General features: G+C 68.0%; 54 protein-coding genes (1 of these 54 running past the window's edge). 26 read left to right on the top strand and 28 right to left on the bottom strand.

What is annotated here, in order from left to right; genetic code table 11:
- The 5 genes from VGV37_RS08210 to VGV37_RS08190 form a co-directional block, all read right to left on the bottom strand.
- Window positions 1-364, bottom strand: partial view of a cytochrome P450 gene (locus VGV37_RS08210; RefSeq protein WP_326879164.1) — the 5' end (the start) only. The gene continues 914 nt to the left of window position 1, outside the view; only the first 364 of its 1,278 coding nucleotides appear in the window; the start codon lies at window positions 362-364; the stop codon falls past the left edge of the window.
- A 41-nt stretch (window positions 365-405) separates the two neighbouring features.
- Complete coding sequence (locus tag VGV37_RS08205; RefSeq protein ID WP_326879163.1) at window positions 406-1,587, bottom strand: acetyl-CoA C-acyltransferase; 1,182 nt, start codon at window positions 1,585-1,587, stop codon at window positions 406-408.
- A gap of 74 nt (window positions 1,588-1,661) precedes the next feature.
- Window positions 1,662-3,299 carry an AMP-binding protein gene (locus tag VGV37_RS08200; protein WP_326879162.1) on the bottom strand — a complete coding sequence of 546 codons (1,638 nt, stop codon included), beginning with the start codon at window positions 3,297-3,299 and terminating at the stop codon, window positions 1,662-1,664.
- Window positions 3,300-3,310: 11 nt separating this feature from the next.
- Window positions 3,311-5,389, bottom strand: coding sequence for a 3-hydroxyacyl-CoA dehydrogenase NAD-binding domain-containing protein (locus VGV37_RS08195; RefSeq protein WP_326879161.1), 2,079 nt, complete (start codon window positions 5,387-5,389; stop codon window positions 3,311-3,313).
- 329 nt (window positions 5,390-5,718) lie between these two features.
- A complete protein-coding gene (locus VGV37_RS08190; RefSeq protein ID WP_326879160.1) occupies window positions 5,719-8,211 on the bottom strand; it encodes a hypothetical protein in 2,493 nt (830 codons plus the stop codon).
- A gap of 79 nt (window positions 8,212-8,290) precedes the next feature.
- Here VGV37_RS08190 and VGV37_RS08185 point away from each other — a divergent pair, with 79 nt between their 5' ends.
- Complete coding sequence (locus tag VGV37_RS08185; RefSeq protein ID WP_326879159.1) at window positions 8,291-8,596, top strand: NIPSNAP family protein; 306 nt, start codon at window positions 8,291-8,293, stop codon at window positions 8,594-8,596.
- On the opposite strand, the gene VGV37_RS08180 is transcribed toward VGV37_RS08185, so the two are convergent.
- The 4 genes from VGV37_RS08180 to pip form a co-directional block, all read right to left on the bottom strand.
- Window positions 8,593-9,531, bottom strand: a complete 939-nt coding sequence (locus tag VGV37_RS08180; protein WP_326879158.1) for an AraC family transcriptional regulator — start codon at window positions 9,529-9,531, stop codon at window positions 8,593-8,595. The two genes, VGV37_RS08185 and VGV37_RS08180, sit on opposite strands and share 4 nt — an antisense overlap.
- Before the next feature lie 137 nt (window positions 9,532-9,668).
- Entirely contained in the window at window positions 9,669-10,346 is a 678-nt protein-coding gene (locus tag VGV37_RS08175) for a hypothetical protein (RefSeq protein ID WP_326879157.1), read from the bottom strand.
- Between the two features lie 85 nt (window positions 10,347-10,431).
- Complete coding sequence (locus VGV37_RS08170; RefSeq protein ID WP_326879156.1) at window positions 10,432-12,120, bottom strand: peptide ABC transporter substrate-binding protein; 1,689 nt, start codon at window positions 12,118-12,120, stop codon at window positions 10,432-10,434.
- A gap of 102 nt (window positions 12,121-12,222) precedes the next feature.
- Entirely contained in the window at window positions 12,223-13,185 is a 963-nt protein-coding gene (gene pip / locus VGV37_RS08165; protein ID WP_326879155.1) for a prolyl aminopeptidase, read from the bottom strand.
- A 391-nt stretch (window positions 13,186-13,576) separates the two neighbouring features.
- Between pip and VGV37_RS08160 the strand changes: the two genes are divergently transcribed.
- Window positions 13,577-14,185, top strand: a complete 609-nt coding sequence (locus VGV37_RS08160) for an isochorismatase family protein (RefSeq protein ID WP_326879154.1) — start codon at window positions 13,577-13,579, stop codon at window positions 14,183-14,185.
- Between the two features lie 240 nt (window positions 14,186-14,425).
- Here VGV37_RS08160 and otnC read toward each other — a convergent pair whose 3' ends face one another.
- A complete protein-coding gene (gene otnC / locus VGV37_RS08155) occupies window positions 14,426-15,052 on the bottom strand; it encodes a 3-oxo-tetronate 4-phosphate decarboxylase (protein WP_326879153.1) in 627 nt (208 codons plus the stop codon).
- The gene (otnK, locus tag VGV37_RS08150) at window positions 15,049-16,323 is read right to left on the bottom strand and encodes a 3-oxo-tetronate kinase (RefSeq protein ID WP_326879152.1); all 1,275 of its coding nucleotides are present in this window, start codon (window positions 16,321-16,323) and stop codon (window positions 15,049-15,051) included. Before otnK ends, otnC begins: the two co-directional genes overlap by 4 nt.
- A gap of 87 nt (window positions 16,324-16,410) precedes the next feature.
- Between otnK and otnI the strand changes: the two genes are divergently transcribed.
- The gene (gene otnI, locus VGV37_RS08145; RefSeq protein WP_326879151.1) at window positions 16,411-17,187 is read left to right on the top strand and encodes a 2-oxo-tetronate isomerase; all 777 of its coding nucleotides are present in this window, start codon (window positions 16,411-16,413) and stop codon (window positions 17,185-17,187) included.
- Between the two features lie 72 nt (window positions 17,188-17,259).
- Here the strand turns inward: otnI and VGV37_RS08140 are convergent, their stop codons facing one another.
- From VGV37_RS08140 to cobT, 5 genes are all read right to left on the bottom strand, one after another.
- A complete protein-coding gene (locus tag VGV37_RS08140; RefSeq protein WP_326879150.1) occupies window positions 17,260-18,504 on the bottom strand; it encodes a sulfotransferase domain-containing protein in 1,245 nt (414 codons plus the stop codon).
- A gap of 284 nt (window positions 18,505-18,788) precedes the next feature.
- On the bottom strand, window positions 18,789-19,397 hold the full coding sequence (locus VGV37_RS08135) for an ActR/PrrA/RegA family redox response regulator transcription factor (protein ID WP_326879149.1): 609 nt from the start codon (window positions 19,395-19,397) through the stop codon (window positions 18,789-18,791).
- A gap of 63 nt (window positions 19,398-19,460) precedes the next feature.
- Window positions 19,461-20,786 (bottom strand): ActS/PrrB/RegB family redox-sensitive histidine kinase, encoded by a 1,326-nt coding sequence (locus VGV37_RS08130; RefSeq protein WP_326879148.1) that lies wholly within the window; start codon window positions 20,784-20,786, stop codon window positions 19,461-19,463.
- A 77-nt stretch (window positions 20,787-20,863) separates the two neighbouring features.
- A complete protein-coding gene (locus tag VGV37_RS08125) occupies window positions 20,864-21,289 on the bottom strand; it encodes a DUF2141 domain-containing protein (RefSeq protein WP_326879147.1) in 426 nt (141 codons plus the stop codon).
- A gap of 2 nt (window positions 21,290-21,291) precedes the next feature.
- Window positions 21,292-22,323 (bottom strand): nicotinate-nucleotide--dimethylbenzimidazole phosphoribosyltransferase, encoded by a 1,032-nt coding sequence (cobT, locus tag VGV37_RS08120; RefSeq protein ID WP_326879146.1) that lies wholly within the window; start codon window positions 22,321-22,323, stop codon window positions 21,292-21,294.
- A 98-nt stretch (window positions 22,324-22,421) separates the two neighbouring features.
- On the opposite strand from cobT, the gene cobS reads away from it, so the two are divergent.
- The 4 genes from cobS to VGV37_RS08100 are packed head-to-tail and all read left to right on the top strand — an operon-like array spanning window position 22,422 to window position 24,905.
- Window positions 22,422-23,216 carry an adenosylcobinamide-GDP ribazoletransferase gene (gene cobS / locus VGV37_RS08115; RefSeq protein ID WP_326879145.1) on the top strand — a complete coding sequence of 265 codons (795 nt, stop codon included), beginning with the start codon at window positions 22,422-22,424 and terminating at the stop codon, window positions 23,214-23,216.
- 22 nt (window positions 23,217-23,238) lie between these two features.
- A complete protein-coding gene (locus VGV37_RS08110; RefSeq protein WP_326879144.1) occupies window positions 23,239-23,919 on the top strand; it encodes a histidine phosphatase family protein in 681 nt (226 codons plus the stop codon).
- 4 nt (window positions 23,920-23,923) lie between these two features.
- Complete coding sequence (gene bluB / locus VGV37_RS08105) at window positions 23,924-24,565, top strand: 5,6-dimethylbenzimidazole synthase (RefSeq protein ID WP_326879143.1); 642 nt, start codon at window positions 23,924-23,926, stop codon at window positions 24,563-24,565.
- A 10-nt stretch (window positions 24,566-24,575) separates the two neighbouring features.
- Window positions 24,576-24,905 (top strand): DHCW motif cupin fold protein, encoded by a 330-nt coding sequence (locus VGV37_RS08100; RefSeq protein WP_326879142.1) that lies wholly within the window; start codon window positions 24,576-24,578, stop codon window positions 24,903-24,905.
- Between the two features lie 84 nt (window positions 24,906-24,989).
- Here VGV37_RS08100 and VGV37_RS08095 read toward each other — a convergent pair whose 3' ends face one another.
- The 4 genes from VGV37_RS08095 to VGV37_RS08080 all read right to left on the bottom strand — a co-directional run bounded on the left by VGV37_RS08095 (window position 24,990) and on the right by VGV37_RS08080 (window position 26,482).
- A complete protein-coding gene (locus tag VGV37_RS08095; RefSeq protein WP_326879141.1) occupies window positions 24,990-25,364 on the bottom strand; it encodes a hypothetical protein in 375 nt (124 codons plus the stop codon).
- Between the two features lie 234 nt (window positions 25,365-25,598).
- Window positions 25,599-25,775, bottom strand: a complete 177-nt coding sequence (locus VGV37_RS08090) for a hypothetical protein (RefSeq protein WP_326879140.1) — start codon at window positions 25,773-25,775, stop codon at window positions 25,599-25,601.
- A gap of 78 nt (window positions 25,776-25,853) precedes the next feature.
- Complete coding sequence (locus tag VGV37_RS08085; RefSeq protein WP_326879139.1) at window positions 25,854-26,234, bottom strand: helix-turn-helix transcriptional regulator; 381 nt, start codon at window positions 26,232-26,234, stop codon at window positions 25,854-25,856.
- On the bottom strand, window positions 26,231-26,482 hold the full coding sequence (locus tag VGV37_RS08080; protein ID WP_326879138.1) for a type II toxin-antitoxin system RelE/ParE family toxin: 252 nt from the start codon (window positions 26,480-26,482) through the stop codon (window positions 26,231-26,233). Before VGV37_RS08080 ends, VGV37_RS08085 begins: the two co-directional genes overlap by 4 nt.
- 121 nt (window positions 26,483-26,603) lie before the next feature.
- Here VGV37_RS08080 and VGV37_RS08075 point away from each other — a divergent pair, with 121 nt between their 5' ends.
- Window positions 26,604-27,164: a TetR/AcrR family transcriptional regulator gene (locus VGV37_RS08075; RefSeq protein ID WP_326879137.1), complete on the top strand. Its 561-nt coding sequence runs from the start codon at window positions 26,604-26,606 to the stop codon at window positions 27,162-27,164.
- Here VGV37_RS08075 and VGV37_RS08070 read toward each other — a convergent pair.
- Window positions 27,151-27,585 (bottom strand): SRPBCC family protein, encoded by a 435-nt coding sequence (locus VGV37_RS08070; RefSeq protein ID WP_326879136.1) that lies wholly within the window; start codon window positions 27,583-27,585, stop codon window positions 27,151-27,153. The two genes, VGV37_RS08075 and VGV37_RS08070, sit on opposite strands and share 14 nt — an antisense overlap.
- 139 nt (window positions 27,586-27,724) lie before the next feature.
- Here VGV37_RS08070 and cobU point away from each other — a divergent pair, with 139 nt between their 5' ends.
- The 4 genes from cobU to VGV37_RS08050 all read left to right on the top strand — a co-directional run bounded on the left by cobU (window position 27,725) and on the right by VGV37_RS08050 (window position 31,264).
- Complete coding sequence (cobU, locus tag VGV37_RS08065) at window positions 27,725-28,267, top strand: bifunctional adenosylcobinamide kinase/adenosylcobinamide-phosphate guanylyltransferase (RefSeq protein WP_326879135.1); 543 nt, start codon at window positions 27,725-27,727, stop codon at window positions 28,265-28,267.
- A gap of 101 nt (window positions 28,268-28,368) precedes the next feature.
- Entirely contained in the window at window positions 28,369-29,055 is a 687-nt protein-coding gene (locus VGV37_RS08060) for a lipid-binding SYLF domain-containing protein (RefSeq protein WP_326879134.1), read from the top strand.
- 43 nt (window positions 29,056-29,098) lie between these two features.
- A complete protein-coding gene (locus tag VGV37_RS08055) occupies window positions 29,099-30,550 on the top strand; it encodes a cobyric acid synthase (RefSeq protein ID WP_326879169.1) in 1,452 nt (483 codons plus the stop codon).
- A gap of 90 nt (window positions 30,551-30,640) precedes the next feature.
- Window positions 30,641-31,264, top strand: coding sequence for a glutathione S-transferase family protein (locus VGV37_RS08050; RefSeq protein WP_326879133.1), 624 nt, complete (start codon window positions 30,641-30,643; stop codon window positions 31,262-31,264).
- On the opposite strand, the gene cbiB is transcribed toward VGV37_RS08050, so the two are convergent.
- On the bottom strand, window positions 31,265-32,275 hold the full coding sequence (gene cbiB / locus VGV37_RS08045; protein WP_326879132.1) for an adenosylcobinamide-phosphate synthase CbiB: 1,011 nt from the start codon (window positions 32,273-32,275) through the stop codon (window positions 31,265-31,267). It lies immediately after the preceding gene.
- Between the two features lie 38 nt (window positions 32,276-32,313).
- Between cbiB and VGV37_RS08040 the strand changes: the two genes are divergently transcribed.
- The 4 genes from VGV37_RS08040 (at window position 32,314) to VGV37_RS08025 (ending at window position 36,465) form a co-directional block, all read left to right on the top strand.
- On the top strand, window positions 32,314-33,108 hold the full coding sequence (locus tag VGV37_RS08040; RefSeq protein ID WP_326879131.1) for a sirohydrochlorin chelatase: 795 nt from the start codon (window positions 32,314-32,316) through the stop codon (window positions 33,106-33,108).
- A 57-nt stretch (window positions 33,109-33,165) separates the two neighbouring features.
- Window positions 33,166-33,765, top strand: a complete 600-nt coding sequence (locus VGV37_RS08035; protein ID WP_326879130.1) for a dihydrofolate reductase family protein — start codon at window positions 33,166-33,168, stop codon at window positions 33,763-33,765.
- Between the two features lie 170 nt (window positions 33,766-33,935).
- Window positions 33,936-35,624: a glycosyltransferase family 39 protein gene (locus VGV37_RS08030; protein WP_326879129.1), complete on the top strand. Its 1,689-nt coding sequence runs from the start codon at window positions 33,936-33,938 to the stop codon at window positions 35,622-35,624.
- Between the two features lie 97 nt (window positions 35,625-35,721).
- On the top strand, window positions 35,722-36,465 hold the full coding sequence (locus VGV37_RS08025) for a substrate-binding periplasmic protein (protein WP_326879128.1): 744 nt from the start codon (window positions 35,722-35,724) through the stop codon (window positions 36,463-36,465).
- Window positions 36,466-36,478: 13 nt separating this feature from the next.
- On the opposite strand, the gene VGV37_RS08020 is transcribed toward VGV37_RS08025, so the two are convergent.
- Complete coding sequence (locus VGV37_RS08020; RefSeq protein WP_326879127.1) at window positions 36,479-37,057, bottom strand: ankyrin repeat domain-containing protein; 579 nt, start codon at window positions 37,055-37,057, stop codon at window positions 36,479-36,481.
- 177 nt (window positions 37,058-37,234) lie between these two features.
- Between VGV37_RS08020 and cobA the strand changes: the two genes are divergently transcribed.
- The 5 genes from cobA to VGV37_RS07995 all read left to right on the top strand — a co-directional run bounded on the left by cobA (window position 37,235) and on the right by VGV37_RS07995 (window position 43,196).
- Entirely contained in the window at window positions 37,235-38,023 is a 789-nt protein-coding gene (cobA, locus tag VGV37_RS08015; protein WP_326879126.1) for a uroporphyrinogen-III C-methyltransferase, read from the top strand.
- A gap of 27 nt (window positions 38,024-38,050) precedes the next feature.
- On the top strand, window positions 38,051-38,941 hold the full coding sequence (gene ppk2, locus VGV37_RS08010) for a polyphosphate kinase 2 (RefSeq protein WP_326879125.1): 891 nt from the start codon (window positions 38,051-38,053) through the stop codon (window positions 38,939-38,941).
- Window positions 38,942-39,050: 109 nt separating this feature from the next.
- The gene (locus VGV37_RS08005) at window positions 39,051-40,154 is read left to right on the top strand and encodes a pesticin C-terminus-like muramidase (RefSeq protein ID WP_326879124.1); all 1,104 of its coding nucleotides are present in this window, start codon (window positions 39,051-39,053) and stop codon (window positions 40,152-40,154) included.
- Window positions 40,151-40,954: a lysozyme inhibitor LprI family protein gene (locus VGV37_RS08000; RefSeq protein ID WP_326879123.1), complete on the top strand. Its 804-nt coding sequence runs from the start codon at window positions 40,151-40,153 to the stop codon at window positions 40,952-40,954. Before VGV37_RS08005 ends, VGV37_RS08000 begins: the two co-directional genes overlap by 4 nt.
- Window positions 40,955-41,186: 232 nt before the next feature.
- Entirely contained in the window at window positions 41,187-43,196 is a 2,010-nt protein-coding gene (locus tag VGV37_RS07995) for a HAMP domain-containing methyl-accepting chemotaxis protein (RefSeq protein WP_326879122.1), read from the top strand.
- Between the two features lie 4 nt (window positions 43,197-43,200).
- Here VGV37_RS07995 and panB read toward each other — a convergent pair whose 3' ends face one another.
- Window positions 43,201-44,019: a 3-methyl-2-oxobutanoate hydroxymethyltransferase gene (gene panB, locus VGV37_RS07990; RefSeq protein WP_326879121.1), complete on the bottom strand. Its 819-nt coding sequence runs from the start codon at window positions 44,017-44,019 to the stop codon at window positions 43,201-43,203.
- A gap of 95 nt (window positions 44,020-44,114) precedes the next feature.
- Between panB and VGV37_RS07985 the strand changes: the two genes are divergently transcribed.
- The 4 genes from VGV37_RS07985 to VGV37_RS07970 all read left to right on the top strand — a co-directional run bounded on the left by VGV37_RS07985 (window position 44,115) and on the right by VGV37_RS07970 (window position 51,573).
- Window positions 44,115-45,377 (top strand): hypothetical protein, encoded by a 1,263-nt coding sequence (locus tag VGV37_RS07985; RefSeq protein WP_326879120.1) that lies wholly within the window; start codon window positions 44,115-44,117, stop codon window positions 45,375-45,377.
- A gap of 61 nt (window positions 45,378-45,438) precedes the next feature.
- A complete protein-coding gene (locus VGV37_RS07980; protein WP_326879119.1) occupies window positions 45,439-47,094 on the top strand; it encodes a HAMP domain-containing methyl-accepting chemotaxis protein in 1,656 nt (551 codons plus the stop codon).
- Window positions 47,095-47,185: 91 nt separating this feature from the next.
- A complete protein-coding gene (locus VGV37_RS07975) occupies window positions 47,186-49,810 on the top strand; it encodes an ATP-binding protein (RefSeq protein WP_326879118.1) in 2,625 nt (874 codons plus the stop codon).
- Between the two features lie 386 nt (window positions 49,811-50,196).
- Entirely contained in the window at window positions 50,197-51,573 is a 1,377-nt protein-coding gene (locus tag VGV37_RS07970) for a tetratricopeptide repeat-containing glycosyltransferase family protein (protein ID WP_326879117.1), read from the top strand.
- A gap of 3 nt (window positions 51,574-51,576) precedes the next feature.
- Here the strand turns inward: VGV37_RS07970 and VGV37_RS07965 are convergent, their stop codons facing one another.
- Window positions 51,577-52,587: a 1-aminocyclopropane-1-carboxylate deaminase gene (locus tag VGV37_RS07965; protein WP_326879116.1), complete on the bottom strand. Its 1,011-nt coding sequence runs from the start codon at window positions 52,585-52,587 to the stop codon at window positions 51,577-51,579.
- Window positions 52,588-52,731: 144 nt separating this feature from the next.
- Between VGV37_RS07965 and VGV37_RS07960 the strand changes: the two genes are divergently transcribed.
- Window positions 52,732-53,211 carry an Lrp/AsnC ligand binding domain-containing protein gene (locus VGV37_RS07960; protein WP_326879115.1) on the top strand — a complete coding sequence of 160 codons (480 nt, stop codon included), beginning with the start codon at window positions 52,732-52,734 and terminating at the stop codon, window positions 53,209-53,211.
- Between the two features lie 6 nt (window positions 53,212-53,217).
- Here VGV37_RS07960 and VGV37_RS07955 read toward each other — a convergent pair whose 3' ends face one another.
- From VGV37_RS07955 to VGV37_RS07945, 3 genes are all read right to left on the bottom strand, one after another.
- On the bottom strand, window positions 53,218-53,577 hold the full coding sequence (locus VGV37_RS07955) for a hypothetical protein (protein ID WP_326879114.1): 360 nt from the start codon (window positions 53,575-53,577) through the stop codon (window positions 53,218-53,220).
- Window positions 53,578-53,618: 41 nt separating this feature from the next.
- A complete protein-coding gene (locus VGV37_RS07950) occupies window positions 53,619-55,271 on the bottom strand; it encodes an EAL domain-containing protein (RefSeq protein WP_326879113.1) in 1,653 nt (550 codons plus the stop codon).
- Between the two features lie 150 nt (window positions 55,272-55,421).
- A partial coding sequence (locus VGV37_RS07945) for a hypothetical protein (protein ID WP_326879112.1) occupies window positions 55,422-55,604 on the bottom strand: 183 nt, incomplete at its 5' end.

Below are 55,604 nucleotides of genomic sequence, written 5' to 3'. Positions count from 1 at the left end.
CGATCGGCTGGACCGCGGCGCGCTGCTGATCGTGGCGCGGCGGATCCATCGCGATGAACATGGGCAGCACGAAGTCGGCCAATTGATCGCGCAGCGTGATGCCGCCGTATTTCACGTCCGACGAAAACACCTCGGTGTTCGCCTCGACCTGCATGATGTGCTTGTACTTGGTGATCGACCAGAACGGACCGAACTCGCTGGCGGCGCAATAGTGCACCGGCGCCTCGCGGCGCAGGCGGGCGAAATAGGGCCAGAACGCGTCCTGCTGAAACAGCAGCGGCTGGCCGACGTTGATCTGGTCGATCGGCAGCGCCGCGGCGGCGGCGAGCAACGCGTCGCGCGAGGGGTGGTCGGGCGGGTTCATCAGATGGTCCCTCGCGCGCAGGCCGGGTGTGCCAGTGCTTCCTATACGATCTCGAACAGGCCCGCGGCCCCCATGCCGCCGCCGATGCACATGGTGACGACGGCCAGCTTAGCGCCCCGACGCTTGCCTTCGATCAGGATATGGCCGGTCATGCGTGCGCCGCTCATGCCATAGGGATGGCCGATCGAGATGGCGCCCCCATCGACGTTCAGGCGCTCCTGGGGAATGCCCAGCCGGTCGCGGCAATAGAGCACCTGGCAGGCGAAGGCTTCGTTCAGCTCCCAGATGTCGATGTCGGAGACCGTCAGGCCGTGGCGCTTCAGCAGCATCGGCACGGCGAACACTGGGCCGATGCCCATCTCGTCCGGCTCGCAACCGGCGACGGCCAGGCCGCGGAAGATGCCGAGCGGCTGCAGGCCGCGGCGGGCGGCTTCGCGGTCGGACATGACCACGCTCGCGGCGGCGCCGTCGGACAACTGGCTGGCGTTGCCGGCCGTGATGCAACGGCCGGGACCGCGCACCGGCTGCAGCGCACTCAGGCCTTCGAGCGTGGTGTCGGCGCGATTGCCCTCGTCCTTGGACAGGGTGACGGTCTCCTGCCGCGTCTCGCCGGTGGCCTTGTCGGTGACACCCTTCACGACCGTGATCGGAACGATCTCGGCATCGAAACGCCCGTCACGCTGGCCGGCGGCGGTCCGGCGCTGGCTTTCCAGCGCGTATTCGTCCTGGGCGGCCCGTGAGATGCCGTAGCGTTCGGCCACGATCTCGGCGGTGTCGAGCATCGGCATGTAGATGTCGGGCTTGTGCTCGGTCAGCCAGGCGTCGGGCTGCTGCGGCAAGCCGCCGCCGCCCTGGACCAGGCTGACGGATTCGAGGCCGCCGGCGATGGCGACCGGCACCTGGTCGACGATCACGCGTTGCGCCGCGATCGCGATCGCTTGCAGGCCGGAACTGCAATAGCGGTTGATGGTCATGGCCGCGACCGAGACCGGCAGGCCGGCGCGGATCGTCGCCTGGCGCGCGATGTTGCCGCCGGTCGCCCCTTGCGGCAGGGCGCAGCCGAGAATGACGTCCTCGACCTCGCCGCCCTCCAGTCGCGCCCTGGTCGCAGCCTCGCGAATGACATGGCCGCCCATCTCGGCGCCGTGGGTGAGGTTGAGGGCGCCCCGGAACGCCTTGCCGATCGGCGTGCGCGCCGTGGCGACGATGACTGCGTCGACCATGTGTCTGCTCCTTGGATAGGTGATCAATCGGGTGCTACGGGCGTCAAGCCCGGCCATGACGGTCCTGTGGGGGCTTAACGAGCCTGTGCCCGCGCCTCGTCGACCAGCGGCTTCTTCCACAGTTTGCCGACGGCGGTCTTGGGCAGGCTGTCGCGCAGTTCGAGCGCGGTCGGCAGTTCGTGCTTGCCGACCTTGTCGGCGAGGAAGCCGCGCAGCTCTTCCAGGCCCAGGTCCGCAGCACCGGCGCGCAGCTTGATGAAGGCCTTGGCGCTCTCGCCGCGATAGGCGTCGGGAATGCCGATCACGATCACTTCCTCGACCGACGGATGCTCGTAGATCGCCTCTTCGATCAAACGAGGATAGACGTTGTAACCGCCCGACAGGATCATGTCCTTCTTGCGGTCGACGATGAACAGGAAGCCATCCTCGTCCAGATAACCGATGTCGCCGGTGCGGAAGAAGCCGTCGACGAAGGCGTTGGCCGTCTCTTCTTCCTGCTTGTAATAGCCCTTGGTGACGTTCTTGCCCTGGATGCAGATCTCGCCCTTCTCATTGGGCGGCAGGCGCCTGGCCGGCTCGTCCAGATCGCGGATCTCCATCATCACGCCGGGCAGCGGCAATCCGGCGGAGCCGAGCTTGCGGTTCTGCGGCGGCGTCACCGTGCCGGCGGGCGAGGTCTCGCTCATTCCCCAACCTTCGAGCAGCAGGCGGCTCGTCACGCCCTCGAACTCGTCGCGCAATTCCATCGGCAGGGGCGCCCCGCCGGTATTGCAGAAACGGAAGCAGGTGAAATCGATTTCCTTGGCGCGCGGGTGGGAAGCGAGCGCCCGGAACATGGTCGGCACGCCCGAGAACATGCTGGGCCGGTCGCGCGCGATCGTGTCGAGGATGTCGTCCGTGTCCCAGCGCGCCTTCAGGATCAGGGTGTAGCCGTTGCGCAGGCCGCGCAGCAGCAGGGTGTTGAGCGCGTAGATGTGGAACAGCGGCAGGACGACCAGCACCCGTTCCCCGCCCGGCTGCAGCCCGATCCCGGGCGCCCCGCCCCAGGCGTCGTAGCTCGAAACCGAGGCGGTCAGGTTGGCGTGGCTCAACATCGCGGCCTTGGGCAGGCCGGTCGTTCCGCCGGTGAATTGCAGCACGGCCAGATCGTCTACGCTCGGCCGGGGCCAGTGGCCCGGTGCCGGTCGGGTCGGGTCGAGCAGCACGCGAAACGGGATGCGCTCGGCCGGGTCGGTCGGGATCGCCGGCGGCGGCACCGGTGCCATGTCATCCGGCGTCGCCACGATGATGCGCAGGTCCGGCCCGGCCGGCGGCAGTTTCTGGTCGAGCCCGGCGAAGCTCACGACCATGCTGACGTCGGCGAGGGCGATCTTATGGGCGAGTTCGCGCTCCGCATCGAGCGGCGACAGGTTCGCGACCACGCCGCCGGCCCGCTGCACGCCATAGAATGCGATCGGATAATGCGGCGTATTCGGCAGATGCAGCGCCACATGGACGCCGGGTCCGACGCCCAGCGCGGCAAAGCCGCGGGCCGCGCGCTCGACCAGGGCATCGAACGTGCGGAAGTCGAGCTTGATCGGGCCAAACTCCAGGAAGGTCTTCGTTCCCCAGCGCGCGACGGCCTCGGCGAGCTCGTCGCTCAAGGTCGCGGTCTTGATCTCGGCGTGCCAGTCGAAGCCGGGCGGGTAGGACTTTTCCCAAAGTTCGGCCATGTCCGTCTCCCTCAAGACTTCGGGCTCAGAAATCCTCGCCCCTCGGCGGCCAGCCGCTCGATCAGCGGTGCCGGCTTCAGCCGGTCGTCGCCCAGCCGGTCCGCCATTTTCCGCAGTGTATCGCCAATCGTTGCGAGGCCGACATGATCGGCCCAATACATCGGTCCGCCCCGATAGACCGGCCAGCCGTAGCCGTAGAACCAGACGATGTCGATATCGGAGGCGCGCAGCGCGATGCCTTCTTCCAGGATATGCGCCGCCTCGTTGATCATGGGGTACAGCAGGCGTGCCAGGATCTCGTCCTGGGGAATCGTGCGCCGGTTGACGCCCTTTTCGGCTGCGGCCTCGGCGATGATCGCATCGACCGCCGGATCGGGGATCGGTGCGCGGTTGCCGGGCTCGTAGCGGAAGAAGCCGGCGCCGGTCTTCTGGCCCAGGCGCCCGGCCGCGTGCAGCCGGTCGCTGACCGCGTCTTTCAGGCCCAGACCCTGGCGGATGCGCCAGCCGACGTCGATGCCGGCCAGGTCGGCCATGGCGCAGGGGCCCATGGGGAAGCCGAAATCCAGCAATGCCTGGTCGAGTTCGGCCGGCGAGGCGCCTTCGAGCAGCAGGGATTCGACCTGGCCGGAGCGGCGATGCAGCATGCGGTTGCCGACGAAGCCGTAGCAGACGCCGACCACGACCGGCACTTTCTTCAACTTGCGCGCCATCGCCATGGTGCTGGCCAGCACACCTGGATCGGTCGCCTTGCCCCGCACGATCTCCAGCAAGCGCATCACGTTGGCGGGGCTGAAGTAGTGGGTGCCCAGCACGCGCTCCGGCCGGCTGGTCGCCGCCGCGATCTCGTCGACGTCGAGGGTGGAGGTGTTGGACGCCAGGATCGCGTCGGGTCGGACGATCCGGTCGAGCTTGCCGAACAGCTCCTTCTTCAGCGCCATGTCCTCGAACACCGCCTCGGTCACGATATCGGCGGTGGCGGCAGCATCGAGCGTCAGGCTGCCGGTGATGCGGCCGACGCGCGCCTCGGCCTCGGCCGGCGTGATGCCGCCGCGCCGGGCGGTCGCTTCGTAATTGGCGCGGATGGTCTTCAAGCCGCGATCGAGCGCCTCGGCCCCCGTCTCGATCAGGGTGACCGGGATGCCGGCGTTGGCGAAATTCATCGCAATGCCGCCGCCCATGGTGCCGGCGCCGATCACGGCCGCCTGGCGGATCGGCCGGGTCGGCGTATCGGATGCCAGTCCCGGCACCTTGCCGGCCTCGCGCTCGGCAAAGAAGGCGAAGCGCTGGGCCGCGGATTCCGGCGAATTCATCAGTTCGATGAACCGCTCCCGCTCGTAGGCCAGCCCTTGGGCGAACGGCTTGTCCAGCGCCGCCTTGACGCAATCGACGATCGCGGCCGGCGCCTTGAAGCCGCGGCTCTTGCGCGCGATCGAACGGGCGAACTCGTCGATCGAGCCGGGATTGGCGCGGGCTTCGGCCAGCTTGCCGTCGTCGTGCGCGACCAGCGGCAGGGGCCGGGCAGCGGCGATCTCGCGCGCGAACGCCAGCGCGGCGCCCTCGAGGTCCGGCACGATGCGTTGGACCAGGCCGCCGGCCAGCGCGCGGTCGCTGCCGATGAACTCGCCTGACGTCATGATTTCCAGCGCCGGGACGGCGCCCAGCACGCGCGGCAGGCGCTGGGTGCCGCCGGCGCCGGGCAGCAGGCCCAGCTTGACTTCGGGCAGGCCGAACTGCGCGGTCGCGATGGCGATGCGATAATGGCAACCGAGCGCCAGCTCCAGGCCGCCGCCCAGCGCCGTGCCATGGATCGCGGCCACGACCGGCTTCGACATCTGCCCGATCTGGGCGATCACCTCATGCAGGCCGGGCGATTGCATCGGCTTGCCGAACTCGGTGATGTCGGCACCCGCGACGAAGGTCCGGCCGGCACAGGCCAGCACCACGGCGGCGACGGCGCCGTTCGCTTCATGCGCCGCCATCTCGGCGGCGAGGCCGGCGCGAACCGCGTGGCCCAGGGCGTTGACCGGCGGATTGTCGATGGTGACGACGGCGATGTCGCCGTCCAGGCGGCTGGTGACGGGTGAGGTCATGGGGCTTCCCGATGATGGTCAAAGGCGATCAAGGATGGTGCGCCAAAACGCAACCGAGCGGACCGCGCCCGTGGGCGATGCCGCCGGGCCGATGCGTGGACTGCCGACGCGTCAGAGGGGCGGTGTCGCAGCGCCGTCGCGAATCCGGGTCAAGGCCTTGCGCATCCGTTTCCTCCTCAGGGTTCGGCGCCACCTCTAAGGGCAGTTCTGTTGCCGTCGTTGCGGGAAACGGTCGCCTTCGCCGGCGGAGGTGTCAAGCTGTCGGCGCCAAACGAGCGTTTGGCACAGCAATATCAAGATGCAATCGCCATTTGATGAAAAGCAGCTCGTCACGGCGATACGATCTTCGCCAGGATTTCCGGCAGCTTCGAGACGGCGACATTGGCGGCGAAGCCGAGTGCGAAGGCCTCGACATAGTCGAAGCTGCGCGCGCCGAAGATGGCCGTCCTGCTGTGGTAGCGCCAATGGTAGACGACGAGCGCGATCAGCAGCGCGATGGCGAAGCGCAGATTGAGGAAATCGTCGGCCAGCCGCGCCGCATCCGAGACCGGCGAGGGGGCGATCAGCAGCGTCGTGCCGCCTTCGCCGAGCGGCGCTTCCCTGGGCTCCATGCCGCCCGGCTTGAAGTTCTCGGCTGCGACGACCGACGGATGCAAGGTCAGCGGCGCGCCATATTCATGGATGATCGGCAGGCCTTGCCGCACCTGCTCTGCTGTTGCCACCAGCGGCGGCGAGCCGTCGCCGAAGTCGACGCCGATAGACACGTCCATTTCCCAGGCCGGGTCCATATGCCCGACCGTGAAGGTCAGCGGCCGGCCGGCGATCCGTTCTTCGGGCGGGGTCACCGGGGTCAGGTCGATCCGTCGGGACTGGATGTTCTCGGCCGCCGTCGCTGCCGCGACCGCCGGCATGCCCGATGCGTGGGCGAGCCGGTCGCGGGTCCGGGCCGGTACGTCCAGATCGACGATGGTGACGGCCAGGATCTCGCCGGACAGGTCGATTACGCGTTGGTTCAGGGCCAGCAGCGGCGTCATGCAGTCTTCGGTGATGATTTCGGCGTCCGGCGCCTGCCGCTGCATGTCGTGCCGGATCTTGGCGAGACCGATTTCCCAGTCTTCCAGCCGGGGCTCGGGCGGCAGCACGCCCAACCGCGCTTCGATCGCGCCGGTGTCGTTCTGCAGATCGACGAACAGGTCGACGCATTGGTCATGGTCGAACCGGTTCTTGGCGTCGTTGATCAGTCGGGTTTCCCAGATTATCCAGTCGTTGGTGAGCGTCCGATAGAGCGGGCTGGTCGCAGGCAGGTCGCCCTTGGCCACGAGAGTGGCGATCGCGTCGACCGAGGCGGAAAGCTTCTTGCGCAGCCCCTCGTCCGTGACGTCGGCAATATGGACCCGCCACAGGTCGAGCACGCGCGACAATCCGGCCTGCTTCGCGGCCGTCGAATGGTCGGTTGCCGCCTGCAACGTCTCGACCAGCTGCTCGATGTCGTCGGTCCCGCTCTTCGCACTCACGGCGGCCAATGCCGCAGTGAAACGGGTCTCCAGATTTTCTTTCGTGGCGCGGACGAGGGCCGTTTTCGCCGCGTCGATCTGCTGGCTCGCAGCACCCCATTCGGCCAGCCCGGCAGTGCTGCCCATGCCGTTTGCGGCGCCGTCCAGCATAGCGAGGATCTGGGTGCGTGCCGCCACCGGAAAATCGTCCCGGGCGACGCGTGCGCGCACGACCCGATCCGTCGTCAGCATCGCGTCGGTGCGGACCAGCGCGCCACGGTAGCCGGTCAAGGCGGCATTGAGCGCGCGGGCCGACCGACGCAGGCGCCGCCGCGCGTTCAGCGCCAGGTCGCGCGCCGTATCGCCCTCGCCGGCGGCATAGGCGAGGCGCACCTGGTTCAGTTCGCTGGCCATCTCGTCGGACGTTCGAGCGACCGGCTGCTCCAGGAAATACGCACGATAGCGCGCCAGGAACGCGCCAAGCCGGCCGGCGAGGCCCGCTGGCGAGGGTGTCGGAGGTGAGGGGTTCACGGCGGCCACCTGTTGCAGCACGTCGCGGAAATCGCTCCAGTCCTGGGTCAGGTCGGCGATTTCCGCCGCACCGTGCGGCCGTCCCGCCAGATCGTGGCGCAGCCGGTCGGCGATCGCGTCCGCTGCCTTCAGCCGCTCGCCGGCATCCTCGCTCCGCCGGTCCACGACCGACAGGGCAGGGCGTTCGCCGAGGGTGACGACCGCGATGTCGAAGTCGCGGTTCATCGCCTCGATATCGCCGGCGCGGCTCTGGGGTGCCGGATTGGCTTCGAGCCAGGCATGGATCTGCTGGCGGGCGGCGAGCGCGACGCTCTGCTGGTTCCTCACCGCTCCCTCGGTCGCCAGCAGATTGATCAGCCCCACGCAGGCGAGGCCGGCAAGCATGCAGAGCACGCCCCATGCGGGTGCTGCCGAGATTTCGAGCGTCACCGGAATGACCAGGGCGTCGCCTTCAGCGGTCAGCACGCGCAAGCTCGTCGAATAGGCACCGGGCCGGGCGGGCCCCTCGCCGCCCATGTCCAGCAGCAGGGGCATGCCGGGCCGGAACGGCCCGTCGAGCGGCACTGCTTCCGCGACGGTCAGCGACGCGTCGACGATGGTTCCGCTGCCGTCATGGCGCAGCGGATCGAGCCGGATTGAGCCGATCGTGAGCGGCATAGGTCCCGCATTGACCAGGCTGAATCGGACCGGCAAGAGCGCCACGCGCCGTCCGTGCGGCGGGAAGGGGCCGCGCCCGGATACCTGCTGCAGCACGAGGCGCTCGGGGCCGGCGACGCGGGACGCCGCGGGTTCGCTCATCGAGCTTTTCCGCTAGCGCCGGCGGCGTGCAAGATGGGACGCGCGCGTGTCATGGCGCGTCCGACCCAGGAGCTTTCCCGTGATCACCTGCCATCTCAAATACGTCATCGACCCCTATAAGCTCGCCGAGTTCGAGGAATATGCCCGCCTGTGGATTCCACTGGTGACGAAGTTGGGCGGACAGCATCACGGTTACTTCCTTCCGAGCGAAGGCGCCAACAACATCGCAGTCGCGCTGTTCAGCTTTCCGAGCCTCGCGGCCTACGAGGATTATCGCCTGCGTATGGCGTCCGATCCGGGATGCCAGGCTGCGTTCGATCTGGAAAAGCGCAACCGCAGCATCATCAGCTACGAACGCAGCTTCATGCGGCCGGTCCTCGCCTAAAGTTCGCTGCGGAACCGGTGCGGCGAGGTGCCGGCGATCTTGCGGAACGCGGTCGAGAAATGGCTCTGACTGGAGAACCCGACCGCGACCGACAGGCTGGCCAGCGACAGCGACCGGTCGGCCAGCAGTTCCTTGGCCCGCTCGATGCGCCGATACAGCTGGTACTGGTGCGGCGTCATCCCGGTCGATTGCTTGAAGCTGCGGCAGAAATGGAAGACCGACAGGCCAGCCGTGGCCGCCATGTCGCCCAGCGACACGTCCTCGGCCAGATGGGCCTCGATGAATTCCTTGACCCGCTTCAGCGCGAAGGGGGTAAGGCCGCCCTTGCGGGCCCCGCTCGGCCGCCGCAGCGTCGAGTGGGCGCGCACCAGATGAACCGCGAGCAGCAGGGCGAACCGCTCGGCATAGACGGCGGAGGCGAGGGCTGGCACCTGCAATTCCTGCAGCAGGCCGCGGGCCATCTGTTCGGCCGGGAAGTCGCGCACCGCTAGGCTGGGCGCGATCTCCAGGCGCTCGGCATCGATGTCCAGCGCCTCGGCCACGACCTGCTCGACCCGGCTCTGCGGCAGATAGACCTCGATCCGGCCGTACAGACCTTCCCATTGCCATTCGGACGCTTCGCCGGCGGGCGTCACGCTGACGCTGCCGGCGGCGGCACGGCGGCGCTGGGTATCGCCACCCAGGCGGCGCGACAGCAGCAGGGCGCCCGATTGCTGGACGCTGATGACGTGGTGGTCGACCGGCGGATATTCGATCAGGCCGTCGCGGCCGGTGCGCTGGACCACGAACAGGTCGGCCCAGTTGCGGCCGTGGCTGGAAATGGCCGCCGGACAGATCGTCAGGGTTTCTTCCGGCGTGATCGTCCGATCCCAGGTCCGGTCGGCAGACGAGCGATCGATCGGTGCGCGGTCGTTCGCGCGCTTGTCTAGGGGCATGAATGCCCTCCCTGATTTTTATCTACTTGCGCACAGCAAGCCACAGAAAGAGGGTAGGGCGCAATTCCTTGTAGAAAAGGCGCGCCGATCGTCGGCGCGCCTTTTCAGAGGTGTCGAGGCCGTGGGCCGCCGGCCGATCAGCCGTTGCCGGAGCCGACCTTGTGCCCGAGCTTCGCCGTCGCCCCGTCGCATGCCTCGCCCGGCAACTGCGACAGATTGATCTTGCTCTGGGCGGCCGTCCGCTGTTCGGCGAACTTCGCCTGGATCTCCGTCATGACCGGCGCGGTCTTGTCGGTGATCTCCTTGATCGCTTCTTCCTGGCTCTTGGCGGTCTGCCAGCCGATCGCGGCGAGCTGCTTCTGGTAGGTCGGCACGGTGGTCTGGCCGAACTGGGCGATCGCGTCGTCGTCCGCCTTGCCGCGGGCGCCGTACTGGGTCGCGAACGCCTGCAGGACGCAGGTATTGTCGGTGAGTTCGCTGGCGAGCCACAGCTTGCGCTCGAGCGACAGCTTGACGGTCAGCTTGACCAGGGCGGCGCAGACCGTGCCGTCCGGCAGCTTGGCGATCCCGGTGTCGCGCCGGGCAGAGATGGCGACGCCGGCGTCGTAGTAGCCGGGGGCGCGACGGTCGCTATCGGCGCCGAGCTTGATGGCGAGGTCCTTGGCGCTGGCGCTGGTATCCTGCGCCAACGGGCTCGGTACCGCCTCGAACACGATTGCGGTGGGCGGCGCCGCCCCGCAGGAGGCGGCCTCGGCCTTGGCGCCCAGGCCCATCAGCAGCATGCCGATCAGGCCGACGACGATTTTCTTGGTCATTGGGATTCCCCGAAACAACTTCACATGGCGGGGAAGAGACAGAAACAGGCGCCCGAGGTAAAGCGCGAAATGTCGGCCATCGGCCCTAGTCCGTGCGCCACTCTTCGATCCATAGGGTCGTCGTGCCGATCCGGCCGGCCGGATCGATGCCCTTCAACCAGGTTGGAATGATGAATACGGACGATTCGAAATAGAGCGGCAGTGCCGGCAATTCGCGAGCGTAGACGTCTTCGAGACGCGCCCAGATCGACGCCCGCTTGTCCGGATCGAGCTCGGCCACCAAATCGCCGATCAGCCGGTCGGTCTCTGCATTGGCGAAGTGCGGGTAGTTGCCGCCAACAAAGCCATTCGCGGCCGTGGGAATGCTTTCGGACAGGAGGGTGAACGTCGGCGCCGTGTCCGGGGCATGGTTCCAGCTGTACAGCGCCAGATCGAACGTGCCGTGCCGCATGCGTTCGCCGAACAGGGTGGCGGTCTGCTCGTTGGCGAGCGAGATCGAAATGCCGATCGCCTGCCATTTTGCCTGCAGCTCCAGTTCGACCAGGTCGCGCACTCGGTTCCCCGTGATCGTCGCGAGCGCGAAGGCGAGGCGGCGTCCCTGGTCGTCGATGCGGATCCCGTCCGGTCCCGGACGGAAGCCTGCATCCTCCAGCAGACGGATCGCCGCCGCCGGATCATAGGAATATTTGCGCACGCCGGGGCTATAGGTCCGGTCCGTCGGGGCGACAAGGCTGTCGGCGACCGGCAGCAGCCCGTCGAACAGCCGGCGGGTGATGGTCTGCCGATCGATCGCCAGCAGCAGAGCCTGGCGGATCCGGCGATCGGCCAGCAGCGGATTGTCCAGGTCGATGTCGACATGCTCGTAGGCGAGGCTGCCTTGGATTGCGAAATTGAAGCTGTAGGCGCGCCTGGCTTTCAACTCCAGGCCCTGGTCGATCGTCAGGCCCAACTCGCCCGCGATGTAGTCGACGCCGCCGGTCAGGAAGGCGGCTTCGAGCGCCGCCGTGTTCTCGATCATGCGGATGGCGATGCGCGGGATATGGGCCGGCGTTCCGGGCCAGGACGGGTTGCGCTCGAACCGGGCGGTGCGGCCCGGCTCATAGGCGACCAGCCTATAGGGGCCCAGCCACAGGCCCGGATTGGTCGGATCGGTCACGTAGGCGGAGCGCTGACGGTAATCCGCGGGGTCCTTGAGCCCGGCCCGGATCGGTCCTTCGATATGTTCCGGCAGGATCCAGAGCGTGCCCCGGTTGTAGCCATAGTCGATCTGGTCGAAGTGCAGGGTGAAGGTCCGGTCGTCGGCGAGCGTGATGGCGGACACGTGGCGAGTGGCCTCGCTATTGGCGGCGGCGACCGAGGGATCGTGGGCAAGGCTCCAGCTGAATGCGACATCGCGGCTGGTGACCGGCTCGCCGTCGGCCCACGACAGGCCGCGCTTCAGCGTGAAGGTGACCTCCATGCCTCGATGACCGTCGGCCAGGACGACGATGCGCGCTCCGCCGTTTTCCAGGGTCGGCAAGGTCTCGCACAGATAGCAGCTGGGCCGGCCGGCCTTGTCCGGGCCGGCGAGGGGGCGCAGCGACGGACCATTGATGAAGCTGCGCGCCGCGGAACTGCCGAGCAGCGGATTGAGCGACGGCGGCGCCTGGCGGACGCCGATTACCAGTTCGTCCCGGGCGGCCAGAGCGCTGCCGATGCCGGACAGAGCCGCGAGCATGCCCATGAGCGCCAGGCCTACGCGCTGGCGCCATCGCCGCAGATCAGCCGATCGCATGATGATCCGTTTGCAAAATGAACTGCTCGATCCGTGATCGCCATCGATGATCGCAAGTCACCTAAACGGCAAATTCCTCCAAACCAGGCCGTTTGTGAAGCCTCAGCGTACGCGAAGCCGATCGCGCAACCGGTCGGTCGCCCGCCTGACCGCCGCGGCCATGGCCGGCTCGAGGTCCGAATGATTGCCTTCGACCACCACGTCGAGTTCCGAGCCGGGCCAGGCGCGATGGACGGCCCAAGAGGTCGTGGGCGGCGTCACGACGTCGTAGCGGCCGACCACGAGCTGCGCCGGCAGATGGGTGATCCGGCCGAGATCGCGCAGGATCTGGCCGTCTTCGATGAAGAACCGGTTCGCGCAATAATGCGTGAAGAAGCGCGACAGCGGCAGGGCCTGGGCAAGATCGAACGCCTGCTCGATCAGCGCATGGTCCGGGCGGAAGGTCGAGGTCCGGGCGGAAAAGCGTTTCAGCGCGCGCACGGCCGGTTCGTGGACCGCCGGATCCGTGTGGTTCGTCCGGACGTGATAGGCGGCCAGCGGGTCCGCCTGCTCTTCGGTCGGCAGGGCGGCCAGCAGGTCTTCGTAGGCCTCGGGAAACAGCACGCCGATCGAGCGCCACCACCAGTCGACCTCGCTCGCCCGGCCCGTGAACATGCCGCGCAGGCGAAAGCCCAGGCAGCGCTCCGGATGGGCCTCGCCATAGAGCAGTGCCAGGCACGAACCCCAGGAACCGCCCGTGACCGCCCAGCGCTCGATGCCCAGATGCACGCGCAGCCGTTCGATGTCGCCGACGAGGGCATGGCTGTCGTTGTCCTGCGCCTCGCCCAATGGCTGGGATCGCCCGCAGCCGCGCTGGTCGATCAGGACGACGCGGAAGAAGTCGGGATCGTAGAACTGGCGGTGGATCGCCTTCGCGCCGCCGCCCGGGCCGCCGTGCAGAAAGATGACCGGGACGCCATCGGGATTGCCGACCTGTTCATAGTAGATCCGGTGCGGGCCGCCAACGGCCAGCAGGCCGTGGTCGTAGGGGTCGATTTCAGGATAGAGCAGGTCGCCGAGGGACATGGGGTTTCCGAACGCCGGTGGATCCGATCGGCGGATCGTGCCCGCTCTGCGGCCGCCGGGCAATCGCCCCGACGCCTATCGGGTCGACTTGCCCCAAGCGCGCGAAGGCCGGGTCGACGAGGCGCCGGTCTCTGCGACGACGGTGCCGCAACTCTCGCGGGAAGTGGCAGAGGCGCAAGGCAGGCGTCGTCGATGATCCCGTTGCGCTACTGCGGCCTCACTGATGAAACGGGAGCAGCAATCTGGCAGTCCGTTTTCTGCTGTTCCGTCAGCGTTTCAGGGTTCGCCGCCGGGGTGGGTGCCCCTTCCGCGCCGCGCAGCACAGATGCCTCTCGACTTTCCGACTCGGGCGGGTAATATTTTGTTAACCTCGTTTCGGGTGAAGCCCTAGATGGTTGAGCCGATGCTGACCCATAATCGTTTTGCGGAACGACTGCGCGCGGATGACGCGGTCCTGGCGATCGTGGATGGCCAGACGGGCTTGCTGTCGATGGCCACTGCCACGGATGCGCTGCGCAACAATCTCATCGGTCTGGCGCGGCTCGGTCATGCGTTCGGTCTGCCGACGGTGCTTGGGGTCTGCGCGGATGCGGCACGGGGATCCCTGTTGACGGAATTGATCGATCTGTTTGGCCAGAAGGCCGTGTCGCGGCGCCGCAAAGGCGGCTTCTGGGACGATCCGGCGTCGCGCGATGCCGTTCTGTCTCGCGGGCGCCATCATCTGATCGTCGCTTCGCTCGCGCCGGGCTTCGGCGTGGCGCCGACCGCGCTCGCGGCCCGGGCCGATGGCCTCGACGTCCATGTGGTGCTGGATGCGTCGGCGGGTTCCGGCGACAGCGCCGAACGGATCGGGCTGGCCCGGATGACGGCCGCAGGCATCCATCTCACCAGCTGGGTCGCCGTGCTTGCCGAACTGGGGGCTACCGGCATGGACAACTGGGGCGGGAACGGCACGGCAGCGGTACGTGACAATCTGGACCGCTACGCCGCTCTTCGCTGACAGCGCCAGCTTGTCGCACTATAACGCCGCAATCGCGTGACAGGGCCGCAAGGCGACGAAAGCCGGGCTAGGTGCGTCGCACCATAGTGGGGATAGCGGCGTGCGTCCCCTTCCATGCCGAACCAGACTCTCGCAGATCAGTCGGCCGCATCTCGCGCAGGCGGGCGTATCGGCGATGGCAACTGGGTGTCGAACCGGCAGCGCGAAACCCCCATACTCGCGCTGCCGGAGCGGCTTCTCCTATCCGCCCCGCAATTCCCAGGCCTGCGCTTCGGTCAGGAAGCGCGTGCGATGGCCTTGCAGCAGCAGGTGCAGGCGGGCGGTTTCTTCCAGCTCCTCGATCGCCGCGGCCGCGGCACCAAGGCTGGTGCCCGCAACCACGGGTCCGTGGTTGGCCAGCAGCACCGCGTGATGCTTGCCGGCGAGACTGCGGACCGCATCGGCCAGCTTCGGGTCGCCCGGCCGGAAATAGGGGATGAGCGGCAGGGTCCCGACGCGCATCACGTAATAGGCGGTGATCGGCGGCAGCACGTTCGCCGGATCCACGTCGGCCAGGCAGGATACCGCGACCGAATGGGTCGAATGGAGGTGGACGACCGCTTCGGCTGCGCCCCGTTCCTCGTACATCGCGCGGTGCAGGAAGCTTTCCTTGGTCGGCGCGTCGCCCGCGAGCAACGTGCCGTCCAGCGCCAGTTTCGCCAGCCGGGCCGGGTCCAACTCGCCCAGTGAGACGTTCGTCGGCGTCATCAGATAGCCGTCGGCGATGCGCACGCTGATGTTGCCGGAACTGCCGAAGGTCAGGCCGCGCGCGAAGATCGAGGCACCCAGGCGGCAGATCGCCTCGCGTGCCCGGGCTTCGGCGCTCATGCGAAGGCCCGCAGGAAGAAATCCTCGCCGCCGAAATTGCCGGATTTCAGCGCCAGCGCCAGCGGCGGCGCTCCATCGCGCGATGCCACCGTCCAAGGCACCCCCGGATCGATCTGCCGCCCGATGGCCAGCGCCCGGACACCCAGGGCCTGGACGACCGCGCCGGAGCTTTCGCCGCCGGCCACGACCAGGCGGCGCACGCCCCGGTCGACCAAGCCGCGCGCGATCCGGGCCAGTGCCGCTTCGACCAGGGCGCCCGCGCGCTCGCGGCCCAGGGCGTCCTGGGCGGCACGGACCGCGTCGGGCGGCGCGCTGGCGCTGATCAGGATCGGCGCGGCGCCCAACCGGCCGGCCGCCCAGTCGAACGCTTGCGCGATCTGCTCGTCGCTCTCGGCCAGCGCTTGCGGGTCGAGCTGGAAGCTTGGCCGACGTGCCCGCATATAGGCATTTTGGGCCAGGGTCGCGACCGAACAGGACCCGGACAGCACCGCCGTCGCCCCGCCGAGATCGGCCGACACGGCCGCGGTCTCGCCCCGGTTCGGCAGCAGTCCCTGGCGGCGGAAATTTTCCGGCAAACCCAGCGCCAGTCCGGACCCACCGGTGATCAGCGGCAGGTCCGACGCCGCTTCCCCCAGCCGGTGCAGGTCGGCATCGGTCACCGCATCGACGATGGCGTGCGCGGTTCCGGCCTGCCGCAGCCGATCGAACGTGGCGCGAATGGCCGTCGGGCCATCGGACACTGCCGAAAGCGGCACGAGGCCGACCGGCCGCGTCGTCTGGGCGGCCAGCACGCGAACCAGGCTGGCATCGCGCATCGGCGTCAGCGGATGGTCGCGCATGCCGGATTCGGACAGCAGCCCGTCGCCGACGAACAGGTAGCCCTTGAAGATCGTCCTGCCGTTCTCGGGAAAGGCCGGGCAATAGATCGTGAAATCGGTGTCCAGTGCGGCCATCAGCGCTTCGGCGACCGGACCGATATTGCCCTCCGCCGTCGAATCGAAGGTCGAGCAATATTTGAACAGGACCTGACGAGCCCCGGCATTTTGCAGCCAGTCCAGTGCCGCTAGCGATTGAGCGACCGCGGCCGCCGCCGGGATGGTGCGGCTTTTCAATGCAATGACGACGGCGTCGACGCCGTCGATCGCGGTGGCCGCCGGGCCGGCGGGCACTTCGATCAGCTGCACCGTCCGCATACCCTGGCGCACCAGCGTGTTCGCGAGGTCCGTGGCGCCGGTAAAGTCGTCGGCGATCGCGCCGAGCAGGATCGCCATGATGGGCACCTTTCGATAGGGTTGCCGAAACCCGGGACTGTGCCGATCCTAAGCGGTCACAGGCCCCGCCTTCAAGGACTCCGCCAGATGCCGCGTTTTGCCGCGAACCTCTCGATGATGTTCGTCGAATATGACTTTCTCGACCGTTTCGCCGCGGCTGCCGATGCCGGGTTCAAGGCGGTCGAATATCTGTTCCCTTACGAGTATCCGGCCGAGGAACTGGCGCGCCGGATGGAGCGGGCCGGATTGGAGCAGGCGCTGTTCAATCTGCCCCCGGGCGACTGGGCCAAGGCCGAGCGCGGCCTGGCGGCCCTGCCGGGGCGCGAAGCCGATTTCGCCCGCGCCGTCGATCAGGCGATCGCCTATGCCCAGGTGCTGCGCTGCCCGAAGCTTCATGCGATGGCCGGCATCCTGCCGGTGACGGCCGATCGCGCCGCGGCCCGGCGGACCTACGTTGCCAACCTGCGCCATGCGGCCGACCGTGCGGCGGCGGCCGGCGTCACGATCCTGATCGAGCCGATCAATACCCGGGACATCCCGGGCTATTTCCTCAATCGTCCAAGCGAGGGGCGAGAGATCATCGAGGAGGTCGGCGCCACCAATCTGGCGCTGCAATTCGACGTCTACCACTGCCAGATCATGGTCGGCGACCTCGCGACCCAGATCCGCGCCCATGCGGACGTCACCGGCCACATCCAGATCGCCGGCGTGCCCGAGCGGCACGAGCCGGACGTTGGCGAGATCAACTACCCGTACCTGTTCGACGTGATCGACCAGACCGGTTACGACGGCTGGATCGGCTGCGAATACCGGCCGAAGGGCGAAACCGCCGACGGCCTGGGGTGGCTGAAGCGCTGGCTGTGACCGCTCAGGTTCTCTCCGCAGATTTTGGGAGAGGGCGGTGGTGATCGGTTCATCCCCACCGTCATTCCCGTCTCACGCGGCCATGCTGTTCCTCGGCTGCCGCACGAGCTTGCGGTGGCGGTCCACGAGCTTGCTCGGGGACAGCCAAAGGAACAGCGCCACCGCCAGCGGGATCGCGGCGGCCTCGTCCAGATGGCCGAAGATCGGGATGCGGTTCGGAATGACGTCGAACGGCGTCAGCAGGTAGCTGGCGGCGGCGATCGACGCGATCCGGGCGCGATAAGGAACCTTGGGATCCCAGGACAGCGACCAGAGCGCCCGCGCTTCGAGTGCCAGTCGTGCCGGAAAAGCGGTCCAGTCGGGCCGCGCCGCCGGTGCCCTGACGGGCGCGATCTCGATGGGCCTGTCGGCCGCGGCGACGGGAGCCTGCGCCGGCTCCAGGCCGGCGACCTGCTTCTCGTAGCGCCAGTCGCCGAGATCCCGGCCCAGCGCATCTTCCAGCCGGCTGATGTCGTCCTCGAAGGTCGCGCGCAGGCCGCCGAGCGCCGTCAGCTTCTGTTCGGCTGACGGGCCGGTGATGCGCTTCCTGGCGAAGACGACGTCGTGGAGTGGACCGAATTTCATCGCATAGAACAGGTCGGGCGACAGCTTGCGCACGATCGGGCCGCCGAGATGGGCGAGGCGGCGCAGATGCGCGCTGCGATAATTGACCGACGCATTGACCTCGCGCGTGACGCTGGGCGGCGTCTCGATGTCGAGGCTCAGGCGCCGCTGCAACCGCTCGGCCAGTCCGATCGGGTCGGCCCGCAGATCGGCATAGTCGACCAGGATCACCCGGTCTCGGCCGAACCGCTCGACATAATGTTGCAGCATGTTGGCGGTGAGGCCGATCTCGAGCGCTTCGGCATGGACCTTGGGATCGCTCGCCAGCGCGCCGATCGCATGTTCCTCCTGCCGATACTTCTGGTACCAGGACAGCACGCGCTCGTACGGGCTGCGCAGATTGATCATCAGGATCGGGTTGGCGACCGACCGGGCGATGCGGTCGCAGACCGCGGGATCCATCATATAGAACGGCGAGATGTCCGCGCGCAGCCGGGTCGCAGGCGTCGTCGGACGAAACTGTTCCTCGTACCAGCCCATCCCGTCGTCGAAATGGCTGTTGAAGAAATTCACTTCCTTCATCCGCGTCGTCGCGACCTGGCTATGACCGAACAGCAGCTCGTGCACCCAAGTCGTTCCCGACCGGATCGGGCCGAGGCCGATCAGCAGAGGAACGTCGCGAGCCTTTGCGGGCGACGACGGATGTTCCGGCATTGGCTTCCCCTCGATCGAACCGGACGGCCTCCCCGCGGGCCGAAATCCGGGCTTCGTATAGGAGTAATGCCGACGAGCCGATTTCATCCCCACGCCTGTGCAGGGTTTTTGTAACGGTTTGTTGCGCTCGCCCCGATTGCAATGTGAAGAAGCCGGGACGCCGGAGGTCATTCCGCAGACTTCCGCGGATTTCAGCGGTTCGCGCTTTGCCTACGCTTTCGTGAACAATGAAGCGGCCGACACTGCGACGAAAGCGCGCACCCCGTCCTGGCGATGGGGCGAAGTCAGGCTCGCGGAGCGTGCTTCGACAGGATGCGTTGCAGGGTCCGGCGATGCATCTTCAGCCGCCGGGCGGTTTCGGACACGTTGCGGTCGCACTGCTCGAACACCCGCTGGATATGCTCCCAGCGCACCCGATCGGCCGACATCGGGTTCTCCGGCGGCGGCGGCAGGGAGGATCCGCGCGTCAGCAGCGCCCGCTCGACCGCATCGGCATCCGCCGGCTTCGACAGATAGTCGATGGCGCCCGCCTTCACGGCGGCGACCGCCGTCGCGATATTGCCGTATCCGGTCAGCATCACGATGCGGGCGGCGGGCCGGACCTTGCGAATGGCGCCGACGACGTCGAGCCCGTTGCCGTCGCCCAACCGCAGGTCGACCACCGCGAAGGCCGGCGGGTTCTCCTCGGCCTTGGCCATGCCTTCCTTGATGCTTTCGGCCGTCGAGACCAGAAAGCCGCGGCGCTCCATGGCGCGGGCCAGCCGCTGGCAGAGCGGCGTGTCGTCATCGACGATCAGCAGGCTGCGCTCGGCATCGGGCAGGCCGTCGAGCGCTACGAGATCGAGGTCCGCCGGCGGCGGAGCATCGGGCGTCTGGATGTGAGCGTCGATCATGGTCGAACGAATTCCTCAAGCTCTTCGAGGGTCCGGCACGGACCCCCGGCCCAACAAGTCCGCTCAGGCGACCGGCACGGCCAGGCCGGCGACGGTCACCAGGGCCCGGCGGGGCCAGCGCACCCGCACCACGGCACCGCCTTCGGCGCCGTTGGCGAAATGCAGCTTGGCGCCGGTCCGCCGGAGCAGCGTTTCGGCGATGAAGATCCCGAGCCCCATGTGCTCGGCATCTTCGTCCCGTCCCGATAAATAGGGTTCTCCCAGCCGAGACAAGACCTGAGTCGGAAATCCAGGGCCATCGTCGCTGACCGTCACGGTCACCCAATGCAGGTCCCACTGGGTCCGGACCACGACCTCGGCGATGGCGAACTGGACCGCATTCTGCACCAGATTGCCCAGCCCGTGCATGATCTCGGGACTACGTGCGACGAGGGGTTGATCCTCAGGGTTTCCCTCGACTTTTTGGGTAAGTGACGAATACGGAACCCGGTAGGGTTCGCCGGCCGCCTCGACCAGGGCCGACAGCGGCAGGCGGTCGTAGGGTGTGCCCCCATCGGCCTCGCGCTTTTGGGCCAGTTCCTGGAGGATGGTGCGACATCTTGCCGTCTCGCTCAGTAGCAGCCGTGCGTCCTCGGCCAGCGGCCCATCGGCCGGCAAGTCGCGCGCCAACTCCTTGGCGATGACCGCGATCGTGCCGAGCGGGCTGCCCAGCTCGTGGGCGGCAGCGGCGGCGAGCGCACCCACCGCGGAGATGCGCTGCTCCCGGGCCAGCGCCAGCTGGGTCGCGGCATAGGCGTCGCTGATCCGCCGGCCTTCCTCGGTCACGCTCCAGGTATAGGCGGCGATGAACAGAGTCGAGAGCGTGAGGGCCAGCCAGACCGCAAGCACGTAGAGCAGGGGGAATTCGAGCTGGTCCTCGTCCCACGGCAGCGGCAGGTGCCAGATCGCGAGAATGGTGGCGACGCCGACCGTCAGCATCGACAGGATCATGACGCTGCGCCGGGACAGGATGGTGGCGCCCACCGTGACCGGGGCCAGCACCAGCAGCGAAAACGGGTTCTGCAGGCCGCCGGTCAGATAGAGCAGGGCGCCCAGCTGCACCACGTCGTAGGCCAGGTACATCATGGCATCGCGGTCGCCCAGCCGCAGCGATCCGGTGCGCTGCAGCTGGTTGGCGAGATTGATCACGGCTGAGGTCGCGACGACGCCGAGGGCGATTTCCAGCGGCAGGGTGAAACCCAGCGCCAAATGGACGACCAGCAGGGTGACCGCCTGGCCAGCGACCGCGATCCAGCGGATCCAGATCAGCGTGCGCAGGCTGACGCGGCCCCGCTCGGTTCGGGCCGGCGCCTCGTCGGCATCCATTTCGGCGATCGTCTGGACGGTCATCCGCCGGCCATGGGTGCCATCGGGCGAAGACTGAACAATGGCACCTCCAGGCTCGTTTCCGGTGCCAAACCCCGGCGTTACGGATAGACCATATGGATCGTCAGTGCGGCGTCATCAATGCCGACGTCGAACGCGCAGGATTCGAAGCTCGGCGCCGTCAGGAACGGCCTGATGTCGTTGGAGAAGGCGTAGCCTTCCTCCGGATAGCCGATGAAATTGAAGTCCATTTCGCCATTGTCGTTCTCGTCGTGGAAGGTCGCGATGGCATAGCGGCCGGGCGTGACATCATGCAGCGTCACGTTGATCTGCCCCGCCGCCGCCACGCCGATGTTCTGCAGCGATTTCTGGTCGTCGAGCCAGGTTTCCCGGCTGCCCCACAAGGTAACATAGACCTTGCCATCGGCGCTGTGGATCTGGTCGACCGTGATCGTGACTTCGGCCGCGCCGGCACCTTTGCCGGTCGCCAGCACCAGAAGACCGAGGAACAGTGCCAGCCGGCCCAAGATCAGGCCGACCTGCCGCTGACCTTGGCCGCGTCGAACGTCGCCATGCCGGTGTGGCAGGCGATCGCCGCCTTCAGCACCTGGATCGCGAGCGTGGCGCCCGAGCCTTCGCCCAGCCGCATGCCCAGGTCCAGGATCGGCTCCTTGCCCAGCAGCTTCAGCAGGCGGGAATGGCCGGGTTCGGGCGAGCGATGGCCGACGACGCAATGGTCGAGCGCCCGGCGGTCGGCCGCGAACAGCACGGCGGCGGCGGCGGTGCAGGCAAAGCCGTCGAGCACGACCGGGACGCGGGCCAGCCGGGCCGCGATGATCGCGCCGACGATCGCTGCCAGTTCGTTGCCGCCGACGGTCCGCAACACCTCGAACGGGTCGGTCATCGCGGCCTTGTTGGCGGCCACGCCGTCCGCGACCGCGGCGACCTTGCGGGCCAGCGCCTCGCCCTCGACGCCGGTGCCGGGGCCGACCCAATCCTGCGCCTCGCCACCGAACAGGCCGAGGCAAAGCGCTGCCGCGACGGTCGAATTGCCGATGCCCATCTCGCCCAGCGCCAGCAGGTCCACGCCCGGCTCCACCGCCATCATGCCGTAGGCAATGGCCCGCGCCGTCGCCTCTTCGGACATCGCGGGGCCCTGGGTGAAGTCCTGGGTCGGCTGGTCGAGCGCCATTTCATAGACGCGCAGGTCGCCGTCGACCGCGGCGCACAGCTGGTTGACCGCGGCCCCGCCGGCGATGAAATTCCCGACCATCTGCGCCGTGACGGCGGCCGGATAGGCCGACACGCCGCGCGCGGCCACGCCATGGTTGCCGGCGAACACGGCGGTGCGCGGGTGGTTGATCACCGGCGGGTGCTTGGTCTGCCAGGTGGACAGCCATTGGGTCAGCTCCTCGAGCCGGCCCAGTGCGCCCGCGGGTTTGGTCAAGGTCCGTTCGCGCAGGATGGCCGCCGTGCCGGATTCGAGATCGGGTCCGGGCAGCTCGCGCAGCAGGGCACGGATCTCGTTCAAGGTCGCGGCGGGCTTCGCGCTGGTCGCCATCGGTGTCACTCGTGCTAATCATGAAGGGCGATCCGGCCTTATCATGGCGCCGTCGCCGCCGTCCATGCTTGTCCAATGCCGACCCGAACGAGGGAGCCATGTCGAATCCATCCAGCGCGCCTCGGTTCGGACCGGTGGAACAACTGGCCCTGGGCCTCGTTTTCCTGACGCGCCTGCCGATCCGGCTGCAGGGTGCGCTGCCGGGCGACGCCGTAGCGCGGGCGGCCTGGAGCTTTCCGATTGCCGGCGCCCTGGTGGCACTGGCGGGCGCCGCCGCCGCGATCGCGGCCGATGCCCTGGGCCTGCCGCCGCTTGCCTCCGCCCTGTTGGCGCTGGCGGGGACCATGGCCATGACCGGCGCGCTGCACGAGGACGGCCTCGCCGATACCGCCGACGGGTTGGGCGGCGGCCGGACGCGCGAGCAGAAGCTGGAGATCATGAAGGACAGCCGGATCGGCTCCTATGGCGTGCTGGCGCTGGTCGTCGGTGTCGGCCTGCGAACGGCGGCGCTGGGCGCCCTGGTGCAGGACACCCGCCTGCACCTGCTGGGCGCGCTGGTCGCGGCCCATGCCGGATCGCGCGCACTGTTGCCGCTGCTGATGCGCGCGCTGCCGCCGGTCCGGCCGGGCGGTCTCGCGGCCTCGGTCGGCGTACCGTCCTCGCTCTCGTCGATCGCGGCCCTGGTGCTGGGCACGGCGGCGGTGTTCTGGGGCCTGGGCGATCGGCTGGGACTGGTCGGTTTCGTCGCAGCGGCGCTGGGCATGGTTGCGGTCGGCGCCCTTGCCCGCCGCCAACTCGGCGGCTACACCGGGGATGTGCTGGGTGCGGCCCAGCAAGTCGGCGAAATCACCCTGCTGCTCGTCGCCGTCGCCCAATTTCCGATCCCGTTCTGAACCGTTGCCCGAGGAACTCGTCATGAGCAATGCCGCCAGCCCGGACAGCGTCCGCTCCACGAACCGGACGACGCGCTGGTGGTGGGTGCGCCACGCGCCGGTCGTGGTCAATGATGGGCGCTGCTATGGCCAAACCGATCATCCCTGCAACACCGAGGATCCGGCGGCCTATCGGCGCCTGACCCAGATCCTGCCGCGCGAGGCCGCCTGGGTCACCAGCACCCTGCGGCGCACCCACGAGACCGCCGCCGCGATCGTCGCCGCCGGCCTGCCGGGGCCGTCGGCCTTTCCCGGCCTCGACGTGACGGTCGAGGCCGACTTGGCTGAGCAGCATTTCGGCGATTGGCAGGGCCGGACCTACGTCAGTCTGGCCGAGGAACAGGCCGACGCCTATCACCGTTTCTGGCTGGCGCCCGCAGTCGAGCGGCCGCCGGGCGGCGAGAGCTTCGTCGATCTGATGGCCCGGGTCGCGCCGACGATCCGCCGGCTGAACGAGCGTTTCGTCGGCCGCGACATCATCGCCGTCGCCCATGGCGGCACTATCCGCGCCGCCATCGCGCTGGCGCTCGACCTCGCTCCCGAGGCGGCGCTCGCCTTCGCCGTTGACAATGTCTCGGTCACGCGGCTCGATCATTTCCCGAGCGATGCCGGGGGTCGGGGCAACGAATGGCGGGTCAATTTCACCAACCAGCCGCCGCGTTGAACGGGTGACCGACAAGCCGATCTTCGACGAGAGCTTCCGGGCGCGCCTGGCCGACCTGATCGCCTGGCGCCGAGACGTGCGGGCGTTCCGTTCGACGCCGGTGCCGGTGGGCACGTTCGAGCGCCTGGTCTCGCTCGCCTGCCTGGCACCGTCGGTCGGCCTGTCCCAGCCCTGGCGCTTCGTCCGGGTCGCCGATCCCGCGCGTCGTACCGCCGTCAGGGCGAATTTCGAGCGCTGCAACGCCGCGGCACTCGCCGCCCAGGACGGCGAGCGGGCGAAGGCCTATGCCACGCTGAAGCTCGCAGGCTTCGACCAGGCGCCGGAGCAGTTCGCCGTCTTCACCGATCGCTCGACGGAACAGGGGCACGGCCTCGGCCGGCACACCATGCCCGAGATGGCGGATTATTCGACGGTGGCCGCGGTCTTCACCGTCTGGCTCGCGGCCCGGGCCGAGGGGCTGGGTCTGGGCTGGGTCTCGATCCTCGACCCGGCCGAGGTGACGGCGGCCTTGGAAGTCCCGTCCGACTGGCGGTTCGTCGGTTATTTCTGCCTGGGCTACCCGGAGCAGGAAGACGACGTGCCGGCGCTGGAACGCGCCGCCTGGGAGCGCCGCCGCGAGGTGCAGCGCTTCATTTTCGAACGATGAGGCATGAGCCATGAAAATCGACGAGATCCCGTTCGGCACGACCGACTGGTCGGGGGTGTCGCCGACTGAGCATCCGGGCGAAACCGGCGTGGCGCTGTGGCGTACTCGCCAGTTCGGGCCGATCCGTGTGCGCATGGTGGAGTATTCGCCGGGCTACCTGGCCGACCATTGGTGCAGCAAGGGCCATATCCTGCTGGTGCTCGAGGGCGAGTTGGAGACCGAATTGGCCGACGGACGGCGCTTCACACTGACGCCCGGCCAATCCTATCAGGTCGCCGACGCGGCCGAGCCGCATCGGTCCGCGACTGCCGTCGGCGCCAAGCTGTTCATCGTCGACTAGATGCCGAAGCGATAGCGGTTGTTCATCGGGGATCGCGCTGCGTCGGCAGCGACGGGGCGGTGCCGGCCTGCGGTCGACGAGAGCTCAAGCCAGGATCGGCAGGGCCGCCAGGCCGGCCGCCGCCAGGAATACCGGCCAGGCCAGGTGACGCCCGCGGCTCATGGCGAGCACGATCAGGCCCGACACGGCGAGCGTCGCGGAAATCGCCGTGAGCGCCGCCGGCAACGCCGGAACCGCCAGCGCGCAGGCCGCGAGGATGGCGGCCATGCCCCACCAGGCGATGCTGGTCAGATGCCAGGCGAAGCGCAGAATGCCGCGCGCGAACGCGCTTTTCGCCAGCAGGCCGGTCCGGCTTTCGGGCGCCAGCAACGGACCGATGATGCGTGCCTCGCCCAATCCGGAATGGACGATCCCCAGCAGAACGGTCAGGCCGGCCGATACCAGCAGCGCGATTTCCATGATCTCGTCTCCATACGGATACGTATGGTGCATTTTCGACCCATGGCTTGAGTAAGTCAATACGCTACCGTATGGTCGAACTTTCACGCACCAATCCATTCGTCCCAGCGTCGCCGAGGTTTGCATCGCGTGCGACGAGGAACTGCACCTGCTGCACGGGCTCAGGTTCGGCCTAAGGAAGATGGAACGAAAGCGCCGCCCAGATGGCAGCGATGCCGGCGAAAAGGCCTGCGATCAAGGTCTACACTGGAACAGGGAGTGGCAGATCAGCATGACAGGATGCATGGTGCCCTGCCGCCAGGCATATTCCGCCATCGCGAGGAAGATCGCAGGAATCGTCATTATGGCCGCCACCGCGATTCTGCGGATCGACGTCGGGCTCGGCCTGGTCGCAGGGGCTTCGCCGGTCATCGAAAAGTGCTCGTCAAGGGTGTACCGCCCATCGGCCGATCATGCCACAACCGCGATGCGCCATCCCATTCCTGGCCTTCAATCAGCCGCCGCGGCTTCCCACGGCAGCAGATCCTCGATCGTGACCTTCAGCGCCCGGGCGAGCTTCGCCATGGCGTCGATGGAGCCGGGTTTCTTGCCGCCCTCGATCTCGCTCAGGTAGGTGACCGAAACCTCGGCAGCAGCAGCGAGCGCACCCTGGTTCATGCCCCGGTGCAGACGCCACACCCGGATCGGGCTTTCGCCCGCCATCATGCGCTCGACCAGCTCGACGGGCAGGGCATTGGCGCGTGCCGCCTCAGGGCCAAGCAGCTCCTCGCGGGCTCGGTGGAGCGCCACTGCCGCCATGTCCTCGGCGTCCTCGACGCGATCAAGCAGAGCCTCATAGTCGGCCCGGCTCAGGGTGACGGTTTTGCTCATTTGTACACCTCTTTTCGATTGCCAATCTTCACCACGGTGACCGTCACCGTCTTGCCGTCGACCACGCAGACCGCGCGCCAGTCGCCATGCCGCACCCGCGTGCCGCCCCCGGTCAGGGCCTTGGCGAACGAGTGGCTGGTGAAAGGCGAAGCGGCGAACTGCTTCAGCTTGCCGAGCAACGCCTCAGCGTCGTGCTTCGACATCGGGCGGAGGCTCTTGAGAGCGGCGGGGGTGAAGACCAGTTCCATGAGCAGATATTCGCTGATAGCGAAATTCGTGTCAATAATAAATGTTCGCTGATAGCGAATGTGACGCGCGACCTTTAAGAGCGGATATTGACAGTCCATTGACGAAAGCGGACGTAGATCTATGGAAGATCGTCTGACCGCGCAGGACTGGCTGACGGCGGCGCTGGGTGCGCTTGCCCGCGATGGGGTCGCGGCCGTGCGGGTGGAGCCGCTGGCGAAGCGGCTGGGCGTCACCAAGGGCAGCTTCTATTGGCATTTCGCCGATCGCCCGGCCCTGCTGGCGGCCGTGCTGGAGGAATGGGAGCGACGGGCGACCGACGCGATCATCGTCGCGGTCGACACGCTCGGCGGCGATGCGGCGGCGCGTCTGGCCAACCTGTTCCGCATCACCGCCGGGGCCGACGGCCGGCTCGAAAACGCAGTCCGGAACTGGGCCGTCGGCGATGCCGCGGTGGCAGAGCTTCAGTCACGGGTCGACGACCGTCGGCGCGCGTACCTGGACGCGCTGTTCAGGGCCCTCGGCTTCGCCGCGGCGGAAGCCGCTGCGCGGACGCACATCGCCTACCAGGTAGTCATCGGCGGTTTCATCATCGCCTCGGGGCGCTCGGCGGGCGAACGCCGCGCCGATGCCGATCTGCTCTGCCGGCTTCTGGTGCAGCGCTCGATGTCTAGGACGCCATGAAGCGGCGCAGCGCGCCCAGCCATTTCGCGAAGCCTTCCTCGGCGAAATAGCGCGTCCAATGATCCCGTTCATCCTGGTCGCAGTCGAACGTCGCCGACCAGTCGACGAAGGCCTCGTCGGTCTCTGCCACAGACAGGACCCGGATCGTGGCCTGGTAGTTGCGCACCGCCAGCGGCGACGGTTCGCAAACGGCATAGGTATAAGACCGGTCGAGGTCGGAATGGGCGAGCAGAACCTGCCGGATCGTACGGTCACCGGTGACGACGCGGCGGATCGCACCGATCTGGTCGCCGAGCTTGCCGTCCTCGATGACGGTCTCGCCCGGCACGCCGGCCCAGGCGTAATGGTCGAACGGGCGGATGACGGACCAAACCGTGCCGGCGGCATGAGGCAGGACGAGGCTGTAAGTCGATCTGGCCATCTTGCGGTCTCCTAGGATGCAACGAAAATGGAGGCTACGGCGGGCCGGGTGGCGCTGCGCCCCGCTTCTTGCGGTCGAACTCTGGCGAGGCCGGTGACGACGCATGCAGCGGAGGGTGCGGTATGCTAGGGGAGGGGGCATGACTTCCCTGCACCGAACCACCCTGGTCCTGGGCGGCGCGCGCTCCGGCAAAAGTGCTTATGCCGAGGGCCTGATCCGTGCGGCCGGCGGGCCGGCGATCTACCTGGCGACCGCCGAGGCCGGCGACGGCGAGATGGCGGCGCGCATCGCCCATCACCGGGCGTCGCGCGGGGCCGGCTGGCAGACGATCGAGGAACCGCTCGACCTGGCGGGCACGCTGCGGCGTGTGGCGGCACCCGACCGGCCGGTGCTGGTCGATTGCCTGACCCTGTGGCTGTCCAACCTGATGCATGCCGGGTGCGACATCGCAGCCGAGACGGCGACGCTCGCGGCCTGCCTCCCCGAGATCGCGGGGCCGGTGGTGCTGGTTTCCAACGAGGTCGGCCAGGGCATCGTGCCCGACAATGCCCTGGCGCGCGCATTTCGCGACCACGCGGGCCGGTTGCATCAAGCGGTCGCGACCGTCGCCGATCAGGTCGTCTTCGTCGTGGCCGGTCTGCCGATGGTGCTGAAATCGCCCGGAAAACCTCTTGTCAAGTGATCTTCATGGCCTGTGCAACTGATTCGAAAATTCCGCGTTAGCAAGCACGAGACACCAGCCGCCAAGGGCGGTATGAAGAACCTATCGAGAGGAACGTTGCGATGTTGAATGTCTGGAAGCGCGCTTTCTGCGCCGTTGCTGCGCTTGGCTTTATGACGGCGACGGCTTCGTCCGCGCTGGCGGCAAGCGATCAGCAGGATCTGGTCGAGCATGCCCGCATCACGCTCGATGATCTGCACAAGGACAAGGAGTTCGGCAATGGTGCCGAGCTGCTGCGCCGCGCCCGCGGCGTGATGATCGTCCCGTCACTGATCAAGGGCGGCTTCTTCCTGGGCGGTGAGGGCGGCACGGGCGTGTTGCTGACCCGTGGTGCGAACCACGATTGGAGCTACCCGGCATTCTACACGCTGGCCTCGGCCTCGTTCGGCCTGCAGATCGGTGGCGAAGAAGCCGAACTGATCGTGTTCGCGCTCACCGAAAAGGGCTTGCAGGCCTTCATGCGTGATCAGTTCAAGATCGGCGCCCAGGCCGGGCTCGCCGTCGTGACCCTGGGTTCGACCGCCGAAGCGTCGACGACCAGCGCACTCAACGCCGACCTGGTCGTCTGGTCGTCGTCGTCGGGCGCCTACGCCGGCCTGACGCTCAACGGCTCGATTATCAAGCCGCGCGATAGCTGGAACCAGGCCTATTATGGCCATGCCATCTCGCCGGCCAGCATCGTCAACAAGCGTGCCGTCAAGAATGCCGGCGCCGATGGCCTGCGGACGACGCTTGCCAACCAAAGCTGATCCACCGCCAGACGCGACCCTGCCGCGCCGGACGCCGGCCCTGATGTTCCAGGGTACCGGGTCCGACGTCGGCAAGTCGCTCCTCGTTGCCGGCCTGGGCCGCGCCTTCATCAGGCGCGGCCTTCGCGTTTTACCGTTCAAGCCGCAGAACATGTCGAACAATGCCGCCGTGACGGCCGACGGCGGCGAGATCGGCCGGGCCCAGGCGCTGCAGGCCCGCGCCTGCCGGGTCGAACCCCGGGTCGACATGAACCCGGTGTTGCTCAAACCCCATTCCGAGACCGGCGCGCAGATCATCGTCCAGGGGCGCGTCTGGCGCGATGCCGAGGCGCGGCGCTACCAGGCGCTGAAGCCCGAGCTGCTGCCCTTCGTGCTCGAAAGTTTCGAGCGCCTGTCGGCCGATGCCGATCTCGTGCTGATCGAAGGGGCCGGCAGCCCGGCCGAGGTCAATCTCCGCGCCGGCGACATCGCGAACATGGGCTTCGCCGAGGCGGCCGACGTGCCGGTCGTGCTGATCGGCGACATCGACCGCGGCGGCGTCATCGCCTCGATCGTGGGCACCCAGGCTCTGCTCGAGCCGGCGGAACGCGCGCGGCTCAAGGGCTATCTCATCAATAAATTCCGCGGCGACGTCAGCCTGTTCGGCTCGGCGGTCGAGATCCTGAAGGCGCGCACCGGGCTCGATTGCCTGGGCATCGTGCCGTTCTGGGGCGAGGCCGCCCGGTTGCCGGCCGAGGACGCGGTGGCGCTCGACCGTTCGCTGGGCCAGCGCGGCGGCGGCACCTACCGCATCGTCGTGCCGCGCCTGCCGAACATCTCGAATTTCGACGACCTGGATCCGCTGTCGGCCGAACCCGGCGTCTCGGTCGAGTTCGTGGCACCGGGCCGGCCGCTGCCGCGCGACGCGGATCTGGTGCTGCTGCCGGGATCCAAGGCGACCCGGGCCGATCTGGCGGCCCTGCGCGCCCAGGGCTGGGACATCGACTTGCTGGCCCATACCCGCGCCGGCGGCCGGGTGCTCGGCCTGTGCGGCGGCTATCAGATACTGGGCCGCACCGTGGCCGATCCCGACGGGGTGGAAGGCGAGCCGGGCGAGAGCATCGGCCTCGGCCTGCTGGACATCGCGACCGTGCTGGGCGCCGACAAGCGCCTGGCGCGGGTCGATGCGCGGGACGGCTTGTCCGGCGAGCAGATCCACGGCTACGAGATCCACATGGGCGACAGCGAAGGAAGCGACCGCGCCCGGCCGTTCCTGGTGCTCGATGGCCGAAACGAGGGCGCCGTTTCAGCCGACGGCCGCGTCGCCGGCTGCTACCTGCACGGCCTGTTCACGGCCGACGGCTGGCGGGCGAAGTTCCTGGAAGGCCTGGGCGCCTCCGCCGATGCGGCGCTGGGCTTCGAGGCGATGGTCGATCGCACGCTCGACCGCTTGGCCGATCATCTGGAAACGGTTATCGATCTCGACCGCCTGCTGGCGATCGCCCGGGCGCGGTGACCAGGAAAGACCATACCTGACACGCTGCTGTCAGGAACTGCGGGCTACTCTATGCCCGGACGACAAAACAACATCAGGGGAAACCTCGGCATGAGCGGCATCGTTTTTTACCATTCGCCCAACACCAGGTCCGGCGGCACACGCGTGCTGCTCGAGGAATTGGGCGCGCCCTACGAGCTCAAAGTGCTCAACATGAAGGCGGGCGAGCAGCGCGAGCCGGGTTACCTGGCGATCAACCCGATGGGCAAGGTGCCGGCGATCGTTCACGGCGGCTCCCTCGTCACCGAACAGGTCGCGATATACCTCTACCTGGCCGACCTGTTTCCGGATGCCGGTCTGGCGCCGGGACTGGGCGATCCGCTGCGCGGCTCCTACCTGCGCTGGATGGTCTATTACGGATCCTGCTTCGAGCCGGCGGTCGTCGACAAGTCGTTGAAACGCGAGCCGGCACCGCCGCAGATGTGCCCTTATGGCGATTTCGACACGATGCTGAAGACCCTGGTCGACCAGCTGGCGATCGGCCCTTACATGCTGGGCGAGCGGTTCACGGCCGTCGACGTGCTGTGGGGCGGGGCGCTGACCTGGATGACGGCGTTCAAGCTGGTGCCCGACCTGCCGGAGATCATGGCCTATATCGGCCGGATCAACGCCCGGCCGGCCGTCGTCAAGGTGAAGGCGCTCGACGCGGAACTGGCGGCCGGCCAGGCGGCCTGATCAGGCCGCCAGCGCCAGGGCGGCCACGCCCAGCACCAGTACCTGGATCAGGCAGGCGGCCTGGAACACGCGCAGGGCCGCGCGCATGTCCGCCACCGTGGCGCGTGCGCGGCCGTCGCCCATCCAGGGATCGGTAACGGTAATGTCGCCGTAGCGGCGGGGGCCGGCGAGCGCCAGATCGAGCGCGCCGGCCATCGCGGCCTCGGGCCAGCCGGCATTGGGCGAGCGGTGCTTGCCGGCATCGCGCAGCATGGTGCGCAACGCCTTGATCGGCGCGCCGTGCGGCACGAACAGGGCGGCGGTGCCGACCAGCACGCCGGCGAACCGGGCGGGGATCAGGTTCAGCAGGTCGTCGAACCGGGCGGATGCCCAGCCGAAGGCGAGGTGTCGCGGCGTCTTATGGCCGATCATGCTGTCGAGCGTATTCACGGTCTTGTAGACGATCAGGCCGGGCAGGCCGGCCAGCAGGTAGAACAGGACCGGCGCCACCACCCCGTCGGAGAAATTCTCGGCCAGGGATTCGATGCCGGCGCGGGCCACGCCATGGGCATCGAGGCTCGCCGGATCGCGCCCGACGATATGGCTGACCGCGACCCGTCCGGCGATCAGCCCGTCCTGGTCCAGCGCCCGCATGACCCGGGCGACATGATCATACAGGCTGCGCTGGGCGACCAGGATGGCCACGACCAGCAGTTCGAGCGCACCGCCCCAGGGCGCCATCCGCACGGCGACGAAGCTCAGCGCCACACCGACCAACGCCGCCATGGCGACCAGGGCGATCAGCGTGACGACGCCGCGGATGCGCCGTGCCCGTGCGCTGCGTTGCTCGCGATTGAGGCGCCGGTCGAATAGGGCTATGGCTCTGCCGATCAGCACGACCGGATGCGGCACATAGCTGAATACGGCCGGGACGTCGCCGATCAGCCAATCGAGGCCGAGCGCCAGCATGAGGATGACCAGGCGGTCGACCGTCTGGCCGGGCAGGAACAGGAGCAGTCCGGAATGAGGCATCGCGGGCGGAGCATGACGACCAGCGGGCCGCCGGGTCAATGACGTCGGACGGCTTCCTGCTGTGCGGCCACGGCAGCCGCGATCCGGTCAGCGTCGCGGGCTTCGCCCGGATCGCCCGAGGCCTGGCGCCGCTGTTGCCCGGGCGACCGTTCGCCCACGGCTTCATGGAATTGGCCGAGCCCGACCTCGACACGGCGATCGGCGGCCTGGTCAGGGACGGCGTCGGCCGTATCCTGGCGGTGCCGGGGTTCCTGTTCGCCGCGCGCCACATGCGCGAGGACCTGCCGCGTGAGTTGGCTGCTGCCAGCGCGCGGCATGGCGTCGAGGTCGTCCTGGGGCGCGAATTGGGCGCCGATCCCAGGCTGGTCGAAGCGCTGGGCGACCGGCTCTCGGCCCTCATTCCTGCGCAGGCGGGGATCCAGGATCCGAGGGACCCGGACGTTGCCCTGGAGTCCCGCGGGCGCGGGAATGACGGGGAGGGGATGGCGCTGGTCCTGGTGGGCGCCGGCAGCAGCGACCCGGACACCAACGCCGGCTTGTGCGGCCTCTGCGATGAACTGGGCCGGATCCATGGCCTTGCCGCGATCGCCTGCTACGCCTCGGTTGCCACGCCCACCGTCGCGCAGGCGATCGAGACGATGCTGGACCAGGGCCACCGCCGCATCTTGCTGCTGCCCTGGTTCCTGACCGAGGGCAGCCTGCTGGGCCTGGCCCGGACCCAGGCGCGCGCGGCGGTCGGCGATCGGGCCGTGCTGCTCGAGGCAGCGGCGCTCGGCCCCCATCCGCGCGTGCTGGCGACCTTGGCCGACCGGGCAAAAGAACTCGCGCGATAGCTGTCGGGATCGGTCGTCTCGAAACGTCCTTGGTTCGAAGCGCCAAAGGAGAGTGTCGTGAGAGAGCTGATCTTGAAGATGTTCATGTCCCTCGACGGGTTCGTGGGCACTATGGATGACGACCACTCGTGGATGATCCATCCGGACCCCGTCGCGAAGGCCTGGGGCGTTGAGAGGGCGTGGAACGCCAGCCTGCATGTCATGGGCAGCCGCACGTTCCAGAGTATGGCCGGCTATTGGCCGACCGCGACCGACGAGTACGCCGCCCCGATGAACCAGATTCCCAAGGCTGTCTTTTCCAGACGCGGACCGGCGATCCTCGAAGCGGCCCGCGTGGTTCAGGACAAGCCCGACGCCCTTCAACTCTGCGCTGAAAGCTGGGCGCAGGCCTATGTGGCGAGCGGCGATCTGGTCGCCGAGGTCGCCAGGTTGAAGGCACAGGACGGCAAGCCGATGTACGCCCACGGCGGCGCGTCTTTCGCTCGCAGCCTCATCGTCCATGGCCTGGTCGACCAGTTCGACCTGGTGATCCATCCGGTCGCGCTGGGCCAGGGCGTTCCGATCTTTACCGAGCTGTCCCACCCCCGGCGCCTGACCCTGGTCAGCTCGACGGCTTTTCCGAAAGGCTCCATCGCACAGATCTATCGACCTGCCTGAACGCGCGTTCCCGGCTGCGGGTCAGTGCCGGTCCTGGGACGAGCGTCCGATTTGGGCGCTCGTCCGCGAAGCGGGTTCGTTCTGCCTCCCCGTCCGGCCGCGACCCCGATCGGGTTTCGATCCGAAGCCGCCTTGCCTTCGACCCGCGCTTGCGCGTAAGCCTGCACCCCGTGAGATCACATGATTCCTACGGGCTCGGCGCCCAGCTCGATCATCTGGCCGAGGGGCGGCGTCCCTGGCTTCTGCTGCTTCTCTTGTCCCTGGCACTCTACCTGCCGGGGCTCGCCAGCCTGCCGCCGGTCGACCGGGACGAGGCCCGCTACATCCAGGCGACGCGGCAGATGCTGGAGACCGGCGATTTCCTGCGCATCCGCTACCAGGACGAGGCCCGCAACAAAAAGCCGGCCGGCGTCTATTGGCTGCAGGCGGCCGCCGTCGGCGCACTCAGCAAGGCAAGTTCGACCGCGGTCTGGCCCTATCGGCTGGTCTCGATGCTGGGGGCCATCGGCGCGGTGCTGCTGACCTTCCTGTTCGGTCAGCAGATCTTCGACCGGCGCACCGCCCTGGTCGGTGCCGGCCTGCTCGCCGGCTGCCTCGACCTTGTGTTCGAGGCCCATGTCGCGACCACGGATGCGGTGCTGCTGGCGACGGCGGTTGCGGCCCAGGGCGCGCTCGCCTCGGCCTATCTCATGCCGCGGCGGGGCGACCGGTTCGGGCCGGGGCTTGCGGCCCTGTTCTGGATCGCCCAGGCGCTGGCGATCCTGATCAAGGGGCCGGTCGTGCCGGCGTTTTCGCTGCTGACCGTGCTGGCACTGGTCATCGCCGATCGGCGGGGCGCCTGGCTCAAGGCGCTGCGCCCGCTGTGGGGCGTGCCGCTGATGCTGGTGATCGTTTTGCCCTGGCTGGTCGCCATCGAAATCGCGACCCAGGGCCAGTTCCTGAACGAGGCGGTCGGCCACGACCTGCTGGGCAAGGTCGCCGGCGCGCAGGAGGCCCATGGCGCGCCGCCCGGCTATTACCTGGCGCTGCTGCCGGTGACTTTCTGGCCCGGGACCCTGTTCCTGGGCTTCGGGGCGGTCTGGGCATGGCGCAACCGCCGCCTGCCGGCCGCGCGCTTCCTCCTGGCCTGGACCATCCCGTCCTGGATCCTGCTCGAAGCGGTGCCGACCAAGCTGCCGCATTATGTCGTGCCGCTCTACCCGGCTCTGGCGTTGCTCGCCGCCAAAGGGCTGATCGCCGCCGCCGAAGAAGGCATGGCGGTGCGCCGCTGGGCCAGTTGGCTGCCGGCCGCGCTGTGGGCGCTGGTCGGCTTGGCGCTCGCCGGCGGCCTGGTCGCGATGCCGCTGCTGCTTGGCCATCGCGCTTCGTTCGGTTCCGGCATCGGCGCCGCGGCCGTGCTGGCGGCGGCTTGGCATTTCCTGGGCCGGGAGCGGGCGCGGGCCAGCCTGGCCAACGCCGGCGTCGCGATGATCGCCGGTCTCCTGGTCATGGCAACGGCCTTCGCCCTGGTGCTGCCCGACGTCAACGCGATCTGGCTCAGCCGCTCGGCCGCCTATCTGGTCGCGACCGAGCGCCTGCCGGACGAGCGGGTCGTGTCGACCGGCTATACCGAGCCCAGCCTGGTCTTCCTGCTCGGCACCGATACGAAACTGCTGGCGCCGGCCCAGGCGGCGGCGGCTCTCATTGACGGCCAAGCCAAGCTGGCGCTCGTGGCCGACCGGCAGGAGCCGGATTTTGCCGCCGCGCTCAAGGCATCCGGCCGGACCGGCCGTCCGTTCGGCGCGGTCCGCGGCTTCGATTATTCCAACGGCCGCTGGATGACGCTGCGGCTGTATCGGCTGGCGCCTGCGGCTCCCTGACCACGGAAAATTGCCGCGGCGACCCAGCGTTAAGCGAAGCGTAAGGCCTGCCTCGCGAGGGTGACGGCTCCCAATGCGCGAGGAGGCGCCCCCTCGGATGTGTTCCCGCTTCCGCCTATTGCCCCTTCTGGCGGTGATCGTCGCCCTCACGGCCTCGCCGGTGCAGGCGGCCGAATCCGTGCAACTCGTGTCGACCGAATATCCGCCCTATATGGGGGCGGCCCTGCCGAACGGCGGTATCACCGTCGACATCGTCACCCGCGCGTTCCGGCGCGCCGGCTACGAGCCGACCGTGACCTTCCGCCCGTGGGCGCGTGCGCTCGACGAGGCGAGGGACGGGCAATATGACGGGGTCGTCTTCGTCTGGCGCAACGCCGAGCGCGAGAAGTGGCTCGCCTTCTCCGGACCGCTGCCGACGAACCAGATCGGCCTCTACAAGCTGAAGGCCGACCGGATCGTCTTTCGAACGCTCGCCGATCTCGCGCCCTACTCGATCGGCGTCGGGCGCGGCTACGTCAATCCGCCGGCGTTCGAGGCCGCGGGCCTGCAGACCCAGAGTGCGCTCGATGACGAGGAAAACCTGCGCAAGCTCGATGCCCACCGGGTCGACATGGTGCTGATCGACCGGGGCGTCGCGGCCTATCTGCTGGGCGGCAGCCTCGCCAAATTCGCGGGCGAGATGGAATGGGTCGATCCGCCGATCGAAGAGCAGGTCCAATACCTGGGCATGCCGCTCGCGCGCGCCGGCTATCAAGTCAAGCTCGACGCGTTCAATCGGGCGCTCGCCTCGCTCCATGCCGACGGCACGGTGAAGGCGCTGGAGGCCGAACTGGGATATTAGACCGGCGTCTCGGTCAGGACGCGCCGGCCTGCTTCAAGGCCTGGACGACCTGGGCCTGGCGGCGATCGGTCGCGAAATCGAGCGCGGAGCGGCCGGTATAGTCGCGCAGGTCGATCTTGGCGTGGCGGCTGATCAGCAGGCGCACGACACTGACGTTGCCGTTCGCCGCGGCCATCATCAGCGGCGTGGTGCCGCGCTGGTCCGTCACGTCGATCGCAGCGCCGCCGTCGAGCAGCGCCTTCACCACTTCCGGCGCGTCCTTCTGCACCGCCCAGTGCAGCGGCACCCGATTGTCCCGGTCGCGGATCGTGGTGCGGGCACCGCCCTGCACCAGCAGCTTCACCATGGCCTCGTTTTCGGCGATCGCGGCCCAGGTGAGGGCCGTGCGATCCATGTCGTCCTGATGGTTCAACTCGTCGCCGCGCACGACCTGCTGGCGCAGGCTTTCCAGGTCGCCGGCCTGGACGGCCTTGGTGACGTTCAGATAGCCGCCGGTCAGGTCCAGCCCGAAGTCCGCGCGGGCCGGTCCGGCGGCCAGGGCAAGAAGGACGCTCGCCGACAGGGCCAGGCGCGATAGAGGGCGTTGCGACATAAAAACGGGCTCCAGGGAAACGGGAATTCGCCGCGCGACAGCCTACGGGGCCATCCCCCGCTTGACCAGCGGTCGGCCGCTGAGATCTTGTGCCACAGCCCCGCAGAATCCACCTCTTGCAATCCGACGCAGGCTGGGGAAGCTGATTTCAGCCCATCGAGAGATATCGGATCGCCCATGGACCGCGTGCCTTTCGCATTTCCCGACTTCGCGCCGGGCTCGGTCTGGCTGGTCGGCGCCGGTCCCGGCGATCCCGGCCTGTTGACGTTGCTGGGCCGCTACGCGCTTGAGACGGCCGATGCGATCGTCTACGACGCGCTGATCGATGCGCGCCTGCTCGATTTCACCCGGACGGACGCGGTCCTGGAATATGCCGGCAAGCGCGGCGGCAGACCGTCGCCGACCCAGCCCGACATTTCCAAGCGCCTGGTCGAACTGGCGCGGGCGGGCCACCGGGTGGTCCGCCTGAAGGGCGGCGATCCCTTCGTGTTCGGTCGTGGTGGCGAGGAAGCGCTGGCCCTGGCTGGAGCTTCCGTGCCGTTCCGGATCGTGCCGGGCGTCACCGCCGGGATCGGCGGTCTCGCCTATGCCGGCATTCCTGTGACCCATCGCGATACCAACCAGGTGCTGGCGCTGGTTACCGGTCATGATGCGCAAGGGCTGCTGCCCGAGGGCATCGACTGGGCAGCACTCGCCCGTGCGGCGCCGATCCTCGTATTCTACATGGCTTTTCGTCAATTGGGCGCGATCGCGGCACGGTTGGTGGCCGAGGGGCGTTCACCCGATGAACCGGTCGCGATCGTCAGCAAGGCGACGCGGGCCGACCAGCAGGTGCTGGTCGCGACGCTCGCCACCGCCGCCGACGCGGTCGCCGCTTCGGCGATCGAACCGCCGGCCATCGTCGTGGTCGGCCCGGTCGTCCAATATCGGGACGCGCTCGATTGGCTGGGCCGTCTCGGCCCATAGACCTGACATATAGCGGAGCGGCAAAGCATGGCGACGAAGCGCGATCCGACGAAACTCCGCGGCGAAATCCTGCGCAACGCCAAGGAGCGCACGGTCATCGAGGACCGCTGGGAAGTGGTTGGCGACGCCAGCCCGCCCAAGACGAGGAAGCGCGGCTATAAATACGTCGATGAGCTGGCGCGGCTGCAATTCGAACTGATCAAGCTGCAGGAATGGGTCAAGATCGAGGGCCTGAAGGTCTGCGTGCTGTTCGAGGGTCGCGATGCGGCCGGCAAGGGCGGCGTCATCAAGCGCATCACCGAAAGCCTCAATCCACGGACCTGCCGGGTCGTGGCGCTGGGCACGCCGACCGAGCGCGAGCGCAGCCAGTGGTATTTCCAGCGGTATGTCGCCCAATTGCCGGCGGCGGGCGAGGTCGTGCTGTTCGACCGCAGCTGGTACAACCGTGCCGGTGTCGAACACGTCATGGGCTTCTGCTCCGACGCGGAATACGAGGAGTTTTTGCGCGCCTGCCCCCTGTTCGAAGAGATGCTGATCAAGTCCGGCATCCATCTCGTCAAATACTGGTTCTCGGTCAGCGACGAAGAGCAGGAGGCCCGCTTCGTCGAACGCATGCACAATCCGATCAAACGCTGGAAACTGTCGCCGATGGATGTGGAATCGCGCGGCCGGTGGGTCGATTATTCCAAGGCCAAGGACCGGATGCTGGAACATACCGATACCAAGCTCGCGCCCTGGAACATCGTGAATGCCGATCAGAAGAAGCGGGCACGGCTCAATTGCATCGCCCATCTGCTGCGCCAGATCCCCTACAAGGATCTGGAGCCGATCGAGATGGCCTTGCCGCCGCGCCAGCCGGACACGGATTACGTGCGACCGAAGAAATCGAGCCAGCATTGGGTGACGGAGCTCTATTGAGCCTGCCCCGGATTGTGCCGCACCGGAAACTGCTCTAAAGCGGTTGCCGGCAGGTGCCGCGAATGAGAAAATTGCCGAGGCTGCCCAGCGCGGCGGAGACGGGAGGCTGATGGTGACGGATCTCAGTGGCACCATCACGAAGGCGCGGACCGACGCCACGGTCCTGGACGATCCGGAGGATCTGGAGGATCTCGCGATCTTCCACTGGATGGGCCACCATGCGCTGGCCCATCGTTCCGGGCTCAGCCATTTCGTCATCGGGTCGGAGCCGTTGCCGCCGCGGTGGCAGGCGCGGACGAAGAGCTTCGTCTCGGTGGCCGATGCCACGGAATTCCTCCATCCGCTGGCCGTCGGCCATGGCGATCGCCAGGCGCTGCAGACCCTGACGCTGCTGCTGACCCGCGCTGGAACGGCGCCCCAGGGCCATGCGGCGGCGAACGACATTCTGGCCGCGGGCGCGGCGGCGCTGGTCGCGCGCACCTTGTGGGCGTTGCCCATCAAGCGGATGCCCAGCAAGATCGGCAAGGCGGATGCGACCGTCTACACGACGCTCAACGGCACATACGGCACCAAGATCAACTTCGCGTTCCTGGGCGAATGGGAAGGCGGGCAGTATCTGCGCGGCTATGTACCGTTCGACAAGAAGGGCGTCACCGCGGGCCAGAGCGGCATGACCATCGCGACCGGCTTCGACATCGGGCAGATCAACGAAAAGGAACTGCAGAAATACGGCCTGCCGGCGAACGTTGTGAAGGAGTGCAAGCCGTTCACGAGCCACAAGTTCGGCGGCATGACCAAGGTCCAGGTCGCGAAATGGGTGTTGAGCACGGCGCCCGTCCCCGTCGTGACCAAGGCGGAGGCCGACCAGATCGACCTGGCGGTGCACGGCCAGAAGCTCGCCTCGGCGATCAAGTCGTGGGACGGTTCGCCGCGCAAGCCGGGCGTGCCGACTTTCGTCGGCCTGCCGGTAACGTGGCAGACCGTGCTGTTCTCCCGGACGTTCCACCAGGGCGAGGGCATGCCCCATACGTCGCTGGCGAAGCCGTTCTACGGCGCCGCGACCAGCGGCAAATGGAAGGACGCGGTCACGGCACTGCGCAACTATGCCGTCACTCCGGAATGGTACAAGGCGCGTGTCCGGAAAGAGGCCGATTTTCTCGAGACCGACATGCCGGCCGAAATCCCGGATCCCCGCGCGAAAGCTACCAAGTGACCCGGCATCTCGTCTTGTCGCTGGGCCTGCTGATGGTCGCGGCCCCCTCGCTCGCTCGGGCCGAGGGCATCGATTGCGGCAAGGCCAAGGTGCCGGTCGATCGGGCGATCTGCGCCGATCCGACCGTGAAGGCGCTCGACGGCAAGGTCGCCCGGCAATATGCCAAGGTGCGCGCGCTGATCGATGACGATGCGGTCGGCAAGGATTTCGTGGCGCGGCAACGGGCCTGGATCGCGGCGCGCGATGCCGCCTGTCCGGATGCGCAGGCAGCATGCCTCGGTCAGCGCTATGCCGAACGGCTCGACGATCTGACGGCACTCGCGGCGGCGACCGACAGCCGGTCTCCCGTCCTGAAGGCGGCCGATGCCGTCATTCTCCAGGGCCAATGGAAGGCGACCGGCTACCTGACGCCGGACGGGCCGGTCGAGCGCGTCGACAATATGGCGGTCGGCTGGGGCCTGCCCGAGCTCGATCGCACGATCATCGGCCGGCCGGGTACGCTGTGCACGCAGAAGGACCAGAGCGCCAAGCCCTATTGCGCGTCCTTCGGTCTGCAGAAGACCACGCTCGCCGCCATCCCGGGCGGGGACAAGATGGCGGCCGGGCTGACGCTGCCGCCCACGACCACCGCATTCGTGATGGCGGGCGGCGTCAACCCCAGCGACCTGCTGATCCCGTTGGCCGACGGCAGCCTGCTCGCCGAATTCAAAGCCTGCCGGGACGCGGCCTTGCAGGATTGCCATTTCGCCTACCAAGTCTGGAAGCCTGTTTCGGATGACGCGCGTCTGTCGGTGCACTGACCGGCTTCTCGAGCCCCGGTGATTTAATTAGTCAGACCTTTGGGCGGTATTTGGGAAAATATTTCGTTTCCACGGATTCGAGGGTGCTCCCGGGGCGACACCTAACGATTCCGAAATCATTTCCCGATAGATTGGCGTTGCGTCATGGCGACAATTTCCATGAATTGACCGGGCGTCAGAGCCGGCACTCGTTGGGCGGGAACGCACTGAGCACATTGTCGGGAGTGGGTTCATGCGGTTTTCGGACTGGCGCATTTCGCTCAAGGTCGGGGCGGGTTTCGGCATCGTCATCCTGTTGTTGATCGTCGTCGTGCTGACCGCATGGCTGGCGTTCCGCGCGGCCGACGGCAACTTCGGGCAATATGCCGCTCTCGCCGAGACCAACAATCGCCTGCAGTCGGTCCAGGACAGTGTCGCGGTCGCCCGGCTCGAGGTCGTGAAATACCTGGCGGGCGACGTGAAGACGCCGGACCAGGCCAACAAGGCGATCGACGACGCGGCCCAACGCACGGGCGACGCCCAGGGCCAGATCGCCGATGCGACCATCAAGGGCGCGCTGGGCGAGGTCGGCGACAAGATCGGCGTGTTCAAGGGCAAGTTCGCCCAGCTGTCGAAGCTGCTCGACCAGAAGCGCTCGCTGCTGCGCGACCAGTTCGATCCGCTCGACGAGACGATCGACCAGGCGTTCGGCGATTTCGTCGAGACGCTGGCCAATGCCGGCAAGATCGACATCGCGATCTATCTGAACAACGAGGTCGCGCGCCAGGCGTCGGCGGCGCGGACCAATGCGCTCCGCTATTTCCGCGACGACGACCCGGCCTTCAAGATCAAGGCCGAGGAGGCGCTGACCAAGGTCATCGACGCGGTCAGCCAGATGCGCATCCGGGTGCCCGACGCGGAATATCGCAAGAGCGTCATCACCGTGATCAAGAGCACGGACCAGCTGGCCAATACCTTCCACGACGCGATTTCGGCCTACGAGCAGGCGCGCAAGATCGAATCGACCGATCTGGCGGATGCCGGCAACGAGATGCTGCAGTCGATCGCGAGCATGGTCGAACGCACGGTCGAGGCGCAGCGCAGCCTAGGCCTGGACGCTCGCGCCAGCGTCGGCCGCGCCGGCCGTTCGGTCCTGCTGATGTCGTTCGGCGCGGTGGCGCTGGCGGCGCTGCTCGCCCTGCTGATCAGCCGGGCGATCGCCCGGCCGGTCGTCGGTCTCAGTCAGGTCATGCAGGCGCTGGCCGGCGGCGACCGGTCGATCACCGTACCGGCGCTGGATCGCGCCGACGAGGTCGGGCAGATGGCCCGGACGGTCGAGGTGTTCAAGCAGACCGCTATCGAGGCCGACGCGCTGGGCGTTGCCCAGGCCGCGTCCCAGGCACGGCGCGACAAGCGCATGCAGTCGATGGACCGGCTGACCAACAGTTTCCAGACCGACGTGGCCGGCATCATCCACGATCTGGGCGCCGCGTCGCAAAGCCTGCGCGGCACGTCCTCGGCGGTCTCGGCCGCCGCGGAAGAGACCGGGCGCCAGGCCGAGGCCGTCGCCGGCGCGTCCGACGAGGCCTCGTCCAACGTCGATGCCGTGGCAGCCGCGACCGAGCAACTGGTGGCCTCGATCTCGACGGTGGCCGAGCAGGTCGGCCGCTCGGCCGAAATCGCGCGCAAGGCATCGGAGATGACCGGCCGCACCGACGTCACCGTGCGCGAGCTGGCGGAGGCGGCGGAACGGATCGAGGCGGTCGTGCTGCTGATCAACGACATCGCCAGCCAGACAAATCTGCTCGCTTTGAACGCGACGATCGAGGCTGCGCGGGCAGGCGAGGCGGGCAAGGGCTTCGCCGTGGTGGCGTCGGAAGTGAAGTCGCTCGCCAACCAGACCGCCCAGGCGACCGAGGATATCCGCAACCAGATCGCCTCCATGCAGTCGGTCACCGGCCGCACTGTGAGCGCCATCCGCGAGATCGGCGGCACGGTCGGCGAGATGACCGGCATCGCGAACGAGGTCGCCAATGCCATGGCCGAGCAGCGCCAGGCGACGGCCGAGATCGCCAGGAACGTCAACCTGGCCGCGGCCGGCACCAAGGAAGTCTCGCGCAACATCGGCGGCGTATCGGAAGCGACCTTGTCGACGGCGGAGGCTGCAAGCCACGTACTCGAAGCCGCCGATGGGCTTGGTCGTCAGGAAGGGGCGCTGCGTGCCACCGTCGACGGCTTTTTGGAGCAGGTGCGGCAGGCCTGACGGCCTAGCCGCGCTTTACGCCGAAACAATGTTCCACCCCCGGAAAGCGCCGCGCGCGCACGTCCTCGGCATAGGCCGCGACTGCCTGGTCGACAGCCGGCGCCAGCTCGGCATAGCGCTTGACGAACCGGGGCGTGAAATCGCCGAACAGGCCCAGGAGATCGTCGCTCACCAGCACCTGGCCGTCGCAGGCCGGCGAGGCGCCGATACCGATGGTGGGAACCTTCAGACTTTCGGTGATGGCGCGGGCGACCGGTTCGACCGTGCCTTCGATGACCAGCGCGAAGGCGCCGGCGTCGCTGATCGCGCGGGCATCCGCCATGACCTTGGCTGCCTGCGCCTCGTCCTTGCCCTGGGCACGGAAGCCGCCGGCGGTATTGACCGACTGGGGCATCAGGCCGACATGGCCGCAGACCGGAATGCCGCGCTCGGCCAGGAATTTCACGGTCGGCGCCATTTCGACGCCGCCCTCGAGCTTGACCGCGCCGCAGCCGGTCTCGGCCATCACGCGGGCGGCATTGCGGAACGCCTGTTCCGGCGAGGCCTGGTAGCTGGCGAACGGCAGGTCGACCAGGACCAGCGCGCGGGCGGCACCCCGCACCACGGCGGCGCCATGGGCGATCATCATGTCGAGCGTCACGGCGAGCGTGCTCGGCAGGCCATACAGCACCATGCCCAGCGAATCGCCGACCAGCAGCGCATCGACATGGGGATCCATCAGCTTGGCGAACGGCGTCGTATAGGCGGTCAGCCAGACGCTGGGCGTGCCGCCCTTGATGATATCGCGGACCGTTCGGCGGGGCACTGTAGTGTGGGCGCTCATCGGAACCTCATCTCCTCCGGTCGGAATGCGCGCATTATCAGGCCAACGCGCGTTGCCGCAAGCGTTTCGCCGGCACGCCGGGCGGGTGGCATGTCATGAGCACGGCGCCTTCCCTGGTCGAACAGGCCGTCGGCCATATGAACGCGCGGCGCTATGCCGAAGCCGCGACGTTGTTGCTGGCGGCAGTCAATGCCACGCCGACCGATGACGAGGCTTGGCGGGGGCTGGCGCTCGCGCTGGCGCTTCAAGGGCGGCTGGGCGATCTCATCGGGCTGGCCGACTACCGCGAACGCCGGCGCGGCGACGGGTTCCTGTTCTGCCATGAAGCGCTGGGCGTGCTCATGACCTATCGCCTGCATGGTCATCTGAAGGCACTGGACGACGGCCTGCCCGAGGCGAGCGCCTACAAGCCGTCCTCGTCATACCAGGCGGCCTGCGTCGATCTGCTGGAAGGGTCCGAGGATGCGGCCTTCGCCCGGCTCGACCTTTTCAAGCGGCTGGTCGCGGCCCGGGCCGGCAGCCTGCCGATCGGCGCCGACAGCCATTTCAACATTGCCTATCGCCAGGGCACGTTGATCGAGGATGCCGATTTCGTCGCCGGGCTGGCCGAGCCCGCGGCACTCGTCCGGCGGTTGCCCGAGGTCGTCCAGGATTGCGATGTCGGTGCGGGCGCGCGGCCCTACGTTCTCGCGACCGCGTGCGACCGGAATTATTTCGAGCGCTTCGGCCCCGGCTTCGTGACGAGTGCCGCCGCCCACATGCCAGGGGCGACCCTGCATTTGCATGTGATGGAGGCGGACGAGGCGAGCCGCGATCTATTCCGGCGCCTGGCGGCCGGGGCACCGGATTTGACGCTCAATCTGACGACCGAGGCGGCAAGCCCATTCAAGAGCGGCGCCTATTACGCCTCGGCGCGTTTTCTCCAAGGGCCGGCGCTGCTGCGGCGCTACGACCGCCCGCTGGTCCTGCTCGATGCCGACGTCGAATTCCTGCAGCCGCTCGACGCGCTGGCCGATGCCGCGGCGGGGCTGGACTTCGCCTGCTTTCGCCATGACGGTGCGGGACCGTGCTCGCGCTATCCGGCGGTGCTCGGTATCTTCCGGCCGACGACCGGCGGGTCGGACCTGCTTGAACGGATCCGGCTGTTCGTGCTGGCGAAGCTCGAGATCGAATGGCCGTTCAACTGGATGCTCGACCAGGCAGCGCTCGGCTCGGTCATCCACTGGGCACGCAAGACCCGCAGCAGGCCGGGCGTGGGCCTGTTCAACGAATTGGTCGGCACAGATTTTCAACCGTGGTTGCGATCGGTCGGCGGCGATGAGAAGGCTGCGCTGATACGGGCGGCGAGCGGGCAATAAAAGCCGGGGAAACCAGGTTTCGAACGCAGTCCCGCCCGGCGGGACACGAGGGAGAGTGGGAATGGGCTTATTCGCGCGGGTGCTTCGGGTCAAATGGACGATCGAGCGCAAGTTCGGGGCTGCCTTCACGGCGGCAATCCTGGTGGGTTTCCTCGTCATGATCGGGCTGCAGGCGAGCGATCAGCGCGCCAGCTTGGTCGATCTGGCGGTGTCGGACCTCACCGCCAAGACGACGCAGTTGGGCAACGCGATGCGGATCGGCTTCATGGGCCATGACGGCTCGTCGATCGAGACCGAGTACAAGCCGATCGCCGACGCGCCCGATACCCAGCTTGCGAGCCTCGCCTCGTTCAACGACGACGGCACGCTGCTGTTGAAGTTCGAAAGCCAGAAGCTGACGCCGGTCGATCTCACGCAGGTCCTCAAGGACGCGCCCGACGTGCTCGCCAAGGGCACGCCGCTGGTCAAGGAGACGCCGACCCATCTGATCGTCGCGGTGCCGGTGATGAGCCTGCGCGGCACCAAGGTGATCGGCGCACTGGCGATCGCCTGGAGCCTCGACGCCCAGAATGCGGCAGTGTCCAAGGCGCTGCGCAATCAGACGGTGGTGGCGCTCGTCGTGATGCTGGCGCTGCTGGGCATCCTGGCCTTCCTGCTGCGCCGGATGGTCGTCGGCCCGCTGCTGGGCATCACCGACGTCATGCGGCGCCTGGCCGAGGGCGAAACCGGCATCCAGATCCCGGCTGCCAACCGCAAGGATGAGATCGGCGCCATGGCGGCCTCGGTCATCGTGTTCCGCGACACGGCCGCCGACGTCGCCCGGATCGAGACGGAGCGGGAGGAGCAGAAGCGGTTGGCCGAGGAAAACCGGCGACACGCCCTGCTGCAACTGGCCGGCCGGCTGGAAAGCAGCGTCAAGACCATCGCGGATTCGGTCGCCGGTGCGGCGAACCAGGTCGAGCGCAATGCCCGGTCCATGGCCGAGGCGGCCGAGACGGCGACCGGCCAGACGTCGGCGGTCGCGGCCGCGTCGGAAGAGACGTCGGTCAGCATCCAGACGGTCGCGGCGGCCGCTGAGGAACTGACCGCATCCATCGGTGAGCTCGGTCGCCAGGCGGCAGGGTCGGCGAGCGTCGCCGAAGGGGCGGTGCAGGAGGCCGGCGCCACCTCGACAAAGGTCGAGCATCTGGAGGCGGCGGCCGGGCGCATCGGCGAGGTCGTCAAGCTGATCAGCGACATTGCGGCCCAGACCAACCTGCTGGCGCTGAACGCGACGATCGAGGCGGCTCGCGCCGGCGACGCCGGCAAGGGCTTCGCCGTCGTCGCATCGGAGGTCAAGAGCCTGGCGGCCCAGACCGGGCGCGCGACCGAGGAGATCACCACTCAGGTGACGGCGATCCGGACCGCGACCCAGGAAGTCGTCTCGGCAATCCACGGCATCGAGTCGACGATCGCCAAGATCAGCGAGATCGCCGGGGCCATGACCATGTCGATCGATCAGCAGGGCCAGGCGACGCAGGAGATCGCGCGCAACGTGCAGCAGGCGGCGACCGGGGCGGGCGAGGTCTCGGAAAACATCATCGGCGTCACGCGTATCGCCGGCGAAACGGGGCGGAGCGCCAGCAGCATCCTGGGTGCTGCCGGCGATCTGGTGCGCCAGTCCGACCTGCTGACCCAGAGCCTGAACGAGTTCCTGGCGGCGGCGCGCGCGTCCTGACGGACGGGCCGCCCCCGGGCGGTTGTCGTTGCAAATCGGTGCGGTACGGCGCAAAAGTTGCGGACATCAAGGGGATTCGGAGCCCTCATCCGTGACGTCGTCCCATCCGCACTTTCCGCCGGTGTCCGTTTCCGGCGAACTTCTGGCGACCCGGCCGCGGACCGCACGCCAGATGGTGCTGGCCGGCGCGCTTGCCCTGCTGCTGATGGCGTTCGCGGCCGGCGTGCTGCCGATCGCCGACCAGAGATGGCCGACCGCGCCGGGTTTCCTGGTCATCGGGCAGACCCTGTCGGCGCTCGTCTATCTGCTGACCGCCCATCTGCTGGTCCGGCATTTCCTGGCGAGCCGCACCCTGTCGCTGCTGTGGATCGCCGCCGGCACGCTCTATGCCGCGGCCATCCAGCTGCTGCAGCTCTGGTCGATGCCGGACCTGCTCATTTCGAACCTGTCGCCGGACCGTGCGCTGTTGGTTGCGGCCTGGTGCTGGCTGCTGTGGCACGGCGGCCTGCCGATCGCCGCGATCGGCTTTGCCTGGTCGGACCGGTCGGCGCCGCGGGCGCCATGTGCGACCAACCAGACCCGGATCCTGGTCTGGGGCATGCGCGCGACCATCGCCGCCCTGGTCGCGATCTCGACGGTGCTGATCATGACGGCCCCTTGGGTCAGCCCGGCGATCGTCCGGGGTGGCGACTATCGTGCCGCCGTCGGCGCCGGTGTCGGCCCGTTCCTCGCGATCGAAAGTCTCGTCACCCTGGTCCTGCTCTGGCGCTGGACCCGAGTCAGAACCAGCCTGCAGCTGTTCTTCGGCCTGTCGATCCTGGCGCTGATGCTCGACGATCTGCTGACTTTGGCGGGCGGGATTCGCGGCACGCTCGGCTGGCACGCCGGGCGGCTCGAAGCGTTGGCCGCCGCAGGTTGCCTGCTGGGCCTATGCCTGGGCGAGGTCGGCCGACTCTACCAGCGTGTCGCACAGGCGACCGAAGGCATGATGATCGCCGAATGGGCGTTCGAAACCGAGGTCGCCCGGCGCATCCGACCGATCTCCCAGACGCTGGTCGAGGCGGAGCGGTTGCGCGACGTGCTCGCAGCCGAGGCGACGTCGCGCGCAGACGCGCTGATCGAGCGGACGGCCGAGCGCGACGAGTTGCTGTGCATGCTGGATCGGCAGGCGATCGAACTTGAAGCGCTGCGCACCAAGGCCGAGGTGGCGGGGGTCGCCAAGACCCAGTTCCTGTCGACCATGAGCCACGAATTGCGCACGCCGCTCACCGGCATCATCGGGTTTTCGGATCTGCTGCTGAAGACCGAGCTCAGCCCGTCGGACCAGCGCCGGTTCCTGGAATTGCAGCGGGAAGCGGCCCAGGCGCTGCTGGCCGTGCTGGGCGACGTGCTCGACTATGCCAATGCCGAGGCCGGCCGGCTCGATCTCGAAATTGCGCCGTTCGCCCCGCGTGCGTTGGTCGACGCGGCGGCGGCGGTGGTCCGCCACGGCGTTCAAGCCAAAGGCCTGGAATTCAGGATCGCCGTGGCGCCGACCGTGCCGGCGGGCCTGGCCGGCGACGCGACCCGCATCCGCCAGGTGCTGCTCAATCTGCTGGCCAACGCCGTCAAGTTCACCCCGACGGGCTCGATCGAATTGCGGATCGATTACCAGGCCCGGGGCGACGGGCCGCAACTGCTCTGCCTGCAGGTGATCGATACTGGCATCGGCGTCGCCGCCGACAAGCTCGACCGGCTGTTCCAGCAATTCAGCCAAGTCGACGGCACGAACACGCGGCGCTATGGCGGCTCGGGCCTGGGGCTCGCGATCTGCCGCAAGCTGGTCGACTTGATGGGCGGCACACTGGGCGTCGAGAGCGAGGAGGGCCGGGGCAGCCTGTTCTGGGTCGAACTGCCGCTCGCCGTCGCAGCACCCCCGCAGGTCGTCGACCCGAACGCCGCGCGCCCGCCGCGCCGCATCCTGCTGGCCGAGGATGTCGTGGCCAACCAGATCCTGGTGGCGGCGATCCTGGAGGCGAGCGGGCATCTGGTCGACGTGGTCGACGATGGTGTCGCCGCGGTGACGGCGCTCAGGCGGACCGCCTACGACCTGGTGCTGATGGACGTCCAGATGCCGGTGATGAACGGCATCGACGCGACCCGCGCGATCCGCGACGACGAAGGGGCGGCGCGCCATACGCCGATCGTGGCGCTGACCGCGAATGCGTCGGCCGAGGATGCGGCACGCTGCCTTGCGGCCGGCATGGACGCCTATGTCGCCAAGCCGATCGACGAGCCGCACCTGCTGGCGACAATCGACCGGCTGACCGCGTCCGAGAGCGAGGGGCCGGTGCGACCGCCGGTCGCCGTGCTCGACGAACGGACGCTCGACGGATTGATCGGCCGCATCGGCCTCGTCAAGGCGACCGAGCTGGTCGGCGTGTTCCGCCGCAGCGTCGAGACCGAAATCGCGGCCCTCGGCCTCGCCCGTGCCGATGCGACGGCTGCCCGCGGCCACGGCAAGGCGCTGGCCGGCCTCGCCGGCAACCTCGGCTGTGCCGAGTTGGAACGCGCTGCCCGGCGCCTCGGCACTTTGCGCGACAAGGCGGACGGCGACGAACTGGATCAGCATCTGGCCGTGCTGACCGAAGCCGCGCGACGGGCACTCGCAGCCCTGGCGGACCGGTTCCCGGTCGATGCCAGCGTCCGCGTCGTCCCGCTACCGACACGGCGGTAGGATCCGCGGTTGCTCATTTGCCCTCATTCCGCGGAGACGCTCGGGGGTGTCCATATTTCCCCAAGCTTCAAATGGCTGAGATGAATTCCGCCAAGCCCGGCCATGATGAGGAAAGATGCGGATTGCCGAACGCCTCGGCATAGCCCTGTTTCTGCAGCTGGAATCCGCATCGTCGATGCTGCGCGACACGTCGGCGCGGGGATGCGCTTGGCGGGATCTCGCTGGCGGCGGGGTATCACGAATGTTCCGCCAATCGTTTGCGGCGATAAAGCGGCATCCGGAGACCCGGTCGTCGGTGTCGGAAACGATCGTCGGTACCGCCCGAATTTGCGGATCGGCCTCCGTCGGCCCTATGATCGTCGGCAGATCGCAACGGAGAGAACTCGGTGGAAATCGGCAAGATGGCGATCGCCGCTGCGGCGATGATCGAGGCGGGCGACGTCGAGGCGGCCCAGGCGCAGATCGTCGACCGGTTGCGCGAGCGGCCGGAGGATCCGGCGCTGTGGGCGGAGGCGGGCTATTTCCTGCAGCAGATCGGCAACGATGCCGAAGCGGCGGGTTGCCTGGAACAGGCCTGGGCACTGGGTGGCCGCGATATCCGCATTCCCTATTACCTGGGCATCGCGAGCCGGTCGCTGGGCGTGCCGGCCGAGGCCGAGGCGCATTTCCGTCAGGCGCTCGCCCTCGACGATCGCTACGGCGACGCCTGGCATCATCTGGGCCTGACCCTCGCCCATCAGGGCCGGTTCGTCGATGCCATCGCCGCGTTCGAGGCGGCCGAGACGCGGCTCGACGATGGCACCGGCCTGGGCGATCGGATCTGGCGGACCCGCTTCCTCGCCGGCGACTGGGACGAAGCCTGGCGCCTGTGCGAGGCAAGCCTGCCGGACGATCTGGACGTGCGCTGGCGCCAGATGCACGGCACCGGGCACCGGCGCTGGCGCGGCGAACCCTTGGCCGGCCAGGAGATCGTGCTGTTCAGCCATGGCGGCAACGGCGATACCATCCACTACTTCCGCTATCTCGATCGGGTGCTGGCCGCCGGGCCGGACCAGATCACGCTGATCGTCCAGCCGGCGCTGGTCTCGCTCGTGCGTGCGGCACCGATCCTGGCCCAAACCGGGTCGACCCGGATCCGGGTGATGACCACCGAGGATTCGCTTGAAGACCGGCCGGGCTATTTCCTGTGGGTCGAGGGCCTGGCCATGCTTTATCGGGCGCGGCCTGGCGCCGAACCGCCCCAGCAGCCCTATCTGGCAGCCCCCCCGGATCGCGCGGCCTTCTGGAAGGGCCAATTCGGCATGGGCGCCGGCACCAAAGTCGGGCTCGTCTGGCGCGGCTCGACCGGCATGCCCGAGGACCGCTGGCGCTCGATCCCGCTCGACCAGTTCCTGCCGCTCTTCGGCGTGCCCGGCTGTCGCTGGTTCGCGCTGCAACAGGGGCCGCTCGACGACCAGGAAACGGCGATCCTGGCGCGGGCCGGCGTGACCGACCTGTCGGCGGCGCTCACCGACTTCGCCGAGACCGCTGCGATCATCGCCAACCTGGACCTGGTCATCACCATCGACAGCGCGCCGGCCCATCTGGGCGGCGCGCTCGGCCAGCCGACCTGGATGCTGAACCGCGCCACGTCCGAATGGCGCTGGGGTTGGAAGCAGGACCGGACCTTCTGGTACCCGACGATGCGGATCTTCAACCAGGACCGCCTGGGCGACTGGGCGCCGGTCATCACTGCCGTGCGCGGCGCCCTCGTCGGCCGCTGAGCCTTAGCCGTTGCGGAAGGTATAGCCGTAGCCGTTGATCGCCGGCACGCCGCCCAGATGGGCGTAGAGCACCCTCGAGCCGGCGGGGAAGAAGCCCTTGCGCACGAGGTCGATCATGCCCTGCATCGATTTCCCCTCGTACACCGGGTCGGTCATCATGCCCTCCAGCCGGGCCGAAAGACGGATCGCCTCGACGGTTTCCTTGGATGGCACGCCATAGACCGGGTAAGCGTAATCCTCGTTGAGCACGACATCGTCGGCTGTGATGTCCCGGCCACCAACCAGGGCCGAGGTCTTCTGCGCGATGTCGAGCACCTGGGCCTTGGTCTGGGCGGGCGTGCAGGAGGCATCGATGCCGATGACGCGGCGTTGCCGGCCGTCCTGGGCGAAACCCACGACCATGCCGGCGTGGGTCGAGCCCGTCACGGTGCAGACGACGACATAGTCGAACGCGAAACCCAGTGCGGCCTCCTGGGCACGCACCTCTTCGGCGAAACCGACGTAGCCGAGGCCACCGTACTTATGGACCGACGCGCCGGCCGGGATGGCATAGGGCTTGCCGCCCTTGGCCTTGACGTCTTCGAGTGCCGCCTCCCAGCTGGCGCGGATGCCGATGTCGAAGCCCTCGTCGACCAGTTGCACGTCTGCGCCCATGACGCGCGACAGCAGGATGTTGCCGACCCGGTCGTAGACCGCGTCCTCGTGCGGGACCCAGCTCTCCTGCACCAGCCGGCACTTCATGCCGATCTTGGCCGCCGTGGCGGCGACCATGCGCGTGTGGTTCGACTGCACGCCGCCGATCGACACTAGCGTGTCGGCACCGCTCGCGATGGCGTCGGGCACGATATATTCCAGCTTGCGCAGCTTATTGCCGCCGAACGCGAGGCCGGAATTGCAATCCTCGCGCTTGGCATAGATCTCGACGCCGCCGCCCAGATGGGCCGAGAGCCGCGGCAGCTTCTCGATCGGAGTCGGGCCGAAGGTCAGGGGATAACGGTCGAATTTGCGGAGCATGGCGGGCCTTTCGCTCTAGCGGTGAGGTGGGCGAAGGATAAGCCATGCGGAATGAAAGGTGCTCTCGAGTTTCGGCCTGATTTTCAGAGATGAACCGTATATATTTGCCATATACGGATACTCTTGTCGAAAATGAGAGAATAAATGAGAGACTCTTCCGTCGCTTCCCAACTCGACCGGATCGACCTGAAGATTCTCCGCCTGCTGCAAGCTGATGGCGGTATGGGCAATGCCGAGATCGCCAAGCGGGTGAACACCAGTGCGGCGACGTGCCATCGTCGCACCCAGCGCCTGTTCGCCGAGGGCTATGTCAGCGGCATCCGCGCGCAGGTCGTGCCACAGCGGGTCGACAAGGGCGCGCTGGTCATCGTCGGCGTGGTGCTCGACCGCTCGACGCCGGAAAGCTTCGCCGCATTCGAGGCGGCGGTGCGCGGGCTGGCGATCGTGCTCGACTGCCATCTCGTCGCCGGCGATTTCGACTATTTCCTCAAGATCCGGGTGCGCGACATGGCCGACTTCAATCGCCTGCACGGCGATACCTTGATCGGGCTGCCCGGCGTGCGTCAGACCCGGACCTTCTTCGTCATGAAGGAAGTGATCGACAATGCACCGCTCGAATTCTGAGGCGCGTCAGTCGGGCTGACCGGTCAGGTCGCCCGGCGGCGGCAATGCGATCGCCTTGGGCAGTTTGCCGGCGGGCGGCGCGGTTTCCGGCGCTGCTGCGGGAACCTGGGCGCGCATCTGGGCGGCGGCCTGGTCGGACAGCGCCTGGCGCTGGCTGGGCTTCATCGCCTTCAACTCATCGTCGAACCGCGACCAGAAGGCCCTGCGTTCGCCGGCGTCCCACGAGCGGGTTTCCTCGCGCAGCGCCATGCGCTGCTGCGGCGTCATGGCGATCCATTCGGCGACGCTCGGCGGTTGCCGGGGCGCCGCGACCGCCGGGCCGGCCAGGAGCAGGCCTGCCAGAAGGATGTTACGGTATCGGATCATGGCCCTCGTCTAGCGCCGAAGCCGCGGAATGACGAGTGTCATCACACGGGTTTCCGGCTCTTCTCATAGGGCAGCGGCTGCCATTGCGGATCGGGCGCGTCCCGGCCGAAGGCGATGATGTCCGTGGTCGGGCGGCCATAGAGGAAGCCCTGCGCGTAATTCGCGCCGATCTTGCTGGCCAACGCCACGTGGTCGGCATTCTCGACCTGCTCGACGATGATCTCGCTGCCATGAGCGAGCGCCATCTGCACCACGGTCTGCAACGTCTGCAATTCGCGCGGGTCGTTCAGCGCGGCACGCAGGAACGGGCCGTCGATCTTGACGAAATCGGCCGGCAGCGCGCGCAGGGTTTCGAGTGAGGTCGAGCCGGCGCCCAGATCGTCGATGCAGATGCGATGCCCGCGCGCCTGCAGCGCCCGCAGGATCGCGGCCATGGCCGGATAGTCGGTGACGCTGGCGGTCTCCGTCACCTCGATCAGCAGGCGCGGTGCCTGGGCCGGATGGGCGGCGGCCACGCTGTCGAAGCGCGCGCGGAACAGCGCACTCTGCAGCGACTGGGCCGACAGGTTGATGGCGATCATCGGCTGCCAGCCGCCTTTCTCGTGGCTGGCCATGGTCGACAGCACTTCCTCGGCGAGGATCAGGTCATAATCCTGGATGAGCCCGGTTTCCTCGGCAAAGCGGATCCAGGGGCCGATCGAGGCGACGCCGGAGATGCGCGACAAGGCCTCGAAATGATGGGTGCGCCCATCCTTCAGGCGTACGACCGACTGGTAGACGACCTCGATCTGGCGCTGCGCCATCACGCCGCGCGCGGCAGCGACCTGCTTCACCGTTTCGGCCAGCAGGGCGGACGCGCCGTCCTTGAGCGACCGGACGTTGAAGTCGCCGGAGCGCGCATCGGTGAAGCGGCGGATCGAATAGGCGAGCGCCCGGGCCGAATCCGCCTCGTCCAGGCCGCCTGCATCGAACGACAGGTCGAACACCCGGATCGGCGAGGGCAGGGCGGCGCGTTCCAGGATGCTCGAAAGGCCGGCGATGACCTCCGCTTCGCTGACGCCGCGCGCCCGGACCAGTCCGAACTTGCCGGGCGCCAGCGGGCTCGCCAGGTCGCCGCCGGCCGATACCGAGCGCAGGTACGCCATCAGTTGCGGCACGACCTTGGCCAGCGCGGCAGGCCCGCGCTCCTCGGCCAGCCGCTGCAGGCCGTTCAGCATCAGGAAGGTCATACCCTCCTCGATCTGGGCCTCGGCCGCGACGGCCAGGCGGTGCGACGCAGCGGCCGTAAAGCGCTCGGCCGCGGTCTGGCCCGCGATCTCGGGCGCGCGGGTCAACATGCTGGCCAGGATCAGCCCCAGGTGCAACACCGGCTCGCCGCTGATCGTGCGCCGCCCGCCCAGCATGAATTCGACGTCCTTGCCCGAGATCGCGTGCAGATGCACGCGGGTCAGGCCGATCGAGCCGGTCGCGACCAGGCGCTCGACGAGGTGACCCAGGAATTCCTGGTCCTCGGCCGCGACCAGACCATCGAGCGCTTGGCCGATCAGCTTTTCGGCTGGCCCATCGACCAGCCCGCACGACGCGCCGGCGGCGAACAGGACCCGGCCCGAGAGGTCGATTTCGAGCAGAAGGTGGGCCGTCGCGAAGGCGAAACCCACGAAACGATCGCGTTCCTGCTTCAGCAAGTGCGGCATGCCGCGATCCCGTCTTCTGCGCACGACCGAGAACCCCGGCCGAATGGCGCCGGATGAGGGAAAACGTGACACACCCCGGCGACCGTGAGAAGGGTCGTCGTCCGCGCTTCTCGACCCTGGGTCGTGAAATCCCGGCGGATTCCGCTCGCTTCAGGCCATCAGTCCGGTCGTGCGGATGCGGCGCTTCAGTTCGGCGACGCCGGCGGCCAGGCGTTCGGCCTCGTTCTCGATGCCGCCGAACATCAGCCAGAATTCGATCCGGGTCTCGTCGGTGATGCCTGCCAGCGCTTCCAATTGTCCCAGCGTCGAGGCTTGGCCGATCGCCGGGTCGAA

The sequence above is a fragment of the Aliidongia sp. genome (assembly GCF_035943795.1).
In the GTDB taxonomy this organism is placed as follows: domain Bacteria; phylum Pseudomonadota; class Alphaproteobacteria; order ATCC43930; family CGMCC-115725; genus Aliidongia.
Note: the sequence above shows the minus strand (reverse complement) of the source record. Positions and strands in the feature narration are given on the sequence as shown.

What these genes read in the sequence shown, in the direction of transcription:
- panB (WP_326879121.1), bottom strand. Translation starts at nt 44,019, where the DNA reads ATGAGCGCCCACACTACAGTGCCCCGCCGAACGGTCCGCGATATCATC.
- otnI (WP_326879151.1), top strand. Translation starts at nt 16,411, where the DNA reads ATGCCGCGTTTTGCCGCGAACCTCTCGATGATGTTCGTCGAATATGAC.
- VGV37_RS07980 (WP_326879119.1), top strand. Translation starts at nt 45,439, where the DNA reads ATGGGCTTATTCGCGCGGGTGCTTCGGGTCAAATGGACGATCGAGCGC.
- VGV37_RS08060 (WP_326879134.1), top strand. Translation starts at nt 28,369, where the DNA reads ATGTTGAATGTCTGGAAGCGCGCTTTCTGCGCCGTTGCTGCGCTTGGC.
- VGV37_RS08100 (WP_326879142.1), top strand. Translation starts at nt 24,576, where the DNA reads ATGAAAATCGACGAGATCCCGTTCGGCACGACCGACTGGTCGGGGGTG.
- VGV37_RS08005 (WP_326879124.1), top strand. Translation starts at nt 39,051, where the DNA reads ATGGTGACGGATCTCAGTGGCACCATCACGAAGGCGCGGACCGACGCC.
- VGV37_RS08075 (WP_326879137.1), top strand. Translation starts at nt 26,604, where the DNA reads ATGGAAGATCGTCTGACCGCGCAGGACTGGCTGACGGCGGCGCTGGGT.
- VGV37_RS07995 (WP_326879122.1), top strand. Translation starts at nt 41,187, where the DNA reads ATGCGGTTTTCGGACTGGCGCATTTCGCTCAAGGTCGGGGCGGGTTTC.
- VGV37_RS08170 (WP_326879156.1), bottom strand. Translation starts at nt 12,120, where the DNA reads ATGCGATCGGCTGATCTGCGGCGATGGCGCCAGCGCGTAGGCCTGGCG.
- cobA (WP_326879126.1), top strand. Translation starts at nt 37,235, where the DNA reads ATGGACCGCGTGCCTTTCGCATTTCCCGACTTCGCGCCGGGCTCGGTC.
- VGV37_RS08140 (WP_326879150.1), bottom strand. Translation starts at nt 18,504, where the DNA reads ATGCCGGAACATCCGTCGTCGCCCGCAAAGGCTCGCGACGTTCCTCTG.
- cobS (WP_326879145.1), top strand. Translation starts at nt 22,422, where the DNA reads ATGTCGAATCCATCCAGCGCGCCTCGGTTCGGACCGGTGGAACAACTG.
- pip (WP_326879155.1), bottom strand. Translation starts at nt 13,185, where the DNA reads ATGTCCCTCGGCGACCTGCTCTATCCTGAAATCGACCCCTACGACCAC.
- VGV37_RS08090 (WP_326879140.1), bottom strand. Translation starts at nt 25,775, where the DNA reads ATGACCGGCGAAGCCCCTGCGACCAGGCCGAGCCCGACGTCGATCCGC.
- cobT (WP_326879146.1), bottom strand. Translation starts at nt 22,323, where the DNA reads ATGGCGACCAGCGCGAAGCCCGCCGCGACCTTGAACGAGATCCGTGCC.
- cbiB (WP_326879132.1), bottom strand. Translation starts at nt 32,275, where the DNA reads ATGCCTCATTCCGGACTGCTCCTGTTCCTGCCCGGCCAGACGGTCGAC.
- VGV37_RS08025 (WP_326879128.1), top strand. Translation starts at nt 35,722, where the DNA reads ATGTGTTCCCGCTTCCGCCTATTGCCCCTTCTGGCGGTGATCGTCGCC.
- VGV37_RS08160 (WP_326879154.1), top strand. Translation starts at nt 13,577, where the DNA reads ATGGTTGAGCCGATGCTGACCCATAATCGTTTTGCGGAACGACTGCGC.
- VGV37_RS08180 (WP_326879158.1), bottom strand. Translation starts at nt 9,531, where the DNA reads ATGCCCCTAGACAAGCGCGCGAACGACCGCGCACCGATCGATCGCTCG.
- VGV37_RS08195 (WP_326879161.1), bottom strand. Translation starts at nt 5,389, where the DNA reads ATGACCTCACCCGTCACCAGCCGCCTGGACGGCGACATCGCCGTCGTC.
- VGV37_RS08190 (WP_326879160.1), bottom strand. Translation starts at nt 8,211, where the DNA reads ATGAGCGAACCCGCGGCGTCCCGCGTCGCCGGCCCCGAGCGCCTCGTG.
- VGV37_RS08050 (WP_326879133.1), top strand. Translation starts at nt 30,641, where the DNA reads ATGAGCGGCATCGTTTTTTACCATTCGCCCAACACCAGGTCCGGCGGC.
- ppk2 (WP_326879125.1), top strand. Translation starts at nt 38,051, where the DNA reads ATGGCGACGAAGCGCGATCCGACGAAACTCCGCGGCGAAATCCTGCGC.
- VGV37_RS08020 (WP_326879127.1), bottom strand. Translation starts at nt 37,057, where the DNA reads ATGTCGCAACGCCCTCTATCGCGCCTGGCCCTGTCGGCGAGCGTCCTT.
- VGV37_RS08085 (WP_326879139.1), bottom strand. Translation starts at nt 26,234, where the DNA reads ATGAGCAAAACCGTCACCCTGAGCCGGGCCGACTATGAGGCTCTGCTT.
- VGV37_RS07960 (WP_326879115.1), top strand. Translation starts at nt 52,732, where the DNA reads ATGAGAGACTCTTCCGTCGCTTCCCAACTCGACCGGATCGACCTGAAG.
- VGV37_RS08130 (WP_326879148.1), bottom strand. Translation starts at nt 20,786, where the DNA reads ATGACCGTCCAGACGATCGCCGAAATGGATGCCGACGAGGCGCCGGCC.
- otnC (WP_326879153.1), bottom strand. Translation starts at nt 15,052, where the DNA reads ATGAGCGCCGAAGCCCGGGCACGCGAGGCGATCTGCCGCCTGGGTGCC.
- VGV37_RS08080 (WP_326879138.1), bottom strand. Translation starts at nt 26,482, where the DNA reads ATGGAACTGGTCTTCACCCCCGCCGCTCTCAAGAGCCTCCGCCCGATG.
- cobU (WP_326879135.1), top strand. Translation starts at nt 27,725, where the DNA reads ATGACTTCCCTGCACCGAACCACCCTGGTCCTGGGCGGCGCGCGCTCC.
- VGV37_RS07955 (WP_326879114.1), bottom strand. Translation starts at nt 53,577, where the DNA reads ATGATCCGATACCGTAACATCCTTCTGGCAGGCCTGCTCCTGGCCGGC.
- VGV37_RS08095 (WP_326879141.1), bottom strand. Translation starts at nt 25,364, where the DNA reads ATGGAAATCGCGCTGCTGGTATCGGCCGGCCTGACCGTTCTGCTGGGG.
- VGV37_RS08040 (WP_326879131.1), top strand. Translation starts at nt 32,314, where the DNA reads ATGACGTCGGACGGCTTCCTGCTGTGCGGCCACGGCAGCCGCGATCCG.
- VGV37_RS08070 (WP_326879136.1), bottom strand. Translation starts at nt 27,585, where the DNA reads ATGGCCAGATCGACTTACAGCCTCGTCCTGCCTCATGCCGCCGGCACG.
- VGV37_RS07965 (WP_326879116.1), bottom strand. Translation starts at nt 52,587, where the DNA reads ATGCTCCGCAAATTCGACCGTTATCCCCTGACCTTCGGCCCGACTCCG.
- otnK (WP_326879152.1), bottom strand. Translation starts at nt 16,323, where the DNA reads ATGGCGATCCTGCTCGGCGCGATCGCCGACGACTTTACCGGCGCCACG.
- VGV37_RS08205 (WP_326879163.1), bottom strand. Translation starts at nt 1,587, where the DNA reads ATGGTCGACGCAGTCATCGTCGCCACGGCGCGCACGCCGATCGGCAAG.
- VGV37_RS08055 (WP_326879169.1), top strand. Translation starts at nt 29,099, where the DNA reads ATGTTCCAGGGTACCGGGTCCGACGTCGGCAAGTCGCTCCTCGTTGCC.
- VGV37_RS08175 (WP_326879157.1), bottom strand. Translation starts at nt 10,346, where the DNA reads ATGACCAAGAAAATCGTCGTCGGCCTGATCGGCATGCTGCTGATGGGC.
- VGV37_RS07985 (WP_326879120.1), top strand. Translation starts at nt 44,115, where the DNA reads ATGAGCACGGCGCCTTCCCTGGTCGAACAGGCCGTCGGCCATATGAAC.
- VGV37_RS08200 (WP_326879162.1), bottom strand. Translation starts at nt 3,299, where the DNA reads ATGGCCGAACTTTGGGAAAAGTCCTACCCGCCCGGCTTCGACTGGCAC.
- VGV37_RS08135 (WP_326879149.1), bottom strand. Translation starts at nt 19,397, where the DNA reads ATGATCGACGCTCACATCCAGACGCCCGATGCTCCGCCGCCGGCGGAC.
- VGV37_RS08110 (WP_326879144.1), top strand. Translation starts at nt 23,239, where the DNA reads ATGAGCAATGCCGCCAGCCCGGACAGCGTCCGCTCCACGAACCGGACG.
- VGV37_RS07950 (WP_326879113.1), bottom strand. Translation starts at nt 55,271, where the DNA reads ATGCCGCACTTGCTGAAGCAGGAACGCGATCGTTTCGTGGGTTTCGCC.